Origin of the sequence: Peribacillus sp. Bi134 (genome assembly GCF_918698065.1) — a bacterium.
Taxonomy (GTDB): Bacteria; Bacillota; Bacilli; order Bacillales; family DSM-1321; genus Peribacillus.
The window spans coordinates 288,357-344,389 of sequence record NZ_CAKKLN010000006.1; the positions used below are offsets into that span (position 1 = coordinate 288,357).

A 56,033-nucleotide genomic window follows, 5' to 3' on the forward strand; every position below is an offset into this window, starting at 1 on the left:
TTTGACCATCAAGAAGTTGGCATGTGAAGGGTAGAATGTTAATCCCATCTTGCTTAGTTCGTTTTCTAAATATCTTCTTCCTTCCTCATTCTTACGAACACATTTCTCAACAAATGGATGGTCGTCGAGGGAAGCGAATGCTGCAGCCTGTGCTAAACGATTGGTATTGAAGGGCTCCTTCACTTTAACTAGCTCTTGTATGATGGAAGCATCCATTAAACCGTATCCAATCCTTAATGCAGCCAGGCCATAAATCTTCGAAAAAGTGCGTAAGATAACCAGGTTTGAATGCATATTGAGAAGTGGTAAGGTTTCTAAAAATTCTCCATCTTCGACATATTCATAGTATGCTTCATCAACGATCAGCAAAATATGTTTCGGCACCTTCTCGATAAAAGTGCGCAACTTTTCTTTTTGAACGATCGTTCCTGTTGGATTATTGGGATTACAGACAAATATCATTCTTGTTTTTTCTGTTATGGCCTCATACATACCCTGCAGGTCATGTACCCCATTAATAAGAGGTATCTTTACAGGTGTGCCGCCGTCAATCAATACATTCGTTTCATACCGTGGAAATGTCACATCAGCCATAATGACTTCATCATTTTGTTGGATATAGGTTCTTGTTAACAAACGAATCACTTCATCAGATCCATTTCCCAAAATGATATGATCTTTATTGATATTCAATTTCCTTGCCAGCTTTTCAGCTAATGCCGGTGCCATACCTTCAGGATAAAAGGAGGTTTGCTCCATTTCGGTAAGCATGGCTTCTTTTGCTAGAGGTGAGTAACCGAATGGGTTCTCATTGGATGCCAATTTAACGATAGTTTCAAGCCCAAGTTCGCGTTGCACTTCTTCAATTGGCTTGCCGGAAACATATGGGCTGATGCTTTCGATGTTTTGTCGAACCGGGATTTTCGTAAAGGTCAATGCAGGTTCCTCCCTTTGGTGAATTCTGAATTTTCTTTTTCTATTTGATTATTTTAATGATAGAATATTAACTGGTAAAATTACATACAAAAAAGAATGTATTTATTGCTATCCATACAACATTTTAAAGAAATATATGCTTATATTCCTTCATTATGAAAGGCGGTTGCTTCATGGATGAAATAGATGTCAGGTTACTGGAACTTTTACAAAGAGATGGACGCATTACGATTAGTGAACTATCGAAGAAATTGGCTCTCAGTCGACCTAGCATCTCTGAACGTATGTATCGCCTGCAAGAAAAGGGGATCATTGAGGGGTTCAGCGCAAGGGTTTCACCTCTGGCAATAGGAAGGGGTGTACTTGTGTTCATTCAGGTGAGTGAACTTAAGGTTCCTGTTTCCGATTTTGAGACATTGGTGAAAAATGATTTAGACATTATCGAGTGCCATCGTGTAACGGGAACAGTTGGATATTTTTTGAAAGCGGCTTTAGCTGATATGGACAGCATGAGATTACTGATAGATCGATTGATACCATATGGACATCTGAATACATCCGTGGTTTTGACATCCCCGGTACCTTCCCGCTCCATTCTTCCAAGGATCAATGAAATGGAGGATCATGGGGCGAAATCCTAGGTGGTAATTCAATTTATAAGGATTCGGTGACCGTTCAAACTAGAAAATAGGTTTATTACAAAAGGAACGAGGCAATGCGCCTGTTCCTTTTTGCCGTTACTTTAAATCCATCAAAGCCCCGAAATATTGCTGGGCGGTTGTAAAACAAATGAATGCTAATAGTTCAGAAATCTCTTCATCACTGAATGCCTCCTTCAACACCTGGAAAAACTTTTCCTCCGTTTTTTCACGCTGCAAGAGAAATACCTCCGCAAAGGCGATTGCATAGCTTTCTTTCATATCTTCCGGCTTTAGTGGAGTCCCTTTTGCCTGACAGTATGAGCAGCCATTACCGTATGCCAGCACCCTTCTGACGTTTTCCTTTAACTTCTCCGAAAGTTTCCCGTCTGCAGATATGCAATCTGAAAGCTCCGACCATTTATGCGAAATCTCTTCAGAATGAAATAATCTTTGAAATGGACTGGATCCCTGTGATGATTTTTTTATTCTTGTCATGAACATCTCTCCTTTGAGATAATCCTAATATAAAAAACCAAGAAATTTAATTCCGTTTGTAAAGAAATGTGGTTAAATAATGAAAGAATGTAAAGAGAAGAAGGGGGATAATTTAAAAATGAAAATAGATGAGAAAGACCAGAGCATCCTTGCCGAATTAACGTTGAATAGCCGCATCTCCATGAGGGAATTGGCAAAGAAAGTAAACCTCTCTGCCCCCACCGTTGCCGAACGGGTACGGCAAATGGAGTCGTTCGGGATCATTAAAGGGTATGTTGCCGAGATTGATCATAAAAAGATCGGTTTTCCAATTGAGTGTATCGTGGAAGCAACGGTAAAAAATGGGGAATATGAGAAATTCAAAAAGTATATCTCCGAGGTGCCGAATGTTGACTTTTGTTATCGAATTGCCGGGCAGGCTTGCTTTATGCTGAAAATCCACACTCAGAGTCTTGAAGAAGTGGAGGAATTCATCAATCGGACCATTCCTTTTGCGGCAACCGTTACCCATGTGATCCTTTCACAGGTGGAGCGGGAATAGGAATGAGTATTTTTCTAATGGAAGAAAAAGAGATCTGTAGGCCGATCATTTGAATTAATGGATAAAATCACGTGTCCATAAAGGTATACATAAGTTTGCAGTGCCTGGATATTTCCAGGTGTTTTTTTGCAATCAATGCTTTCGGTGATTCAAGAAAGAATAAGCTAATGGAATAAAGGGTACATGTAATAGTGGATTATAATCTGAAAAGGTGGGGTGAGGTATGTTGGAGGAAACTGACGACTTGAACCCTGAATTAGCCAGGGAAGCAGTTAATGTGATTGAAGATGTAGCTGGAAAATATCCTGGTTATCGGCGTGCACATGCAAGGGGATATGTTTATGAGGGGGTTTTTACCCCAAACGGAAAAGCGTCCCCATTAACGGTGGCTTCACATCTTCAGGATGAAGCCGTGCCGGCGATCATTCGGTTTTCAAATAGCTCGCCGATTCCAAGCCATCCTGATGCCATTTCCCCTGTAAAGGGCATGGCAGTCAAGTTTCAATTGCCGAATGGAGAGGTGTCAGATCTTATTACTGTGACCATTCCGTTATTCTTTGCTAAAACACCGGAAGCGTTTGTTGATATAGCTGGTTTTTTCAAATCTGCCAAAGAAGGTTTCCCAAATCTGAAAGAGCTTGCAAAAATCCTGTGGAAGTATCCAGAAAGCAAGGCAAGCCTGCAAATGCTTAAAGAAATGCGTTCTCCAGCCAGTTTCTCAACGTGTCAATATTATTCCATTCATGCATTCTATTTCATTAACGCGGAAGGAAGGAGGCAGGCCATCAAGTACGAGTGGGTACCGGATGCCGGCCTTAGTATGCTAGAAAGAAAGGATTTGGCCAAGCATTCGCCAGAGTATCTGAATGAAGAAATGGAAGAGAGGCTGAAAGAAGGTCCGGTGGGCTTTAAATTGAACATACAAATAGGAGGGGAAAATGACCCGACTGACGATCCAACCACAGCTTGGCCGGAAGATAAACAGGTAATCACGATTGGGCATTTAACGATCTCCAAAAAATCGGAAGTGTGTAAAGATTCTTTATTGTTTGATCCAACCAATATTTCTGAAGGAATCGAGTGCTCGGAAGACCGGATCTTGAATTTTCGCCATAGTGCGTATGCCGTTTCATATGAACGACGGATAAATAACCAATGAATGAAATCTCGAAAAGGGAACCCTGCATTAAAGGGGTTCCCTTCAGACTGCTGGAAAACCTGCTTTCGGAAATCCACTCCCTTTCCAACTGTAGACAAGCCTCATCAATGCAAGCGTATGTGGGTTTCGGCTAGCCCAGTTATTCGGCAGGAGTGTCGCAAATTTCTTCAATCCAGTGAGAATTGCAGTAAAAAACTTAAAGGATAATGATTTGTTTTAAATTCATGGTTCGGGATGAAACTAATCTGAACCCCTTTTATAGTAGGTTACATTTTTCCGGATCTGAATATGGTGTAGAGCATAAGTAAGAACATCAGGGTTGCAACGACAAATCCAATCTCGATAACCGGTATTTTCCATAGGATCAAGGTTTCCCCGCCTATTGCAGAGCCGATAATGAGACCGACCATGATTATGCTGAATGCAAGCAGGATAATACTGAACGACAGCCGGTTCGAGATTTGATCAAGCTTATGTAAAAATACTTGAAGTTCGGGAATGTTGATATCGAGCCGCAATTTCCCTTTTTTAATGATACTTGTCACTTCCTTGATATCCTTGGGCAGTTCGGCAATGGCTTCAGCAGACTCGATGAATTGATTCCAGGCGTTTTTCGCAATGTTTTTTGGATTGTAGCGTTCCTTAAAAAGCCTCTCCCCAAAAGGTTCAGCTGCCTTCATGATGCTGAAATTCGGATCTAACCCTTCGACAATGGCCTCCATGGTAAGCAGAGCCTTACCGAGCATCGTGAATTCGGGAGGGATTTGGACTTGATGCCGATTGGCAACAGTAAACAGGTCATTGACTGCTCCGCCTAAACTGATTTGGCTCAATGGGATATCATAATATTTATTTCGCAGCTCATCAATATCCCCCCTTAATGGGGCCATATCGATTTCGTCCGTCAGGAGGCCCATATCTGAAAGCGTCTTGATCAATCCATTGGTGCTTCCTCGTTTCAGGTTTATGACTAGCGAGGCGAACTGATACTTCGTTTCCTCCTCCAGACGTCCCACCATTCCGAAATCCATGTGTGCGACGACATTTCCCGGCAAAATGATGATATTGCCCGGATGGGGATCGCCGTGGTAAAAGCCATCAATCAATATTTGCTGAAGCATGGAGTTCGCTAATCTTTCTGCGATTTGCCGGCGATCATAACCTTCATCATCAAGCTGTTTATAATGGTTGATCTTAATGCCTTGAATGAAATCCATCGTCAGGACCCTTTTTGTGGAAAATTCCCAATGGATCCTTGGTACCTTAAACCCTTGATCATCGATGAACTGCTTGGCAATTCTTTCCCCGTTTCGACCCTCGGAGTTATAATCGAGTTCTGCGCGTAGTGATTTAGCGAATTCATCAATCATTTTTCTGATTTGGTAGCGTCTTGCCCATGATATGCGAGCTTCCATAAGTCTTGCCAAATCATCGAGGATTTCCAAATCCGTTTCCACTGTCGGCATAATATCGGGCCGCTGCACTTTGATTGCTACGACTTCCTGTGAAGGAAGGCGTGCTGTATGGACCTGTCCAATTGAAGCGGTTGCCAGAGGGTTTTCATTAAATTCAAGAAAAATGTTTTCCAAAGAATCACCCAATTCGGCTTCGACAATTTTGCGAACCTTATCAAATGGAAAAGGGGTCACCTGGTCCTGTAGCTTTTCAAGTTCGCGGACGATCTCATCGGGAACGAAATCACGCCTCGTGCTTGCAATCTGACCAAGTTTAATGAATGTTGGTCCCAAGCTTTGTAATATCTTATGCAGCCGCTCTCCGATTGAGCGGAGGTTCAGATTTTCATCGGGTTGGAGTTTCGAGCCCGCTTTGCTCTCGGATAATCCCAGGCGATAGATGAAGTAACCGAAACCATTTTTCAAGAAGGCATTAATGATTTCCTGGTAACGATGTGCGTGTTTCAGTCGCTTGCGAAACATTCAAGTACCTCCTGTCACGATTGTAAGTTTTGGTTCTGCTTCTCCAAAATTACGATACGGCGCTCCAATTCCTGAACTTCTTCTTTAGTTGCCAAGTTTAGGCCATTGAGCGCTTGGTTGACTTTGGCCTTGATGGAATCATCCAGCTGCTTTTGGGCTTGTTCCCCTTTTTCGACCCATTGCTTCAAAAGGACCTTGGAGTCTTCTTTGCTGATATCGCCCTTTTTGACAAGAGAGTCCACTGCTTTTTCAATTTGCTCTTTTGTAGCAGCGGCAGCACCTAATCCTAAAGAAAACACATTTTTTAATAAGTCCATTTTTACATTCCTCCAATATAAGTTTTTTACACCGTAAGAAAGATAATAGCGGATGCCGTTCAATCTGGTTCATTCTTGCTGTTATTATCTATCATACATCACTTTAGGGCAGCTAGAAAAATATAAGGGTCCTCCAGGTTATTGATGATAGGAAATTGTTTGAAGTGTAGCGAATTGGATATTATGATAGGGACAAATCTGTGAAAGTGAGGATGGAATAATGGGTTTCAAAAATAAAACGGTGATTGTAACAGGCGCTTCGAATGGGATAGGGAGAGGAGTGGCAAAGGGATATGCAGAAAGCGGCGCTTCAGTCGTTCTCGCAGATTTGGACGAGCGGGAAGGTCTTTCGTATGTGGAAGAGCTCAAAAGTAACGGTCATGAAGCCATGTTCGTCAAAACGGATGTACGCAGGGAAGCTGACATCCATCATTTGATGGATGTAACTCTAAAAACATATAAGACCATTGATATATTAATCAATAATGCAGGAAAGGCATTATTCAAATCGCTTTATGACCTGACGATTGAGGAATGGGACGATATGATGAATACGAATTTGCGCAGTGTTTTCCTTTGTTCCCGGGCTGCTGCAGAATCGATGCGGAAAAATGAAAAGGGAGGTGCAATCATCAATTTGGCATCAACCAGAGCGGTGATGTCTGAACCTGATTCGGAATCCTATGCAGCGACAAAAGGAGGGATCAAAGCACTGACACATGCACTTGCCGCTTCTTTAGGCAAAGAGAAAATTACGGTCAATTCGATTTCTCCGGGCTGGATTGAAACGCGAGATTATGAATCGCTGAGGGATAAAGATCACCAGCAGCATTTTTCCAATCGGGTTGGAAAGCCTGAGGATATTGCAAGGGCCTGTCTTTATTTGACGGCATCGGAAAATGATTTCGTTACGGGTGCGGACCTTATCGTCGATGGAGGCATGACAAGAAAAATGATGTACGAGGAGTAATCTCATTTTTTCCGATAAAGATATTGCAGTTCAGTCCCGAGTTCACGGTTGAGCAGCTGTTCCATTTCTTCAAGCTCCTTTATGCCGATAGGGCCATCGGCAGCTGTCCAGTGAATGGTATAAACAAAATAGTAATCTCTTATTTTTCGGAAAATAACAGGCGAATTCGGGAATTGATCAAAAATTGCCTTGATATTATAGCGTCTCATGTAGGACCACTTAACGAGCTGCATGTTGCTACCCATCCTTTTCAAAAGAGATCAATGACTGCCAGGATGGCAGCCATTGGTCCGGTTCTTATTTATCGTTGAATAAATTGAATAAGCCTCTAGCTACGCTGCCTTCTTCGGAGGATCCTCCATTTTGCGGAGCTGCAGCAAATACACGGCTTGCAAGCCGGCTGAATGGCAAAGATTGCACCCAGACGGTTCCTGGTCCTTTTAATGTTGCAAAGAATAAACCTTCGCCACCGAATAAAGCTGTTTTCACGCCTTTTACAGTTTCAATATTATAATCTACCCCGCTAGTCATCGCTACTAAACATCCTGTATCGACCCGTAAGATTTCTCCTGCAGCCAATTCTTTTTTATGGATTGTGCCGCCGGCATGAACGAAGGTCATTCCATCTCCTTCAAGTTTTTGCATGATGAAGCCTTCACCGCCAAAGAAGCCTGCCCCTATCTTTCTTTGAAACTCAATTCCGACTGAAACGCCTTTCGCTGCCGCCAGGAATGCGTCTTTTTGACAAATGATTTTCCCGCCGAGCTCGCTTAAATCCATCGGAATGATTTTACCTGGATAAGGCGAGGCGAATGAAACATGTTTTTTATCTCGTCCTTCATTCGTAAAAGCCGTCATGAAAAGACTCTCACCAGTAAGGAGCCGTTTCCCGGCACCGAATAGCTTACCCATCATTCCGCTGTCACCATTCGATGACCCATCGCCAAAGATGGTTTCCATCTTGATTTGATCTTCCATCATCATCAAACTTCCAGCTTCGGCAATCACCGTTTCCTGAGGATCCAATTCCACTTCAACAAACTGCATGTCATCTCCATATAATTTAAAATCTATTTCATGGTTATTCATATTCCATTCCTCCTATCAATCTTATTTTCATTGTAAAAGATAAACTCTTAACCTGCCAATATTTTTCAATTTTTCGCCGTAATTTATATATTTTTTGTTTTCACGGGTATATCTAGTAAAATGTAGGAAGAAAAACAGCATGACACTTAAGCGGGAATGAACTTTTTTCTTAAGTGCAGGAGGAGACAGCCATGGAGACTTACATACTATCATTGGACCAGGGAACGACAAGTTCCCGGGCCATTTTATTTAATAAAAGCGGGGAGGTTTTGCATATTGCCCAAAAGGAATTCACCCAATATTTCCCGAATCCTGGATGGGTGGAGCATAACGCCAATGAAATTTGGGGTTCCATCCTATCGGTAATCGCTTCCTGTCTATCGGAAATGAATGTAAAGCCTGAACAGATCGCTGGAATTGGCATAACGAATCAACGGGAGACGACCGTGGTATGGGATAAGGAAACAGGTCAGCCGATCCATCACGCCATCGTCTGGCAATCCCGGCAGACAAGCGAAATCTGCACGCAATTGAAGGATGGAGGTCTCGAAGACTTATTTTTGCAAAAAACCGGTTTGTTGATTGATGCTTATTTTTCCGGTACAAAGGTGAAATGGATTCTCGACCATGTAGATGGGGCACGGGAAAAGGCAGAAAACGGAGACTTATTGTTTGGTACGATCGATACGTGGCTGATATGGAAACTTTCGGGTGGTAAAGCACATGTAACCGATTATTCGAATGCTTCAAGGACGCTGATGTATAACATTCATGACCTGAAGTGGGACGAAGAGCTGCTGGAAATCCTGCAAGTGCCGCGATCGATGCTCCCGGATGTTCGCTCTTCATCGGAGATATACGGGAAAACAGCGCCGCACCATTTCTTTGGGCACGAAATCCCGATTGCCGGGGCAGCGGGAGATCAACAGGCCGCTTTGTTCGGACAAGAATGCTTTGAAAAAGGAATGGCTAAGAATACGTATGGCACCGGATGCTTCATGCTGATGAATACAGGAGAAAAGGCAGTGAAATCAGAGCATGGCCTGTTGACCACGATTGCATGGGGGCTGAATGGTAAAGTCCAATATGCCTTGGAAGGCAGTATTTTTGTCGCAGGTTCGGCCATACAATGGTTAAGGGATGGGCTGAAACTCTTGCATGATCCGAAAGACAGTGAAAAGTATGCTTTGCGGGTCACTTCAGCCGATGGTGTCTATGTAGTTCCCGCATTTGTTGGATTAGGTACCCCTTATTGGGATAGTGATGTCAGGGGAGCTGTATTCGGACTGACAAGGGGGACATCGAAGGAGCATTTCGTCCGGGCAACATTGGAAGCGCTGGCCTACCAGACAAAAGATGTACTTAAGGCCATGGAAGTCGATTCAGGGATTAACCTAAAGGCATTGAGGGTCGATGGCGGCGTTGTCAAAAACAATTTCTTGATGGAATTTCAAAGCGGCCTCCTGAATGTACGAGTCGAAAGACCGGTCATTAGTGAAACGACAGCTTTAGGGGCAGCGTATTTAGCTGGGCTTGCTGTCGGATATTGGAAAGATCAGGAAGAGGTTTCAAAGCTATGGGCAGTCGATAAGAAATTCGAACCCGAGATGGAAGAACAGGAACGGAAGGATTTATATGATGGCTGGAAAAAGGCAGTTCAGGCGGCAAGGGTTTTTAAATAGAGTAAGTAAGGGTATTAATAGAGAGAGATGAATACAGAACGTACAAACTTAAAAAAGGGGTGGTAATATGTTAGTTAAGGATTTCATGATAAGGGAAGTCTACGTAGCCCGTCCTGATTTTACATTAAAGGAAATTCTGCGGATCTTAATCGAAAATAAAGTGGGCGGGGTCCCCGTTGTGGATGAACATGATAAGCTATTGGGAATGGTGACGGACGGGGATATCCTCCGTTACTTGACACCTGCAGAGGAAGCCATCATGGGGTATTTCACCTATATTACGGTTCTTCCCGGTGAAGAGTTGGATGAAAAGGTTACATCCAAAATGAATGATAAAGTCTCACAAATCATTAAAAATAAAAGGATTACAAAGCTATCTCCCGAAGATCCGTTAGATGAATTGATAAAGGTCCTTTCCAAGCATCATTTCAAGAAAATCCCCGTCGTGGACAAAAATGATAAAGTCGTCGGCATCATCAGCAGGGGAGATGCACTTAGGGCCCTTTATAAGGAATTCGTTCAAAAGCTGGAATAAACGGGCATCATAAAAAGGCCTGCTCGATTACGAGCAGGCCTTTTTTGTAATCATCATTGAGTGCTTTCTACTGCTTTATCTGCATCAGATTCACCTTTTGCTCTTTTTTCCTTCAATTTAAAGTAGGCGTCCATTACGTCCCGCCCGATCCGTTTGTTAATATCATCAGAGGGCTTGCCTTGATACACCCATGGCACGACGACAGAGAATGCCACTTCCGGATTATTGTGAGGTGCATAACCTACAAGCGTCAAATTGATAGTCGGGACTGGCGCGCTATATTGATTTCTCCGCGGTCCGTCGTAAAAGGCCTCGGCAGTACCCGTTTTTGCTGCCGCACGGTAGGACTTCCCGCCGAAATATTTATATGCCGTCCCGCCTGGTTCCTGGGCAACCTGTCTGAATCCTTCCTGGACACGTTGCATCCAAACGTCTTTCCCGCCTAAATCGTTTAATACTTTAGGACTCATTGTTTTAAAAACGCTGCCCAATTCCTGGTGCTCATTGGAAGGATTCCTGATTTCCCTGACCATATGGGGCTCAAGCCTTTTTCCGCCATTTGCAATCGTCGAAACATACTGTGCCAATTGCATAGGAGTATATGTATCATACTGTCCAATCGATAAATCCAGCAGCAATCCGTCTGTTGACATATCGACTCCTTTAAACCCTACGGATTCATTTGGCAGGTCGATGCCTGTGCGGACACCCAATCCAAATTGGGCATAATGATTCCGCATGATTGAATAAGCTTCCCGGTTGATTCCTAACGGCCGGTTAGGGATATAATGACCGCCGGCAATTTTGATTGCCGTCATGAACATATAGACATTCGACGATTTCTTTAACGCAGAGACATCGGTAACATAACCCAAATCACTATAAGATCCTTTGGGCTTAGCCCCTGCTAAAAGGAGTTTTCTGTCAAAAAAAGCTGACCCTGGTGCGATGGCTCCTGTCTGAAAGCCCGTGTAGACAGTGGCTCCTTTAACAGATGACCCCATCGTATAGGATGTCGTAATGTTTCCAAGGGCGAAATCGTTCATTTCGGTCAAGCCGGTCTTACTGTTGCGGCCGTATTGCCTGCCGGCCATTGTAAGCACCTCGCCTGTATTCGGGTCCATTAAAACGACAAAGGCACGATCCAATAAGTAGGTATTTCCTTTAGCTTTCGATTTCGACAATTCTCTCTCGATGATTTTTTCAACCTGCTGCTGCAGCTCCATATCAATTGTAAGGACCAAGTCTTTTCCGCTTTGCCCTTCAGTGAGGGTATTCGTTTTGATGACTTCCCCTTTGCTCAGCACATTTTCAATCCGCGTCTTTTGACCGCGCAGGACATCTTCATATTGCTTTTCGATATAACTTTTTCCGACCCGGTCATTCCTGGTATAGTCGCGTGCCAGGTAATAGTCGATGTTTTCACTGGGAATGCCTTCTTCGGAAGAAGAGACATTGCCAAGAACCGAGCGGAGGGTCTTGTCATACTTATAGGTCCTTTCCCAATCCGTCGTTACATCCACGCCTGGCATTTCATCCAAATGTTCGCTGACCCTGGCGAATTCCTTAGTGGTGACATCTTTATTCTTCACGATCGACGGTGCGAGGGCATAGCCGCTATTGAATTCCCGGAAGATGGCGATGACTTCCAATTCATCTTTGGAGAATTCCTTGATATTCTCATCGGTTACCCGCTCCATTTGAAGTTTGTATAAATCTTTTTGCTCCAGTTTCTTTTCGACTACTTTCTTCCTCTCGGCCTTGGTAATCAAGGCTTCGGCCTCTTTTGGATGTTTTAAAATCCAAAAATCCTTTTTATCCGGCAGGGTTACCTTTTTGGTATCCTTTTCTATCAAGGTGGCAAGGATTTCCGCCGTCTTCACCATATCTGCCGTTTTCGTATTCGGGTATTTCGTATAGGTAATGGCATTACGTGGCTCATTATCAACGACCGGATTCAAGTTGCGGTCATACATCTTGCCACGGGGAACGGGGGTATTGGCCACATCGTTTTCCGTTCGGTCGACTTCGCGGAGGTAATCATCCCCATACACGATTTGGACGATGCCAAGCCGGATTATTAAGCTTGAAAATAAAATGAATATTAAAAAGAACATAAAGTTCAGTCGGAAAGGAATTGGGGTTTTTTTCTTTTTTTCTTTGGCCATCATTAACATTCCTTTCTAGTAAAAGTAAAAAATAAGAAAATTCCTATCTCCAATGATATATAAAATTAACTTATTTTTCTATGCTTTATCCGTAAATTTATCTATATTTCCAAAAGAATGTTCTGGAGTTATATAATCCCTAGTAATCTTATAATTGGGAAAATTGATATAAATATAAATGTCAATGGGGTTTTAATAGATAAAGAGAGGGAGAAGCGGCAAAGCGACAATCATGAGGAGAGATGCATATATGAGTCGCTCTTGTGGCAAAAGCGCTAGGAAGGACATTTTGTAAATGAATGAAAAAAAGGTCTTTAAACCTTAGAATCCATTCACAATGACTTAAGTACCATGATAAGCATTAATTTACTTCATATTTCCTAACGGGAGTTTGAGTCGTGACACTGATAACCTCTTTGAAATATCCGCATAGCTCAAGCCATTTTTCAGGGTAAATATAGTTGAAGCGTTCGATCGTTTCTAGGGAGTGAAGCACAAGGGAATCGATTTGACCCGCTTTTTTACTTTGTAAATTGAATAAAAGCTCATGCGGGATTGTGTAATAAGGGTGGATTTGATACGGATTGAGTATGACCGGGGAAATATTCTTCTCTTCCATATACTTGTCCGTCACGATCTTTTGGATTGCAAAGCTTTCATCAGTATGTAAATCCCCGATTTTGTAATTTGGATTCAATAGTACAATGCCTCTCATTTGCTTCACCCATTCTTTTTTGCTAACCATTCTTGCCAAATGGGGGAAGGGATATTCAAAGTAAGAGGCTTGATGCTAGAAAATGGCTTTCATTCCGTTAAGGGTTTTGAGATGCTTGACATTTTCGAGCACCTCGTTGGTCAGGTCCGACTTTTTAATGATCGGTAAGCTTTGTAAATCCTCTATGAAGCTTACATTCGTGAACCAATCAAAGGAATGGGTAGGAAAGAATAGTTGATCTTCCCATGCATCATGAAGAGTGGGGCTGTAGACTTTATCATCTTTTGAAGTGGATGCATCAGAGGTATATATGCTTGCCCAGTAATCCTCTCTGGAACCCGTGTGGGGAATCTCTTTAGTAAATTGGCCAACACCGCGAAAAACCACCGGATGCTGAAAAAGAAGCTCATATAATGATTTCCCCGTTTCAATACGCTGTTTTGGGTCGGCAAAGCGTTCAACGGTAAGGCCGGTCAAGGAATGAAGTCCTTTTTGCTTGTTTGCATAAGGAAAGATCACTTTCATGAAGCCTAAGTATTCCTGCAGCTGAAAATCAAGCCTGCGGAGGATTTCACCATGACGGGTGCGTTTTAATATCCTTTCCTGAAGCATTCTTTGCTCATTAATGATAAGGGCCGTTGTCAAAAGGGGTGAATGGGGCTCTTCAATGAAAGATTCCCAAATCGGGGCCATGAATCTTGAAATGCGGAATACCGGTAAATACCTTCTTAGCGGAAGTTCTTTTTGTTTAGAATGTTCATATAAAAGAAGCTGGGGGAAGGCATCATCAAATATGGCTGAATTGGCGCGCTCAAGGAACAGGAAGAATTTCTGCCGTTCCGCTTGGTCAAAGAGGTGGGTCATGGCTGAGCTTTTCAAGTCAGTCATATGGTATCCTCCATTCCTCGAAACCATATGTGCTAAAAAGGCCCAATGGACCTCTGGATTACGATTGTAAAAGGCAAGATATGCTTGTGTTCTTGTGATATTGTTCCGGTTCAAGGCAGCAGTCTCGGTTCGAATGCTTTTTATAAGAGCGGTTTCCTCAGGGAAAAAAGCTTTTGACTCATCAAAAGGCTGAAAGAGCTCTTTTTGTAAAAGGGATTTTAGCGTGCCATATCTTTCATCATCGATGATGGGTTTTGTTTTGGCAGGGTGTTTACCCAACAGCTTTTGCAAATATTGGGAGAGCATACAATCACCACGGTTGTTTTTCGATTATTATATGCAGAGCCGTCAAGAAAGGGGCGTTGCATTTGCAACGCCCCCAAGGTGATGTCATCTTTTCTTCTTCTTTTCCAGGTACAATAAAATATAATAGACTATCCAGAAAAGAAACACAGGAATGAAGGATAAAAATCTATATTGGACCGGTACAGCAAATAAGATGAAAATGGATGATAATAAAAAGGGAACCGCCAGGAGTATATATTTTCTCCATTGCATATGCTGAACCTCCTTAGGTTACGTCATTCTTATAAGAATAAAGGATTATCCATCAATAATCTAGAAAAGTCGCAATTGACAAAAATATGCAAACGTAGTAATCTTTAAATATAAGTTAAAAATTACCATTAATTAATGAAAAAGGAGGCGAACGTCATGACTAAATCAGTTAAGCACAGTGATGTCATAATCGAATATCATACGTCCGCCTGCCCTGTGACCTTGTCTTTCTAGACATAGGATCCGACGTGTTCATTGATCATTTTAAAGCGCAGGTTGTGGAATTTTCGCGGCCTGCGCTTTTTATATGTGTTATTACGCATTAAAAAAGCTTCCGCTAATTGGCGGGGGCTTTTTGGCATTTGGAATACAGGTGCATTAGCATCCTTTCCATATAAAAGATAGGAGGAATTTTAAAATGAGACAAAAGACACTGGAAATTTTATTGCAGCCGGGAGATCCAGAAAGCGGTTAGCGAGTGAAAGAGTTGATCAAAAGGGAGGGGAATTCATGTTTGCGATTTTTAAAAAGCTGTCCTGGTTCTTTAAAGAACAGTGGCAGCGTTACACCTTGGCGATTTTATTTCTATGTATAGTGAATATCTTGGAGGTTATCCCGCCAAAACTTGTCGGGAATGCCATCGATGATATGAACAATGGCAGCATGACGCAGGAAGGGGTCATGAAATACGTTATTTATTTGCTGATGGTACTGATTGGCAGTTATCTATTTGGTTACTTATGGAGTTATCTGTTATTCGGCGGTGGAAACTTGGTCGAACGAAAACTAAGATCCGGATTTATGGGCCATTTGCTGAAAATGACGCCGAGCTTTTATGAAAAAAACCGTACAGGGGATTTAATGGCAAGGGCAACCAATGATTTAAAGGCAATATCCCTCACAGCTGGTTTCGGGATATTGACCCTCGTTGACGCTGTGCTGTTCACCATTACGGTAGTGGTCATGATGGGGGCCACGATCAGCTGGCAGTTGACGATTGCGGCGGTTCTGCCGCTTCCGATCATGGCAGTGATGATGCAAATTTACGTGAAGAAAATTTACAAACGTTTTACGGATGCACAAGCAGCCTTTGGTACTTTAAATGACAAGGTCCTGGAATCCATTTCAGGTGTCCGTGTTATCCGGGCCTATGTCCAGGAACGGGAAGATGAAAAGCGGTTTGATGAAATGACCGAGGATGTATATCGCAAAAATTTAGCCGTGGCAAGAATCGATGCCCTCTTCGATCCGACGATCAGCATTATCATTGGCATCAGTTATTTAATCGGGTTGGGCTATGGGGCCTACCTTGTATTTCAACAGGCCATAACGCTTGGCGGACTTGTTTCGTTCAATGTGTACCTAGGCATGTTAATCTGGCCGATGATCGCGGTGGGTGAACTGATCAATGTCATGCAAAGGGGAAATGCTTCGCTAGATCGTGTTCAGGATACCCTTTCACATGAAGCGGATGTGAAGAATTCATTGGGGCTGGAGAGTATTGCGAATCCGGGAAATATCCAATTCAATTCAGTGTATTTTACATACCCTTCCTCAACGGTTGTGAATCTATCCAATATTTCCGTTCAGCTTGAGCGCGGTCAAACATTGGGGATAGTGGGGAAAACAGGTAGTGGAAAAACGACATTCGTGAAGCAATTGCTGCGGGAATACCCATTAGGAAAAGGTGAAATCGCTTTTGCAGGCATGCCGCTGGAGCAACTGACCCTTGAAGATATTCGTAAATGGATCGGCTACGTTCCACAGGACCATTTTTTATTCTCGAAGTCTGTTAGGGAAAATATCTTATTCGGTAAAATGGATGCAACCGAAGATGAACTGGCTGAAGCTATCCGGCTTGCGGATTTTGAGAAGGACTTAATGATGCTGCCAAACCGTCTTGAGACACTCGTCGGTGAGAAGGGTGTCGCACTATCCGGAGGGCAAAAGCAGAGGATCTCGATTGCCAGGGCACTGATCAAAAATCCGGAAATCCTTATATTGGATGATTCCTTATCCGCTGTAGATGCAAAAACGGAAACGACGATCATCGAAAATATCCAAAATGAACGAGCAGGGAAAACGACCATCATCACAACCCATCGCTTATCGGCCGTTCAGCACGCGGACAGGATAATCGTATTGGACAGCGGAGAGATCATCGAAGAGGGGACTCATGCGGATTTACTGCAGAATGATGGCTGGTATAAGGAGCAATATGAGCGACAGCAGGTTGACGAAGGGACGGAGGTGAAGGCATGAAGGTCGTAAAGAAACTTTTTAATTATGCTGCCCTTTATAAAAAATTGATCATTGGCGCCCTGATCATGCTGGCACTTTCGGTAGCCGCCGATTTAACGGGTCCTTTCGTTGCCAAGAAAATCATCGATTCACATATACTTGGCATTGAATCTTCCTGGTATGAAGCGGGTAAAGGAAAAGATGCTGTCAAGTATGATGGAAATTGGTATAAACGGGCTGATTACTTTGCAAAAGGTGAGAAGAAAGGCAGGGAAGTCCATGTTCTGCAGGTCGGCAATCAATTTGTCTTCGTAAATGAGGCTGTCCCTATCGATGGGCGCAGAACCTTGGAGGACCAATCATTGATCATCAGGAAAGACGGGAAAGAGCAGCGTACGCAAGCAGTGAAATTGACGAGTCAGGAAGTGATGGGATTTTACCAACCGGAAATACCTCGGATCATTAAGCTTGTGGCTTTTTATTTTAGCCTTGTCATCCTTTCCTCCATTTTTCAATATGGGCAGAGTTTTTATTTACAGAAAGCGGCGAACCGAATCATACAGAAGATGCGAAATGATATTTTTAAGCATATTTCCCGTCTGCCGATACGTTATTTCGATAATATGCCAGCAGGTAAAGTTGTAGCCAGGGTCACTAATGATACGGAAGCGATCCGGGAATTATATGTAACCGTGCTCGCCAACTTCTTCTCGAGTACAATTAATATTTTCGGCGTTCTAATTGCTTTGTATATTCTGGATCCACGAGTCGGTACCATCGGTACGTTACTTATTCCGATCATCGTTATCTGGACGATGGTATACCGTAAATTCGCCTCGAAATATAATCACATCATTCGGGAACGGGTAAGCGATATTAATGGGATGATCAATGAATCCATTTCTGGAATGAGCATCATTCAGGCATTTGGACGTGAAAAGGAGACAAAGCAATCTTTTGAAAATCTAAACAGGGAGCATTATTCCTATCAAAATAAAATGCTCCATTTGAATTCGTTGACGGGTGGAAACTTGATTGGCGTCATTAAGGTTTTGGCGCTTATGGCATTCGTCTGGTATTTCGGCGGGATTTCCCTTACTGCCAGTTCGGCCATTTCCTTAGGGATGATGTATGCAATTGTTGATTTGATCAGCCGCCTGCTTCATCCGCTTCACGGAATCGTCAATCAGTTCGCTAATCTTGAACAGGCGCTTGTTGCAGGGGCGCGGGCATTCAGTTTATTGGATGAGCAGGGATTGGCAGTCAGTGATGAAAACATATCCAGATACAAAGGAAACGTACAATTCGAAAATGTTTCTTTTGGTTATAAGGATAATGAATATGTGTTAAAGGACATTTCCTTCTCCGCTAAACAAGGGGAAACGGTCGCTTTAGTTGGCCATACTGGGTCAGGAAAAAGTTCCATAATGAATTTATTGTTCCGCTTTTATGACAGCAGTGAAGGCCAAATTAAAATCGATGGCACGAATATATTGGATATCCCTCATCAGACGCTTCGTGAGCATATGGGAATCGTCCTTCAGGATCCCTATTTATTTACAGGCACCATCGCCTCCAATATCAGTCTGAATCATAAAGACATTACAAGGGAAATGGTTGAAAAATCATTAAGAGATGTCGGGGGGGACAAAGTGCTGAAGCATCTTCCTTTAGGGCTGGACGAACCCGTGATCGAAAAAGGCGGAACGCTGTCTTCCGGGCAGCGGCAGCTAATCTCTTTTGCCCGTGCTCTTGCATTCAATCCGGCCATATTGATTTTGGATGAAGCGACAGCGAGCATCGATACCGAAACCGAGGCAATTATCCAGGAGGGGATGGAAGTGCTGAAAAAAGGAAGAACGACCTTCATCATTGCACATAGACTTTCCACGATAAAAAATGCCGACCAGATTCTTGTACTGGATAAAGGGCGGATTGCTGAGCAAGGTACACATGAGGAATTAATGGAACTAAAAGGGAAGTATTATCAAATGTATGAACTGCAGGCTGGTCCGCATAAAGGCATGGCTGGTTGAACACAATTGAATAAGGGTGGATCATCAAGTTTAAACTATAATGAGGGTACCGACTTTTGGTACCTTCAAGCATAATTATTGATAATAGTAATCATTACGTTTAATATATACCTATACTGACGATGAGGTGATAATAGTGAAACAAGAAATTCATCCCGATTATCAACAAGTGGTATTCATGGATACCAACAGTGGGTATAAATTTTTGACAGGCTCCACGAAGACGTCCAATGAAACGATCGTTTGGGAAGACGGACAAACATATCCATTATTAAAAGTGGAAATCAGCTCGGATACGCACCCTTATTATACAGGAAAGCAGAAGTTTGCTGAAAAAGGCGGACGGGTGGATCGCTTCCTGGATAAATATAATATGAAGAATTGAGAGTCAGGCCATCGGGAAATCGATGGCCTTTTTTTATGACTGGGAAGAAAAAGAGTTAATAATGATGCAAGGAAAAAGGGTGCCCATAATTTATGAGGCACCCATCCTTTATTCATTTTGCAGCAATTGCTTCCCCTTTAGCAATATTGACGAGGGCCGCATCGAAGTCCTTGATTATATCGTCCGGATTTTCAAGTCCGACAGAGAGGCGGAGCAAGCTGTTCGTGATGCCCCGCTTTTCCCTTTCATCATCAGGCATGGCAGCATGGGACATTTTGGCCGGGTAGGATAATATGGATTCGACCGCTCCCAGGCTTACGGCAAATACAGGGAGCTCGACAGTGTTCACGAAGGAACGGAAGATTTCCTCACTTTCCAATTCAAAAGATAGGACCGCCCCTGCTCCAAGTGACTGGCCTTTCTGGATGGCGTGCTGTGGATGATCGGCTAGGCCGGGATAATACACTTTTTTCACCAAGGGCTGATCTTTTAAGTAGGCTGCAATCTTTTCTGCCCCTTTTTGTGAATGTTCCATTCTAACTGACAAGGTTTTCAAGCCTCTCATTACGAGCCAGGCATCTTGGACACCAAGGACCGCTCCAAAGGAGTTTTGAAGGGAACCGAGTCTTGCCGCCAATTCCGGATCTTTCACGACCGCAAGCCCAGCTACCACATCACTATGTCCGGATAAAAACTTCGTCGCGCTATGAAGGACAACATCGGCGCCCAGATTCAGCGGTTTTTGCAATGCGGGCGTCAAGAATGTATTATCAACAAAACTTAAGGCACCGGCTTTTTTTGCAATATCACATACAGCTTGAATATCGGTCACTTTAAGTAACGGATTTGAAGGCGTTTCAATGTATATGGCCCTGGTATTTGGCTGAACGGCCGCTTTGACGCTTTCAAGGTCCGTCATGTCAACGAAGGTATGCTCAATATTGAAACGGGTCAATACGCTTGTGACCATCCTGAACGTTCCGCCATACACATCTTCGGAAATGACGATATGGTCTCCGGCAGACAATAGCAGGAAGGCTGTTGAAATGGCAGCCATACCTGATGAAAAGGCAAAGCCGTGAGTGCCTTCCTCTAAATCGGCAATGATATCTTCAAGTGCCTCGCGAGTTGGGTTCCCGCTTCTGCTGTAGTCATATTTGCCGAATTGATCGATATCCGATTGATGGAACGTCGATGCATGCTGAATGGGGACGCTCACACCGCCCGTTGCCGGATCGAATTTATGTTGATTATGAAGTAATTTCGTTTCAAAGCTAAAATCATGACCTGTCATCGTAGTGCCTCCCTTTTTACATGTGCGAATGCTTGCTGCAGGTCGCCAATCAAATCATCGCTATCCTCGATGCCAACGGAGAAGCGAAGCAGGCGATTACAAACCCCATTTGCCGTTCTGACTTCAAGCGGTATATCGGCATGTGTTTGTGTGGCAGGATAGGTGATGAAGCTTTCAACCCCTCCAAGGCTTTCTGCAAAGGAAATTAACGAGAGCGATTGTAAAAATGGGTTGACCGCCGCTTCATCAATGATGCGGAAAGAAATCATGCCGCCTCTGCCGGGATACAATACATCAGTGACACAATCATGCTCCGATAAGTAATCTACAAGTATCTTGGCATTCTTTTCATGACGCTCCATCCGCAATGCCAGGGTTTTCATTCCGCGCATCAACAGCCAAGAATCAAATGGGCTCAAGACAGCTCCAGTACCATTATGATGGAAGGCAAGTGCATCACATAATTCAGCGCCGCTAGCAACGATCAGTCCCGCGAGCACATCATTATGACCACCGAGATACTTGGTTGCACTATGAATCACAATATCCGCTCCAAGCACGATGGGTTGTTGAATAAGAGGCGTGTAAAAAGTGTTATCAACGATTAACAATAAATTATATCGTTTGGCCAATGCCGCAACGGCGCTAATGTCCGTTTGCTGCATAAGGGGGTTAGTGGGAGTTTCGATGAAGATGGCTTTCGTGTGAGGAGTGATGGCTTTTTCGATATCCTCCAAACAACAAGTGTTTACATAGTCACACTGCAATCCCCATTTTTTAAAACCTTGTTCTAACAGACGATATGTACCGCCATAAAGATCTTCGCTGACAATCCATGCATCCCCGGATTTAAAAAGGGCGAGAATAGTGGAGATGGCGGCCATTCCTGAACTGCAGGCATAACCTTGGTCTCCTTTTTCCAGATCGGCGATGGATCGCTCCAATAGCTGGCGTGTAGGGTTACCAGTCCTTGTGTAGTCGAATCCCGTCGATTGGCCAATTCCTTCGTGACGAAAAGCTGTTGAAAAGTATACCGGCGGATTGACTGTTCCTGTCGCCGTTTCGCTGCGATTTCCTAATTGAGCAAGATATGTTTCAGATTTGTACATGGTTTTCACTGCTCCTTTGAGTTATATAAAATAAAAAAAAGTCTTCTTTAAGAAGAAGACTTTGATTAAGTAGGGACGAGTCATTCTTCTTATCTTCCAAGTTCACAAACTTGTGGAATTAGCACCTTTTCATTGGTTTGAAACAAATGAAGGTTGCTGAGGTGTCATCGGGCCATTCCCTCTACCTCTCTCGATAAGAGTTTAGATTATTCAATTTCTTTTGAATTTACTATATATACAAAATACTGTCAAGGACATTTTGGGAGTGATAATGCTTTGATGTTCATGACCAGGTCAATTGGAGCCTAGCGGTGCCTACACTTTATGTGTCTAAAAAGAATAATTGAATTTTTATATAAACATGAAGGGAACTTGGATTTTTCAGAAAAAATGGAAAGGGTCAGCGGGATATTTTTGCTTTAAAATAATAAAGTTTGTACAATGTATGGAGAGAAAGAATAATCCGACATTATTCATTTCATATGCAAAAGGTCTACAGTGAATAGTGCAAACATAGGAGGAGAACACATGGAATACAGAATCGAACGAGATACGATGGGTGAAGTGAAAGTTCCTGCTGATAAATATTGGGGAGCACAAACTGAGAGAAGTCGTAACAATTTCAAAATAGGTAACGAAAAAATGCCGATTGAATTAGTTCGTGCATTTGCATACGTTAAACAAGCTGCGGCAAAGGTGAACTATGATCTTGGTGATCTTTCCGAAGTTAAAAAGAATGCCATCGTCAAGATTTGCGGGGAAATCCTTGAAGGTACGCTTGATGAACATTTCCCGCTTGTAGTTTGGCAAACGGGAAGCGGCACGCAAAGTAATATGAACGTGAACGAAGTGGTCGCTAACAAAGGGAATGAATGGTTAAAAGAAAATGGTGAATCTGAAACCCTTCACCCGAATGATGATGTTAACAAGGCGCAAAGCTCAAATGATACTTTCCCGACCGCCATGCATATTGCAGCCTTTATGGAAGTCGCTGAAAAATTGGTCCCTGCCATCAAAGCCCTTCGTGATACATTCGATACAAAAGAAAAAGAATTTTGGGATGTCGTGAAAATTGGCCGGACACATCTTCAAGATGCTACTCCATTAACATTAGGACAAGAAATTTCCGGTTGGAAAGCGATGCTCGATAAAGATCTAGCGATGATTGAAGAAAGCAGCCAAAAATTATTGAACCTTGCTCTAGGCGGAACGGCTGTAGGAACCGGAATCAATACAAAAAAAGAATTCCCGGGACTCTCTGCCAAACAAATTGCAGCAGATACAGGATACCCTTTTGTCACATCTGATAATAAGTTCCATGCATTGACTAGCCATAACGAAATCGTCTACGCACACGGTGCTTTGAAAGCATTGGCGGCGGATTTAATGAAAATTGCGAACGATGTCAGATGGCTTGCAAGTGGACCAAGAAGCGGAATCGGCGAAATAGCCATTCCGGAAAACGAACCGGGCAGCTCCATCATGCCAGGTAAAGTCAATCCAACACAAAGTGAAGCGCTTACCATGATTGCAACACAAATCGTTGGTAACGATGCTACAATTGGCTTTGCAGCAAGTCAAGGTAACTTTGAATTGAATGTATTCAAACCAGTCATCATCTATAACTTCCTGCAGACGGTCAAATTATTGACGGAAGGCATTCATTCATTCAACGACAATTGTGCGGTGGGCATCACTGCAAATGAAGATAAAATCAAAGAAAATGTAGAACGTTCCCTTATGTTGGTAACAGCATTGAACCCGCATATCGGTTATGAAAAAGCAGCCAAGATCGCCAAAACGGCATTCAAGGACAACTCTACGTTAAAAGAAGCGGCGTTGAAATTGGAGTTCCTGACGGAAGATGAATTCAAAGCATGGGTCGATCCTGCTAACATGGTTAATAAATAATTAGTAGTGCCCTCCCTCTGGTATTAGGGAGGGTGTTTCCATGTGTTAAAATAATGGAATCTACAAATACTGAAATCATAAGTATCGGGAACAGGAGGAAAAACAATGTCTATATGCCCGCTTTGCAACGGTCTGAGAAAAATTCATGTGAAATGCCCGGAATGCGGCAGTGATCTTGAGGATAAAGGGAAATTCATGGACTACGCGGATGATTACAGTGCTTATATGGATATCGACATACTTAAAGAAAACGACGGATACCCTCAATCCCTTCAAAAAGGCCAATGCCCGCATCTCATGAAATGCCCGGAATGCGGACATGATGAAGTGGTATTGGTCCAGGAATGAATTTGAATAAACGTAAAAAGACCCATTATGAATGGGTCTTTTTACGTTTAATTGGCAGATAACTTCATGCTTTCCTGCATCTGTTCATCTTCTTCAACTAAAATGCGATGTTCAGTCCCTTTATCAAAAAAGTGTGCTTTATTCATGTCGAGGGCAAGATCGATCTTTTCCCCTGCCTGAATAATATTCTTGGCATCGACCCGTGCAACGAAGTCCTGCCCCTCTAATGTGGAGTAGAGCATGATCTCCGCGCCCATGAGTTCGGCTACATCAATTTGGGTCGTGAATGTAGTGTTAGGGGACTTCGTGAAGTAAGCTCCTTCATTATGGAAATCCTCCGGACGGATTCCAAGGATAACATCTTTTCCGGCATATCCTTGATCACGCAGCATTTTCATTTTCAATTCAGGTATTTCAAGCGTTTGTTCGCCTATTTTAATTGTGCCTTCTTTTAATGTTCCGGTAAAGAAGTTCATGGCAGGCGATCCGATAAAGCCGCCGACGAAAACATTTATTGGTTTCTCATAAACGTCCTTTGGAGCACCAACCTGTTGGATGATACCATCTTTCATTACAACAAGGCGTGTCGCCATGGTCATTGCCTCTGTTTGGTCATGCGTGACATATATCGTTGTAGTGTCGAGCCGTTTATGCAATTTAGCGATTTCGGCACGCATTTGAACCCGCAGCTTTGCGTCGAGATTGGATAATGGCTCATCCATCAAGAAAACTTTTGCGTCCCTTACAATTGCACGGCCGAGAGCCACACGCTGGCGCTGACCACCTGAAAGCGCTTTAGGTTTCCTGTTTAGCAGCTCTTCAAGTCCGAGAATCCTTGCCGCTTCATTGACCCTTTGCTTGATTTCCGCTTTTGGCGTTTTCCTGAGCTTTAATCCGAATGCCATATTGTCAAATACGGTCATATGAGGATATAAGGCATAGTTCTGGAAAACCATCGCAATATCACGATCTTTAGGAGGGACATCATTGACTCGCTTGCCGTCTATGTATAAATCCCCTTGGGAAATGTCCTCCAGTCCGGCAATCATCCTTAATGTCGTTGATTTGCCGCAACCGGAAGGTCCCACAAAAACGATGAATTCCTTATCGGCAACACGAAGGTTGAAGTCTTTAACAGCCGTCACCTTTTTATCATAAATCTTGAATATATGATCTAACACTAACTCTGCCATGAAAAATCCCCCTTTTAAACTCCTGATTACTTGTACCAATTAGCTATAGTCTAAGCTATCGGTTTAGAAAAAAGTATGGGCACATTGCACAAAAAAGGATGATATTACCTCTTTGTAATGGAAATTAATCATTCAGAAGAAAAATCAAGTACGCAGTAAGGGCATGACGGAAGTTTCTAATATCGAGACCAGTTCTTTCAGAGAATTTATCGATTCGGTATTGTAAGCTGTTCCGATGTATATAAAGCTGTTTGGCGGCATAGGTGGCATTGGAATTACATTCAATATACGTTTTAACTGTTTTGATAAGCTCAGTATCCTGCTTGGTCTTGCCAAGAATTTGATTGATATACCACTTTGCATTCTTAAAGGATGGTTCATTTATTAATGAATGAGGGATGATATCTGCCAAATCAGTCACCTTTAGATCCGGCAGATGCACCTGTGCCAAATCAAAACACCTTTTCTCCTGGGCCCAGTGATGGTGAAGGTCTTGATTTACAGGATGAAATCGCCCCGTGAACATACGGGTCTTTACATAAAAATCACTCTCAAGCGTGGAAGAAATGGCGATTAGTTCTTTATTTGATAATGGTTCATCCTTGTCTGTTTCAATTAAGACTCCTGCCGTTTCATTTTCCCAGATAATAGCTGCGTCAGATGGAACGAAAGCGAGGAAGGCCTCTTCAAAATCGGGGTTGGAAAAATCAGCATGAGTCAGCTTGAAATGAAGGAATCGAACATTCTCCCAGCTCGTTAAAGGCAATGGTGCATTCGGTTCGGATAAAAAATTTTTCCATGATGAGTCTGGATGTGCATTGAGGTTCTTTGGGTTTATGGAAGGAGCAAAAAGCAGTTCCAATAAACGGATTTCCTCGGCTGTGATTTCTGAACGGGGAATGCCAAGTATACTTCTGGAATCTTCGAACCAAACATAATCAGAAATATCATCAGTATCCTTTTTATTGGTAAGAGCGTTCGGGAATTTTTGTTTAAGATTTTCAAGCATCGGTTCCACCTTCTTTCTCTCTTTCCATATCATTATAGCGAAAAAGAATAAAGTTCAAAAGATTAGGATATTGCCAGTTTTTCCGAAAGGGAAAATCAAAGAAAAGTTGCAAGTATTATTAATGTTAGGAAAGGGTATTGCGTATGCTTTATGGAATATCGTTAAAGAGGAGGAGATCTTATGAACATTTTACTATTGGGCGGTACACGGTTTTTAGGCCGGTATTTAGCAAAAGCTGCGATAGGGAAAGGGCATGATGTCACACTTTTTAATCGTGGAAGCGATCCTTATGTCTTTCCCGAAATAGAACAGTTAAAAGGGGACCGCGACGGGGACCTGGAAATGTTGAAAGGGAGACAGTGGGATGCAGTCATTGACACATCAGGATTTATCCCTCGAACTGTATCGAAATCCTGCAGATTGCTTAATCAAGTTAAACACTATACATATATTTCAAGCATCTCAGTTTACAGTGATCCGACCGAGCCAGGAATTGATGAAAATGGAGAAGTTCATACACTAAATGAAGATAAAGCAGAGGAGATCACCCACGGAACTGCTGGACCGATATACGGTGAATATTATGGACCGTTAAAATCATTAAGCGAAAAAGCAGCTGAAAAAGAACTGCCGGGGAAAGTCCTGTCAATTCGTGCCGGGCAAATAGTGGGTCCATATGATTACACTGACCGATTGCCGTACTGGCTTAAAAGGATAGCGGATGGGGGAGAAATTTTAGCTCCTGGACGCCCTGGACGTCCAATCCAAGTTATCGATGCAAGGGACTTGGCCCAATGGATCATACAAATGATAGAAAAAAGCATGACAGGTACGTATAATGCCGTTGGCCCAGATTACACACTGACTATGGAGCAATTACTTGAAGGCTGCAAAAAGGTAACAAGAAGTAATGCTGATTTTACATGGGTATCTGAAAAATTTTTAAAGGACAATAAAGTAGAACCGTGGGGAGAAATGCCTTTATGGATACCAGAAGAATTCCCTTTACCTGGAGGAAAGGAACCTTTGAATGGGTTTTTGGCTGTCGATAACGATAAAGCCATCAATAATGGACTAACATTCCGTCCCCTATCAGAAACTCTCGAAGATATATGGAATTGGGAAAAGAGCCGTCCGGAATCTGCCGATAGAAAAGCAGGCATTCACAGACAACATGAAAGTGATCTCCTTGGATTATGGAAACAGACAGTAGGTTGAAACATTCTTTTATTATTATTTTTAAATAAACAATGTGAAGGAAATTAAAAAAACGATGGGGTAAAAACCCCATCGTTTTTTAGTTCATGGAGCTGCTTGCATGGTTTGTGAGGATTTCAAGGTTTTCCATGGCGGCTGCCACTTTTTCCTTGTTGATATTAGGGAAAAGGAGATGGATGTCTTCACCTTCTTTTACAGAGTGGGCTGCAATCTGTTGAAGTTCGGCCTTATGTTCAATCGTCAGGCCAATATCAGGCAATGTCATCGGCAGTTTAAGCACCTGGTAGATTGGCAGCAATTGTTTGATTTCCGAGAATTTCCCTTCTAGCACAAGCTGGACTAAAATGCCATATGCCACTTTTTCCCCGTGAAGTAAATGATTCGCTTGCGTGATGGAAGTAATGCCATTATGAATGGAGTGGGCACCGGCAACGCGCAGGTACTGGTCGCCAAAGCCGCCAACTAGACCGCTGGTGATGATGTTCGTTTCAATGACACGCTGCAGCGCGTCTGACCATTTACCCTTTTCCAAATCAGCTAGGGCTTCCTCGCCATATGTCAATAAAACTTCCTGACATTGCCTTGCGGCTATATGGGCCAATTCAATACAAACGGACTTCGTGGCAAGCTTTTCGGCCAGTGCATTGCCCTCGTACCATTTCGCCAATGTATTGCCGATTCCGGCACGTAAATAGTTAATGGGTGAATTAAGAAGAATTCCTGGTTCAATAAATAACATCCAAGCGCTTTTTTCATGAATATCATAGCGGACATATGAACCATTATCATCATAAATGACACTCAACGGTGTCCAGGCAGCGCAGGTGGAAGCCAGGGTCGGAATGAGGATGATTTCCTTTTGAAGCAAGTTACCGGCCGATTTGGCGAGGTCGAGCAGCTTACCTCCGCCAATGCCGATCAATGCATCCGCACCGTGTTCATGAGCGGAGTTCTTGACGCGTTCAATTTCCGCATCACTGCATTCCCCGCTGTATGTGAAAAAGTTCGTCTCAATATTTTCTAAGGAAGGAAAAAAGGGTTCAGCAACTTCCCATGATTTTCTCCCATGAATAACGAGCACTTTACGAATGTTTCCTTTACTCAGTTTTGCTTCCAGTGTTTCAAGGACATTAGCTTTACAGGCATAATAAACGGGGCCGCTGCGGACCTCCAGTAAGGTATTCATATTCGTTCTCCTTAATGAAAGGCCTGTACCCGGTAAAGGGGAAGCAGGCCTCGATTATTTGATCAATTCATCCAGTTTGGATTTCCGAAATTTGTCATCGATCACTTTTTCAAACTGGTCGGATTCCACTACTGATATAATATCCTTGGGAATTTGAGCGTCTACATCTTTTGTATTCAATGCAACAACGTTTAGATACATATCCGATATTTTTTTCTGAAAGAAGGGCATCCCTGTGGTCCATTTTCGCTGCAAGAGCGAAGTTGCCAAGGAGCGCCGATAGGTCAACATCGCCTCGCAATTGAGCGTATTTCAATGGTTTGAGTTGGATGTAGGCCGGGATATTATACAATAATCCAGCATTTACATCCAGGTTAATTATACCAACATTTCCTTGTCAAAAAGGTAAAGTGGTACTACATTTATTATAGTAAAGTTAAAAAAAGGAAGATAAAACTATTTTTGTACAATGATGGGGAGGCGATTGAATGATAGAAATTAAAACGATAAATGATGTGGTTTGTGTGCATGGGACTCCTGGCGGGAACAAGTCGGGGATGAGTGTTAATGTTTTTTTAACGGATGGACTATTGATAGATACTGGCGCACAGATTTTACTGGAAGAGCTTATTCCGTTCTATGAGTCCGCAGACTTCGACTCAGTGGCCCTGACTCACTATCATGAAGACCATACGGGGGGCGCTGCATGGATACAGGAACATAAAAAGGTGCCGCTTTTCATTCACCCGATGTCGGTTGAGGTTTGTGCAAAGGATGCTGTATATCCTGAATATCGCAAAATTTTCTGGGGGAAGAGAGACGCCTTTAAAGCTGAGCCGCTAGGGGAGGTCATTCATTCACGCACCCAAGCGTGGGAGCCGATTTTTACCCCCGGCCATGCGAAGGACCATATGGTGTATTTGAATAACAGTAATGGAGTGCTCTTTTCAGGAGACCTTTTCGTAACACCAAAGACAAAGCTTGTCTTACGGGAAGAGTCTATCCCGGTCATCATTGATTCCATAAAAAGATTACTTCAATATGACTTCGGGGAAGTGTTTTGCTGCCATGCTGGGCATGTCCCTGATGGAAAGGAAATGTTCAGGAAAAAGTTGGATTATTTGGAAAACCTCCAAGGTGAAATTTTACGCCTGCATTCTCAAGGGCTGACCGTTCATGAAATCCAGCAGGTCGTTTTACCGAATCGCTATCCTCTTATCGAGATATCTGGGCATGAATGGGATTCAGAGCATATCATTACATCGATATTAAACGAAAATATTTTGAGTGCCAGGGAGAATCGAACAATTTGAATGTTAACGGTCTGACTGATATAAAGGAGAGCTCTCCATAAGAGAGCCCACATAATTCATTTATTGATATTGGGATCTGTTTCATCATAAAAATCATGTGCTTCTTCGATGTTCTGAAGGTTAGCGACTTCATACACATTTCCGCCCGCCATTCCTTCATTGATGATACGGTCGATATCAAGGTAAACGGAGTCCTTGCCATCATATTCGGTATCCTTCAAAAATGTCATTTTTTCTTTATCCAAAATAAATCCCTCCTAGCCTTTTCTTTAGTTTAGGCAAAGGAGTTTTTTTTATTCTGTTTAGGGATTTCATGAATGTAAAGGCGGTTCATTCATATACATGGAAGATCATTAAATCATGTATCATGCTATTAAGTTTGGCTTCATCTGTTTCGGAAGGCGGATTGGCTGTCCACTCGATGGATCCATCTTTATGATACAAGGCTTGGATTGCCTGCTTGTTGAAATAAAAGGAAATTTTCCATCCTGGCAGATTCTTATGCAGTGGTGTCCATTGAAAATGAGTAATCATATGTATTACCTCCATATATACAGTTTCTCATTTAATTATAATGGAAAACGGCAGCTGGAGGTGCTATTTAATTGTCAGGCTGGGAAAAGTTAATTCAATAAAAAGATTTTTTAAATGCAAAAGCCTGTTTGTTTCAATTTCCTCCTCATCGAATTGCATGGGCTTTGAGTTCACCTCGTATATGAAGAGCGATCCTGATTCGTCTTCCCCTATATCCATGGAAAACTCTCCGAGAAATCCGATTTTTTTTGAAAGTATCTCACCGCTTTTTTGGGCGATTTTCGCTAATTTTCGATTCAGGCTTCTTGATTGCAGGTCTTGATAAGGAAAGATCTTACCCCCTTGGGGAGTGTGGGTGGTGATTTCCTGAGTTTGTGACATCCTTACCGCTTTGCCGGTCACTTTATAAAAACCTTTTTCATAATGGACCAGAATCCGGTAATCATAACGGTGTCCAAAAAGTTTTTTTGGAATGATCGCCTGTTGAGCAAGGTAGCTCCTTTTTAATAAATCCCTTTTTTTTGTTTCCCAGAATGACGCGAAATCCGGGAAGGACTCACTATGCTTTAAGCTATTGAACAATAGTGTATCATCATCATTTCTGATAATGGTATAAATGCCTTTACCTTGGCTTCCTTTGCAAGGTTTAAGGTATATATGCCTGTAGGTCTCCAGGAAAGCATCAAGGCAGCCGCTGTTTCGCAAGACCATGGTGGGCGGAAGGTGATTGGTGAGGGATCCTTCTTCCATCAATGCTTCGAACATCACATATTTATCTATGAAACAGGGGTTGAAAAGATTCATTCGAGATTCTTTAAAATATCCGATGAGCTGTTGGAATTCTCCTGACGCCTCATAGCTCCTAGAGGGGATTCGGTTATAGACGATGTCAGGGAAGGGCACTTTACATTCGATCCACTTGTTTGAAATGGAGGAAAAAACATACCCTCTCATCGATTCGGAATGAAGGGCCTTTTCTGTGAATACATACGCCAATATTCCATGTTTCAATAAATATAGTGATAGGTCCCGAAAAAGGGTCAGGTTTCCACCCAAACCTGATTCCTTTTTGGGATTGGAAACAGTCAGTATGCCGACGGCAAGCATCCGGTTACCTGGAAATATGGTGATAGGAATTAGGGGTTGATTCGTATGATCCTTATTATAGCTGATTACCTCTTCGGCAGAGCCGGCGAAAAGTTCCGCATTTTCTTGATTGTGGTACCAATTTTCAGTGGGGATATCGTAAAAAATGTTCATCGCGGCACACTGATTGATTTCGTAATCGTCTGTTCCGTAAGATAAATGGCGTAATCAAGGCTAAGCTTTCTGGTCAGCAATTCGAAATCCTTGAGTTTTGGATGGGAGAAGATGGAACGTCCCGGTTTGGAATTGGCTTCAAACATCCAAACCTGCCCTTTTTTATCCAATCCAAAATCAAATCCTATTTCTGCAACGATGCCGTCCAAGTTCTTTTCTATACTGTCACTTAAAATCAGTGCGGCTTCCGATAGCTTTCGTTCGACTTCTTTGGCCTCACCGTCATCTCCAAACAGTTCGGCAACCGTTTTGATCACACCCCCGCTTTTAATATGGGTCGTGACGCTGCCGGCACCGGCGATTTTTGCGGCGATCGCGGTTACCTGCCATTTTCCATTACTGTCCTTGTTCGTATGGACCCGGAAATCCACTGGACGTTTTTCAGATCGAATTAATGGGATGCCCTGCTGCACGATAAGATTCTCAAGCGGCCGGTCGTGAAAAATATGTTTAACGATGGATTCCAGTGTGGAAAACTTTTGCAGTTTATTTTCTTTTGCTTCATTTGTATAGCGGCAATAGTAAACATTCTCATGCTTATCATAAAGAATTTGATGAATCCCTAGGCCGAGGCTGCCGTGAATGGGCTTTATATAAACTTGCCGGTAATGGGAAAGAAGGGTTTCCACCACGGACATGGATTGAAATGGATACGTTTCCGGCAAATATGGCAGTGCCCGCTCATCTGCGCATAACCTTTCATTTACCTCCCATTTATTGAAAAAACCAGGATTATACCATGGAATGGTATATTCTTTTTGAAATTTCTGCTTCACTTCTTTAGGTCCATCGCGGTTTTCCGTCAACCGATTTGGGAGCCGGTCATAGATGACATTAGGAAAAGGAAATTCATTAATGTGCCAGTCATCGTTATCAAACACATAACCTTTGATTGTCTCCTCATCCCAATTGATTACATTCTCCCCAAATACAAAGGGGATACAGCCTGTGGTCCTGCTAAGCGAAAGGAGCTTTGCGAAAAAATCCGATCTCTCGCCCAATGGTTTGTTTGAAATGCCGGTGAAGCCTGATGAAAAGATTCCGACCAGCGGTCCGATATGAATGCTCTTGCCGTAAATGAATAAATGAAGGGGAATATCGGTATGATCGAATATTAGAGATTCCGCAAGACTTTCCGAAAGGACGATTGATTGATTGACGGCCGGGTTTTGTTTGACGGTGGCAGGACATGAATGTCGTCCGAAATAAATTAATTCAATCTCTGCCAAATCTCCAAGCTCTGAAGGGTAGTAGAGAACATTGCCGGGGATAGCGGCAATTTCGGCAGGATAAGTCTTTCTCACTATCTATTCACCTGCTTTCTGAAGATGTTCGGCTAAATACTGGCTATATTGAAACGGTGCGCGATGAATATCTTTCATGGTCTCCGGCTGTAGTGCCTGAATGATTTTCCTTCCGGGCTTCGAGTTAATGTCCATTATCCATATTTGGCCTTTTTTATCGATGCCTATATCGATCCCCAACTCGAATAACCTTTCAAAGACAGCTTCGGCTTCAGCCGGCAGGGTGCGAAGGATATGCTGAATCTTTTGTTCGACGGCAATCGAAATCGTTTCCGGGTTTCTTTTGATGAAATTATCCAATGAAATGGCTTCCCCGCCTGTGGCAAGATTTGAGGTGATTCCGTCCTTTTGTCCCGTACGAATTCCGCGGCCACGTTCCATCCATTGATTCTTCTCGTTTTTTTGAAGTAAAATCCGTAAATCGAATGGCTCGTTATTTTGGTTGCAAAGCTCCAAATATGGCTGGCAGAGGTAACGGTATCGATTTAATAAATGCTGCAGCCATTTGTTAAGCTGAGATTTGGAGGGGAATTGTCGGTCATATTTGGTGCCCTTTTTCGTCATGGATACCAAGGTGCCGTCCTCGTTTTTTGAAAGCAGATAGATCCCTGTACCGCCTGCACCGAATTCAGGTTTGATGATGATTTTATCCAGGCGTTCCAAATGACCGGTAATATCTTCAGGTGTCGTCACTTGTACGGTCTCTGGAAAAAATGCCTGTAGGTGTGGATGGTTTTTTAGGATTTGATACACTTCCCACTTACCAGGAAGGCCAAGCCCCAAGAAATACGAGTTATCTTTTAACCAATCGATTTTGTGCCGCGTTTCCGTTGACTCCCGGACTAATCCGTGAAAACAGCGATCATAAACAAAATCAGGTATATCAAAAGATGCGGCGATCCAAGTTTCATTCTCGTCATCAAAACGCTCGCCGCGGACTTTTTTCAGATCCATATCAATATTTTCCGGTGAGAATTTACAAACTTTCATATTAAATGATTTTGCGGTTTTGGCTATTTCGGTGAAGTAGTTGTTTTCATGTGTATCCGACGCGGCCATTAATCCTATTAACACGTGCTAGCAACTCCTTTTATGGATGGTTTTCGCGGTTAAGGGCAAGCATGAAATCTATGATGGATTTTACTGATGGACGAAAGGTTTCATAGTTGCCTTGAAATTTTTTCGAAGGCTTTGAATTCACTTCGATGATCCATGGATGGGTATCGGTATCCAGTGCTAAATCGATCCCTAGCTCCCCGAATGAATCTTCATGGTTTTCGACCAAGGCCTGGGCAGTGTTTTTAGCCAGCCGAACGAGCTTTTGATATATGCGGCTGGCGTTCTGAAGGTCAAATGCTTCCTTTAGAAAATCCGGGCCATTTTTCATCAAGCCGCCTTGTGCAAGATTGGAAACGATAGTGCCAGGGTCCCCAATCCGGGCAACCATTGAAGAAACTTTCCATTCAAGCAGTTCGTTCCGGTGAAGAAGTATACGGAAATCAACTTTTCTCTGATCGGTTTCGAATAGGGAAATCCCTTTTTGAAGAATGAAGGATTGTTTTCTGGAAAACCTTTTTAAGGTTTCGTACAACTTTTCATCCGTATCAGCAAAATGCACATCCTGGAGATTTCCGGATTGCTCGATTTTCCATTTTCCAGCTACTTGCGTTAATCTGCATATATTCCTGCCTTGGCTGCCTGATGCGGGTTTAAAGTAGATTACCGAATGCTTTTCTATAAACCTCAAGAAAGATTCCATTTCGTTAAAAAGTATCGTCTCCGGCAAATTTGGCAACAGCTCATTTTCTAAGATTAGCAGTTCATGTACATCATGTTTGGAGAGGAACCTTCCATTGAACATCGGTATCGACCGTTCCTCCAGTTCAGTTTTAAACAGCTTGAAAGAATGCGATTCCTCAAGTTTGCGCGAATGTATCCGGTTATAAAACACATCAGGAATGGGGAGGTGCAAGGTTTGCCAGCCATCTTGCCCAGGCAGGTATCCTTCCACAACTCCTTCTTGAAGAGACTGCAATTTTACTAAATAGAAGGGGATTCCTTGCTGATTACAATATGATTTCATTTCCTGATAAAATTTTTCCATCTCACCGAATGTCCCGTCTTGCAAGGGAGTCTGGTTCATGAGTGAAGCGAAGAAAGGGCCTATTTTAATTGACCTTCCTTCCGCATTGTATGAGACGGAGATTGGATCGCAAAAACTGGGTAAGGATAAAGTTTGGTTCATATCATATGAAAGTTTCAATGTAGGCTGGGATGACGGGAATGGCTGGACAAGTACCGGGACCGAACGGCATCCAGCCATGATCGTTACGGGTTCTCCAAATTGAAGGCCCCATTCCTCAAATAGTTTTTCCTCGATAAACAGTAGCGCCTTCTTTCGCGTCTCTGCGGGATTTACCGTAATGAAAACTTTCTGATGGTTAAGGTTCATAATAATTCCCCGTTTGCACTAAGTTTAATATCCTTTAATAATTAAATGATGGGCAAATGTGGATAACACATTCTATGTTCTTTTAATTAGAAGGTGTCATCAAGCCTCTATTTAAAGCAATAAATGGAGAAATTTCATGGAGTTTTGGTTAAGGATACTGTATGGTCGTCTTAGGTGCTGTAATAGGTGGCTTCACTAAATTATTAGCTATCACAATGCTGTTCAGACTTTATAAACCAATCTATATTTTCGGGAAACAGCTGCCTATGACACAGTGTTGATTCCGAAGCGGCAGAATGTGTTAGGCAACAGTTAGGCAAATTGGTGTTGATCATTTAATCACGCCAGAGTGCATTCAAAGTAAAGTCATCAGATGCCTCTATACAGAATATGAAAATTTTCGTGAAGGCAGAAGTAAAGAAAGCATTGTCCTTGGAAAAAAGTACTGCTCAAATGCTTGATCAACTGGGAATGAAGAATTCTTCATTTACGTTAGAACAGAGATTACAAACATTCTTTCTTGGTAAAAATGAAACATGGGCGGAAGAGAAACGATATAACGAAAAAACGGCTGAAATGCTTCCTGTCGCTTCGATCATGAATAAGCCGGTTCCATTTCCCGACTTGAGGAAATGATCGTTTCCATCACTAAGAAGGAATTGTCGATAATCATCTACCTTGGGGCTTTGCTTGGTGGAATAATCGGTTTATTTCAAGGTTTCGTAACTGTTTTAATAGGATGACGTGTAATTCGCAATCGGATTTGTTATAGTGGAAAAGGTGTAGGAATACAATGATTACCGGGAGGGGAAATAAATGAGTAACGTATATGATGCAGCGTATGAAATGGAAAAGGCAATTAGGGCAAGTAATGAATATGCCGATTTGCAACGCTTATATGATCTTGTCAATTCTGATGAAGCAACAAAAGGAATGTTTGAAAACTTCCGTAATTTGCAGATGACATTGCAGCAAAAGCAAATGATGGGACAGGAGATTGCACCGGAAGAGGTTGAGCAAGCACAAAAGACGGTACAGCTTGTCCAACAAAACCCAACCATTTCACAATTGATGGAAGCTGAACAACGGATGAGCATGGTCATAGCAGACCTCAATAAAATTATCATGAAGCCGCTTGAAGATTTATATGGCTTACCTGAACAACAGCAATAAGAAGTTACAGACTCCCTTCCATAATGGTTGGGGGTTTTTTTGTTTCCTGTAAGCACCGTTGCAAGGGTCGTGAACCACTATTTGTTCTATTCCCGAAATTTTAGTCATAAATTTGGAAAGAGGATACTACAGATGGGGGAGATCAGCATGGTATATCGACTACTTGCGGTCAATATCGACGGGACATTGCTCCAGTCGAATGGCCGTTTAAATAAATCGACCAAAGAAGCAATAGATTATGTTCACCAAAAAGGTGTCCATGTTGCACTTGTGACGTCAAGAAACTATCACTCAGCAAAAAAAGTGGCCAAAGCCCTAAAAATAAATCCGATGATCGTTGCTCAGCAAGGAGCCTTTGTCGGAGCTTCCATAGAAAAGCCGATAATGGTAAAAAGAATATCAGAAGAACTGACTGCAGAGCTCGTGCAAATGCTTGAAAAGACAACGTGCCAAATATTGCTCATTCATGAGAAATACTCGCTGGGCAATCGGGTGAACCTCCCGGAGAATTTGCTTGGTAAATCGGTAATGTATTTGAATGATCAAAATATTTATGCTCAAAATTATGTGGATGATATCAGTGAAGAGCTTATTGACCAGCCGATGGCCCCGACGAAGATGGACATTATATTTCCAGAAAAAAGTGCTCGAAATGATATGTTGAAATTGATAAAGGAAATGTTCCCTGAGGTTGATGCAATCTTGCATCCAGGACATAAGCTGACAATCGTTCCGAAGGGTGTTTCTAAATGGAGCGGTGTATTGTATTTAGCTGACCATTTAGAGGTGAAAAGAACGGAAATCGTCTCGATTGGAGATGGATTGGATGATATCGAGATGATTGCCGGTTCCGGTCTGGGAGTTGCCATGGGCAATGCGGATGAGGAAGTAAGGAAAGTGGCTAAATGGGTGACGCGCTCCAATGACCAAGATGGTGTTGCCTATATGCTGAGGGAATTCTTCCGGAAACAGCATCCAATCGATTTTTTACAAAAGATGAATATGCTTAAGTGAATGGCGGGGCTCCTTCATATAGAAGGGGCCCCATTCAGATAATTCCGCTTTTTAGGCCTGTCATATTTCATAAATAATTATAAGCTTCTTTCCATAAGCTAAAGTAAACTCAGTAATGGAAAGGAAGAATTCAATGGGTGTAATCAATGCAAAAGAAGTGCAAGTCGGTGACGAGGTGTTTGTGATTTATAATAATCCCCACGTTCCTACCGTTTCGAATATAAGGGCGGCGGAAATCGTTCAGCATCCCAAAGATCCAAATGCAGTTGCCTTGTTCCTGAACGATACATTTCATACGATTGAGGACGATGATGCTTTGTTCACTTCGGAAGCCGCAGCGGAAAAAGCATACAGTGATTATATGGATAACCAAATGACTTAAAGAGACGTTCACTTCGCATGAACAGATGAAAGCCCTCGCTCATAGAGCGGGGGCTCTTTTTGATTATATTTACGAGTAAACGCTCGAAATTCACGAGTATTTGTTTCAAACTCACGAGTAAAACGCTCGGAATTCAAGAGTGGATGCTCGAACTCACGATAAAAGCTCGAACTCAGATAAAAGCACCCATACTCCCATGTCAGAGGCAATTAGTGATTGAAACAGCATATTTGACTGTGAAAAATAAAAAAATGCCACTCCTATTTCAAGAAATACAGAGTGACAGTTATGGTCTAATCTCAGTTATTGGATTGGATTAAGAGTTTCATTGCGTGAATTTGTCCAATATGATTGGCTTCATGGAGCACTACAAAATTAATGAATTCCCCCACTGTTTCCATTCCGTTGAAAGGCTGTGGTGTTTTTTCAGTCAATCGTTCCTCTGGAATTTCAAGAAGTCGATTGAGTTGTTCATGCAGTTGTTGCTTTAATACTTCAACGGTAGGTACGTCCCCAGTCCAGTCCGCTGGTTTTGAACCATATCCGAATAGTTGGCCGTAATTCGCTGGCAATTCACTATTGGAGTCCAATAAAAATTTTTCGGCTGCAGTAAGGACATGTCCAAGGTGCCAATGGATTGTATTATTAAAACCTTCAGGCTGTACATCCATAAACTCTGGTTTGATTCCATCGATTTCTTTTAAAAGATTGCCGCGCATGACTGTTAGCTGATTTTTTACATAATTCATTTTACATTCCCCTTTCAATCTTGTTTTTTTCTAAACGCTATCCCATGAAATTATAGCAAGGATATTTCAATATTATCAAATTTTAGCTAAGTCTTTTCAATAGGGGAAGGCTTATCAATTTAAAAGGGTTCTTTATTGTCGGCTAATAATGGAATTAAATGCAATATAAGCAAGTATGTGCTTTTGATGAAATGGAAGGAAGGCTGCATCAACTACTTTCTGAATGGTTGAATGCAGGTCCAAGGGATACAAGGGGTCAAGAACTCTTAAGCCAAAAGCTTAAGTTTTTTTGGTTAATAAATCGACAAACATACCTATTACTCTTTTGCGTGGAGAAGTATAATGAAATATATTGGATAATTAATCCATTGGGTATGAGGAGATGACATTAATGAAAAGGAAACAGCTGCTTGTTGCACTTAGCCTATTATCAATAACGTTAGCTTCGGGCTGTACAACAAAGCAAGAACATATTTCCGTTCAAAAGTATGAAGGTAAACACTACAAATTCGAAGCATATAAAGAAAAGATAGAAATGGGGAAAACAGAAAAAACAAAAGAAATAGTAAGAAATGCAGATTGGGAAGAATTCGCGTTGGCTGAAGATCATCCTGAGGCGGACTTCATCTTTTATTTTAATGATGAGAAAAACGAAGGTAGACTAACCGTATATTATGTTTGGGTCAATCCTGATGGAAAGATTGTAGAATTGACGAAGGATGAACACAGTAAGTATGTACAGTTAAATAGAAAGGATTCAAAAATCTTATTAAGTCTGCTGCATAAATGAAAAGGCCTCCAGACAAGCATTAACATTAGAACTCTCATGTGCCTCAATATCAACAGAGTTATTTGAAAAAGTGTAATGGATGGAATCGAGGCATTAAAAAAAGAACTAAACCCTTATTCCTTCCTGTTTTATGACACCTTTTTTGAAAAAAGGCGAAAGAACCCGGATTTCCATACAAGTCCGGGTTCTTTCATTTTGCTCAGGCTGAATCAGTCTTCTTATTCGTTGTCCTCAATAGTGGCATAGTGCAGCAACGGAAGGAGCCGCCGGACTTGATGATTTCGCTTATATCGACTTCGATGACTTCGTATCCGCGTTTACGAAGCTCACTATTTACCTGTTTATTACATGGAAGACTGAATAATTTTTTATTCCCAATCGAAAGCACATTGGTTCCTAATGTGAATTGTTCTTCTTTAGTCACTTCGATCATGTCATAACGTGAAGATAATAAATCCATTTCTTTTTTTGTAAAGGACTCTGGAAAAATAAGCGCTTCTGTCGGTGATATGATATTGAAAACACAATCTAAATGTAGGAATGTTTCAATGAAAGGAACCGCGATGACATCGTATTCCGGTAATAAGGTTTGAAGATGCTTGACGGAAGTTTCATCCGTTCTTTCACTGATTCCAATATAGATGGTCTTTCCGTCAATAAGGACGTCCCCGCCCTCAATATGATTTTTGAGTAGGTTGAAATATGAAATGCCATTCGTTTCGAGCCAGGATTTCAATATTTGTTCTTCACCCTGCCTGATACCTGTTGCCAACTCAGCCACATAAACGGTATTGCCAAGAGTGAAACCGATATCCCTAGTGAAAACTTGTTCTGGATATGTAAATTGAGGCGTAAGTTTTATGACTTCAATTCCTTCGTGTTCAAGTGCCTTTGTAAATTGGGTGTGCTGCTTCAAGGCTAGTGCTTGATCGATATTTTCCTCTTGAAACTCTTTTTGTGTTTCGTTAATGATCTCCCGGATTTCCATATAACGAGGTTCACAGACGATCACCCGTGATAGCTTTGAATATTCACTCGCGCAATAAGCTTCTAGTTCTTCGTTTATTTTGTTTACCATAAATGAGCTCCCTCTAAATATAATTGTATCTTTACTATTTCCTCTTTTTTCTAGAAAGAAACATAAAAATATATGTCAGGGAACTGCACCGATAAATTTGGAGGGTTTAAAAATAACTTTTCAGATTACGCTCCTAAGAAATGATTCCGTTATATACCGGTTTGATCCTTTCAAATCGAAGAAAGCGAGATTGCCTGCAGTTTTTTATTTATAAAACATTCCAGTCGTTTCAGAAATCCGTTCCCTTTCCGAAATCGTCAAACTGATTTAAAAATTTTATCTAGATAAACCCAAATTCAAAATAATCGTAAAAGGCACCTAGGGATAAAGGATTATATTTTTTCTGGTCGAATATATAATGAGGATGCTTTTAATATAAGGGGGAGATTGTAATGATGGATACTCCATTGATCATGACTCAAATCATTGAGAGAGCTGAAAAATATTTTCCGAAGAAAGAGGTAGTTTCGCGTACGGATGGTGGAATTCACACATTTACATATGCAGAGATTGCTGAGCGTACAAGAAGGCTGGCCAGTAATCTTGAAAAATTCGGCATTCAAACCGGTGACCGTATTGGAACGCTTGCCTGGAACCATCATCGGCATTTAGAAGCATATTTTGCGATTCCTTGTCATGGTGCTGTCCTTCATACAATCAATATGCGTCTGTCTCCTCAACATGTTTCTTATATCGTCAATAGTGCGGAGGATCGATTATTACTGATAGACCCAGATGTCATTCCCCTCTTGGAAGCAATTAAAGATGAGTTAACGACAGTGGAAGGGTACATCATTATGACGGATAAAGAGGAGCTGCCTGAAACGACCCTTTCACCCATTTATCATTATGAAAAATTATTAGCCGAGGGGAATCCGAAACAGCCATTCATTCAAACCTTGGATGAAAATGCGCCTGCCGGCATATGTTATACTTCCGCCACGACTGGAAATCCGAAAGGTGTGGTTTATTCACATCGCGGAATTTTGCTGCATGCGATTGCACTGGGGCTTGCCGATTCCACAGCATTAAGCGAACGTGATGTAGCCCTTCCTGTCGTGCCGATGTTTCATGTAAATGCTTGGGGCATGCCTTTTGCCAGTGTTTGGTTTGGAACGAAGATGGTTTTGCCGGGACCCTATTTCACCCCAAAGATTTTGGCTGAGCTTATAGAAAAGGAGAAGGTTACAATCGCAGCAGGGGTTCCGACGATATGGCTGGGCTTATTGAAGGAGCTGGAAGAAGGCACCCATGATACGAGCAGCATTCGCACTGTTCTATGCGGAGGGTCGGCTGCTCCAAAAAGCATGATTCAAACCTTTGAACAAAAGTATGGGATACCATTCCTGCATGCCTATGGAATGACTGAAACGAGCCCGCTTGTTTTTGTTTCGAAACCAAAAAGCTATCAGGAGGACCTCCCTGAAGAAGAACTTTATGAGTTGAAGGCCAAGCAGGGCCTTGTTTCGCCAATGATAGAAATTAAAGTGGTCGGTCAGGACGGCGAAGTGAAACCAGATGGAAAAGAAATGGGCGAATTGCTGATCAGGGGTCCTTGGATAGCGAATGAGTATTTTAAGGATGAACGGTCAGAGGATACGTTTAAAGATGGCTGGCTGTATACGGGGGATGTTGTCACGATTGATGAAGAAGGATTCGTCAAAATCGTTGACCGGACGAAAGATTTGATAAAAAGCGGCGGTGAGTGGATTTCTTCCGTAGATATAGAGAATGCATTAATGGCCCATGAAGGAATCTTTGAGGCGGCGGTAATTGCAGTGCCTCACGAAAAATGGCAGGAACGGCCGATCGCTTGTGTTGTCTTGAAGGGCGCATATAAGGGGCAAGTGTCCCAGGAAGACATCATCGAATTCTTAATGCCGCAGTTTGCAAAATGGTGGCTGCCGGATGAAGTGGTCTTTTTGGATGAAATTCCGAAAACGGGTGTTGGGAAGTTCTTGAAAAGGGCATTGCGTGATCAGCTTCAGGATAAATATATCAATAAATAATGCTGGATCTGTATAATTGTAACTTTTCCCCCTATTCTGATAATGGTGAGGAATATATAATAGAGTCATAGAACGAAAGAGGAGGAAATAAATTGAGTATTGAATCGACATCACCTGCAGGCACTGTTTTAGTCACATATTCGGACAGGACTGCCACTGTTGCAATGAACCGTCCAGAGGCCATGAATGCTTTAAATCCGAAAATGCTGCATGACTTTATTCATGCCCTGAAGGAAGTAAGTGAGAATGATGATGTGGATGTCGTCATTTTAAAAGGGAATGGGAAAGCATTTTCCGCAGGTGGTGACATTAAGATGATGCTCTCGCCTGGAAAAGAAAACGCTTTCGATGAACTGATGGATGGAATCAGTGAATTGGTGACCACTCTATACTTCATGCCTAAATTGACCATCAGTGCCATTCATGGCGCAGCTGCAGGGCTTGGGTTAAGTATAGCTCTTGCAACCGATCATCTTATTGCCGATTCGGAAAGTAAGGTTGCGATGAATTTTATCGGGATTGGATTAATCCCCGATGGCGGGGGACACTTCTTCCTTGAACGCCGTCTTGGAGAAGTGGGTGCAAAAGAACTAATCTGGGAAGGTAAAGTGCTTACTGCGCTTGAAGCAAAAGAAAAGGGCCTCATTCATGAAGTGGCTGACGGAACCTTGGAACATGCGGTAGAGAAGAAAGTGCAATCATGGCTGCAAAGCCCGGTTCAGGCCATGATTAAAACGAAAAAAATCCTTAGTGAAAAAAATCGCCCGCTATTGATTAAGATCCTTGAGATTGAAAAAGCTGCCCAGATGAAAATGCGCCAAACAGCGGACCATCAAGAGGGAATAAAAGCATTCGTGGAAAAAAGGAAACCGAACTTCATCGGAAAATGAATGAAAAAGGCCGTCACGTTATTGTGACGGCCTTTTTTATATAAGGAATGTGTCTGAAACTTGATCATGTTTTAGTGATTGCGCTTCCATTTTCGATCAGCGATGAAAAAGCAATAAAGCGCCTGACGGTGATGTACAGCGATGTGTTCGATCCTGATAGTTTTTTTCCTTCAACAGATCTTGTCCCAATTCTTTAGCTTGCTCATCATTCTCGGCTGTAAATGATTCATCCAATAGTTTTTCCCCTGACGGTTCAAAAACGGTTAATTTGTATATTCTGCTCATTTCAAAAACTCCCTTATCAAAAATGTTATTGTCTTAGTAACTGTTATCAAAATTTTATCATTATCTGTCAATTTTGACTATTGTTATGTGAGGGAAATGTATTAAGACAGGGAATATTGATATGTAGCTGAATATCTTGAAAAACGATGGAAAATAACTATACCGAACTAACTTCAAAACAAAACCTATTTATACTAGAGGAATTCTCTCTTTAAAATGAAAAATCATAAATGATATAATGAACCTGAGTAAAAGTGCATCTAGGAAGTGTATGGATCGAAGGGGGATTTTTTGAATGACGGTAAAAATCGTTAATAATATCACTGAATTGATAGGAGATACACCTGTTGTAAGGATTAATCATTTAACGGCGGAGGGTGATGCTGAAGTATTTGTGAAACTTGAATATTTCAATCCGAGCCGCAGTGTAAAGGATCGAGCTGCCTTCAACTTAATTAGGCAGGCTGAACTGGACGGCATCATTCAATCCGGGGCCACGATCATAGAACCAACATCAGGTAATACAGGTATTGGGCTTGCTATGAATGCCGCGGCAAAGGGGTATCGGGCGATTATGGTCATGCCGGATAATATGTCGAAAGAAAGAATCAATATCTTAAAGGCATACGGAGCGGAAGTTGTCCTAACCCCTGCATCAGAGCGGATGCCGGGAGCCATCCGTAAAGCTGAGGAACTAGCCGCAGAAATTCCTAATAGCTTTATTCCGCAGCAATTCGAAAACCAAGCCAATCCTGATATTCACAGAGTGACGACAGCAGTCGAGATTCTGGATCAGATGGATGGTAAACTGGATGTGTTTGTCGCTACTGCTGGAACGGGAGGAACGATAACCGGTACAGGTGAAGCCTTAAAAGAACATCTGCCGGATTTAAGGGTTGTAGTTGTCGAACCTAAGGGTTCCCCAGTTCTTTCGGGCGGAAAGCCTGGTCCTCATAAGTTAGTGGGTACGAGCCCTGGATTTATCCCCAGCATCTTAAATACAGAGGTATTTGATGAAATCGTTCAAGCGGCTGATGAAGATGCGATATCCACCATGAAGGATCTGGCTTCGAAGGAAGGTATATTGATTGGACCTTCAGGAGGTGCCTCTGTCTGGACTGCCCTGCAGGAAGCCCGTCGTCTTGGAAGTGGAAAACGAGTATTATGCATTGCACCGGATAATGGTGAACGCTATTTAAGTATGGATATTTTTGAATGATGAAAAAGACCGAATGCCGTGAATGAAACAATATTCACGCCATTCGGTCTTTTTCCTGTTGAATTTGCCCATACTGCATGATGACATATTAAAATAATAATGTATGGGAAAGTATGTTCTATTCATGTTAAAATTAAATGTGAAACGTTGATAGAAATCGAGGTGACACTATTGAGCGGTGTGAGGTTCATTCATGCGGCGGATCTCCATCTGGATAGTCCCTTTTCAGGGTTGAAGGATATGCCGTCATCTATATTAAAGGAATTAAGGGAAGCTCCTTTTAAAGCTTTTCAAACCATCATTAATGAAGCAATTTCCCTTCAGGTTGACTTTATCGTGTTATCGGGGGATTTATTTGATGGGGAGAATCGGAGTCTCCGGACACAGGTCCGCTTTCGGACTGAAATGGAAAAACTCCAGCAGCATCAGATCCCTGCCTATATCATTCATGGTAACCATGATCATCTCAGCGGCTCATGGATTACTGTGGAGCTGCCGGATAATGTCCACATATTTTCAGGGCAAACCGAAGTGAAACGGTTTGAAAAAATCGATGGGACGACTGTCCACCTTTATGGGTTCAGTTATCCGCGCCGTCACGTAAGGGAAAGAATGATCGAAACCTACATAAAAGCTGAAGGGGCCGATTATCATATAGGGCTGCTTCATGGGAATTTGGAAGGCAATTCCGAACATAGCCCATACGCCCCTTTTTCATTGAAGGAACTAGCTGCCAAAGATTTCGATTACTGGGCATTAGGCCATATTCATAAGCATCAGGTAGTTTCAGAAGATCCGCTAGTGATATACCCAGGAAATATTCAAGGCAGGAACAGAAAGGAGTCTGGCGTTAAAGGGTGCCTGCTCGTCGAATTCGACGGGGACATGAAGCGTCATTCCTTTATTGAAACTTCTGAAGTGATATGGGAAAGCGAAACAATTGAAATAACCGCGGATGGTGGATTTGATGCCCTGTTCAAGCAATGCAGGGAAGTAATTGAACGGAAGGGCTTCGATGGGAGAAGCTTTCTTTTGGAATTGAAGCTGGATGCAGGTGACGCAGCAGGGGCTTCCGGGGAATATCTTGAAGAATTGACCCGGATCTTGCAGGAAGAGGACCAGGGGGAATCGTTTGTCTGGGTGTATAAAATCAAAATCATCCAATCGATACCGATGATTAAGTCAAATGAAACATTATTGCCATTTATGGCTGAGGTATCAATGCTTGCATCTGAATTTGATGATACGGATGCTGCTCTGGCCCCGCTTTATATTCATCCGGGTGCAAGAAGGTTTCTTGATACAATAGAGCCAAAGGAGCAAAGGGAACTTGTGGATGAAGCGGAAAGATGGCTATTGCAAGTTTTTGATGCGAATAAATGAGTGTAGGGAGGAGGAACGGATTTGATTATTAAAGACCTCCATGTTTATGGTTACGGCAAACTGGAAAATCAGCGTTTTCCTGAATTGGGACAGCTGCAGATTTTCTTTGGGGAAAATGAATCGGGCAAGTCAACCATCATGTCCTTCATTCATAGTATGCTGTTTGGTTTTCCGACAAAGGTTCAAAACGAACCGCGTTACGAGCCCAAAATGCATGCCAAATATGGGGGAAGGCTCAGTCTCATAACAAAAAAAGATGGGGAAATCGTTATTGAACGTGTGAAGGGAAAAGCTACTGGCGATGTAAAATTGACCTTCGAGGATGGAAGGGTCGGCGGCGAGGAAGAATTGAATGAGATTCTCCATGGAGTTGATAAAAACTATTACCAAGCCATTTTTTCTTTCGACCTTCAAGGGCTGCAGGGATTACATACACTAAGTGAAGGGACCATGAGTAAATATCTGCTTTCAGCTGGGCTGATCGGGAATGATAAACTTCTTGAAGCCGAAACGAAATTGCAAAAAGAGCTCGATTCGAGGTTCAAGCCATCAGGCCAAAAACCTTTACTGAATGTGAGATTGAAAGAACTTAAGGAATTGCAGAAAAAGGTGAAAGCATCAGAAGAAGAACAGCAGTCGTATACGGCATTACTTCAGGAGGAAGCAAAACTTAAGGAGGAGCTCTACAAAGTCACGGAAGATATTCAAGAGATAGAAGAAAACCTTGTTAACGTGAGTACTTTTTTGCGAATTAAACCATTGGTTGAAGAACAGGGGGAACTTGAGGCCGAAATAAGTAAAATTCCGGATGTGAGTTTTCCTGTTGATGGCTTAAAAAGACTTGAACAGCTACAGGCAGTTGGAATGCCCATGAAAGCCCAACTTGCGGCATTGACTGAGAAAAAGGACAAACTTGAGGGGAAACTCACGGAAATCGAAATCAATCCGTTCATCAAGGAGCATAAAGAGCAAATTGAACATGCAATCGATCAAGGAACATTGCTGGAGAAGCTCGAGCTGGATATGAGAAAAGCGGAACACGAAAGGCTGTTGGAAGAAAAGAATATCGAAAAGGTGAAGCAGGAATTATTCTTGGATGTTTCTGATGATGAAATAAGAAAACTGGATATCAGTACATTCATGAAGGAAAAGGTGAAAAGGGCTGAGAGGGAAAAGCATCAACTCCAAAATGATCAAAAGCAGCTTGATGAGAAATATGAACTGCAAAAGGGAAGTTTGGAAACGACAGAAGCCCGCTTGAAGGAGATAAAGGCCCAGTTAATGCCAGATGAAAAAAGAATCGAGCTGGAGTCCATATACAACAAGCAGAATAACATCGAATTTGAAGCAGCACAATCGCTTATACTTGATGAACAAATACTTGAACTTGAAAAGCAATTGGCATTACAGAGGAAGAAGGAAGCGGATAATCGCAAACGTTCACATATCATGAATGGCAGTTTAATAGCACTTCTTTGTTTAGGTGCTATTGGAAGTTATTTCAGTGAACAGATTTTGTTGGGGATGATACTACTAGCCGTGGCTGTTCTGTTTGCGGTTTCCAGGTATCTTTTTAAAGGTGTTGATGTATTGTCCGGGTATATCAGGCAATTGGATGAGATGAAAAGGAAAAGGGCAGCAATTGGGAGTGAGACCAATAGGGGGAGTGAAGGAGAGTCGATGGGTCGGCTGCTTGAAATGGACCAACGTCTCCAAAGGCGTTTTGAAAGTGAAAGTTTCAAATATGAAGAAAGGGAGGAAGCGTTTGAATCGACCATTCAGGAGTATGCCGATTGGGAAGCTAGAAGGGACCAGTTGGATAAAGAATTGAGGAGCATCTTAAGCGGTTGGGGTCTGTCTTATTCCGGAATGGAAATCAATCTTGAATCTGTATTTGAACTTCTTGAGAAATGGAAGGAAGCCGTTGATAGGAAATATGAATCAATCAAGAGGCATAATTTTCTGCAGGCAGAATTTGAGGGTAAATCAAAGGCTTTATTTCATTTTGCACACAGCCTTGATTTTGAACCATCCACATGGCGGGAAGCGATTGGCCTATTGAAGCGGGAATTGTATAAAGCGGTTGAATTCTCGGTTCAACTAACGCAATGGATGCAGGAACGAAGTCGTTTGACGAACGAAATCGAGCAGCTGACGTTGGAAAATGGCTATCTTGATGCAGAAATGGAAATGCTTTTTAAGTTAGCGAAGGCCAATGACGAGGAAGAATTCAGGCATGACGCTGCATTGTCCGAAAAGAAAATCACTTTACAAAAACAGCTTGATTTGATTGCCATTCAAATTGGGCAATCCAGAATGCTGCCTGATCAAATCCGAACTTACTTAAAACAGGAGATCAATACTTATACATTTGAAAATTTGGAACGGAAGCGGAAGGATTCTGTAAAGGTGAAATCCCACTTATTAGAGAAGCAGGCGGATGCGAGGCATAAGATAAAACAGCTTGAAGTTTCAGGGATTTATGATGATTTACTTCATCGTTTTCATGAAGAAAAAGCTGCTTTTAACGAAGAGGCGAAGGAATGGGCGAAATTGGCAATAGCCAAAAGCTTATTGAATAAAACATTGGACCGATATAAAAGGGAACGCCTACCTAAGGTCATCGCTGATGCCGAGCGGCACTTTTCCTTTTTAACGAATGGGAGCTATCGTAAGATCATACTTGATCAGTCGGGTGAAGGAATTTGGGTACAGCGCAATGATGGTTTGAGTTTCAGGGTTGAAGAGGTCAGTCGCGGGACAGCAGAGCAAATTTATGTTTCCCTAAGGCTTGCACTTGCTGACCATACTTTTGAAAATGATTCATTCCCTCTCATCATTGATGATAGTTTCGTCAATTTTGATGCGGAAAGGACAAAACGGATGCTCGAGTTATTGAAAAAAATTTCGGAAAAGCGGCAAATTTTATTTTTTACTTGTCACCGATATATAATGGAGCACTTTAGCGAAAATCAAGTGATCCGTCTATCCAGCCCCGTATTGCGCCAGGATATGAATGATTTGATCATCCCTGAAATATAATGGGTTTTAAACTATAGATAAAGAGAGTGAAGTCATTGAATATGAATGAGTTTGTAAGCCACCATGATTCTTCTTTGAAGTTAATCATCGAAAAGGAGTTTCCTGGTAAACGGTGTGTTGGGGGAAAATATTCCGCCAAAGGACATAGCATCACTTTATATGAGAGAGATATCGAAATTCAGTGTGAGCGCTCCCTAGGCTCGCTTGCAAGGCTTGAGGAATATACATGGGTGATCCTTACACATGAGATGGGCCACGCATCAGACCCTGATCTCGCTGTGCTTAGTGAGGAGCTACACAGTACAGGAAAATCAGAAATCCTTTATCAAATAGAGGTCAATGCATGGAATATTGCAGAAGGATTAATTCCTTTTATCGATCAGGATTTATTTACCTTCATTAGGGATGAATCCTTGGCACATTGTACAAAACGCCTGCTGGTAGGTTAAAAAGCTCTCCATATGGAGGGCTTTTTTTTTCCCTAAATGGAGAAAAGGCTAGTCCAGCGGAGAAGCACGCACTGATGAATCGGGAAGCTGCATGCATGGTATGGGAAAATGGCATTAATGTTTCCAAAGGAAGCTTCATATCTTTAAAAGAGCATTCACTTTAATGAATCAAACAGGAATGGGACATGGAGTTTTTGGTTTATATTCTTTTTTAAGATTGACAGTGAGAATCATTTTCATTAAACTGGTATTATTAGACTAAAAGGGGAGTATTTTAATGCGACCAGCTATTAACACACAGTCTTTATCGCTCGGTTATGGTGATAAATTAATTATAAATGATATGAATATAGAAATACCCAAAGGGGAAATCACCGTATTCATCGGTGCTAATGGATGTGGAAAATCAACACTTCTAAGGTCTGTTGCCCGATTGTTAAAACCTCAATCCGGATCAGTTTTGCTCGAAGGCAAAGCGATTTCGACCATGTCATCGAAGGATGTAGCAAGAAAGATGGCGATTCTTCCACAATCCCCGGTTGCCCCTGAAGGGCTTACAGTATATCAGCTTGTTAAACAAGGAAGATATCCTTATCAAAGTTGGTTGAAACAGTGGAGTTCCGTGGATGAAGAAAAAGTTCAAAAGGCGATCGAAGCAACGAACCTGACCGATTTAAAGGATCAGGCAGTCGATGAATTATCGGGAGGCCAGAAGCAACGGGCATGGATAGCCATGACGCTGGCTCAGAATACGGACATCATATTATTGGATGAGCCGACTACATATCTTGATATGACCCATCAAATCGAGATTTTGGACTTATTGTTCGACTTGAATGAGTTTGAGAACAGAACGATCGTGATGGTGCTTCATGATTTGAATTTAGCTTGCCGTTATGCGGATAATCTGGTGGCACTTAAAGATGGGGCGATACACGCTCAAGGCCGGCCAGAGGATATCATCACCCCTGAATTGGTACAGCATGTATTCAGCATGGACTGCCAAATATCCTTTGATCCAATTTTCGGCAGTCCCATGTGCGTCCCGTTTGGTAAAGGCCGCTACGCCCAAAGTCAGATAAAAGCGCTGGCCAATGCATAAACTCACACCATCCATGGAAAAAGAGCTGCAAGGATATCGCATATCCTTCCGAGATGAGGCCAAAGTTTCCAAGACCTTCAATCATGCTGATGAACTTATTCAGTATGCACAAGCCCGGACTGGGGCGGAAACGTCAGGGGTAGCCATTTCAATGTGGTTCAGACGCTATGCTTTTTTTGTCACGGCACAATTTTACATGTTAAGCAAACATCGGCTTATCTGGGAAGGCAGACTTCTGGATATTGGTGTTTTGGATGATCAGGAAGATGAACATTGGCTCCCGAACTTTTTACTGAAAACTAACAGTTGGAGCAATGTCTCGGAAAAGGAAAGCCCTTCTGCCCTCCATTCCATATTGAGCAGCTTTGGTGCTGATGCCATTCGCTTCTTTTCCGGAACTGCTAAAATATCAAAACTAGTACTCTGGGAAAATATTTGGAGCTATACGGTATGGATGTATAGTGAGTTATTGAAGCAGACTGATATAAAGACGCGAGTTGAAAAGGACATTGAAAAACTGCTTGAAGATGAAGTATGGCTGAATATTGAACCGCGTTCCCCCTTTAAACGATTCATTGGGGAAAAAAGTGTTCCGGAGTCCATGAATCCTTATAAACGGGTGACATGTTGTTTATATTACCGAATTGACGGCCAGGACAAGTGCGCGTATTGTCCGAACAAAAACTGTTGAAATAGATTTGATTGGAGAGCCAGGCTTGGGGTCAAGCCTGGTTTTTTTGTGGAGTGATAAGAGAGAAGGTCAGCCTGTCCATTGTCCATCACTTATTATCGAAAACTAAACGCATTAACGAGATTGGTATGTTATAATGTTGATATTTAATTGAACGGAGGCAGTCGCATGGGAAATGGGATCATACACTACGGAATTGGTGAAGTAGTAGATATATATATGTACATTAAAACGAGCACAAAAGCGGTGGCAAGTAATGGAAAGCCGTTTTTAACATTGATTTTGTGCGATAAAACCGGGGAGATCGAGGCAAAGCTATGGGATGTTTCCGAGGTTGATGAGAAAACATACAGTGCGGAAGCTACGGTGAAAGTTCAAGGGGAAGTCCAGAATTATCGAGGACGCAGCCAATTGAAAATCCGTAACATTAGAATTACTTCAGATACTGATGGGGTCACGAAAGCCGATTTAATTCAAACGGCGCCTTTAAGTCAGGAAGAAATGATGGAAACCATCACTCAATTCATTTTTGAAATGAGGAATCCGAATATCCAAAGGGTGACTAGGCACCTCATTAAAAAATATCAGAATGAATTCCTGACGTTTCCTGCTGCTACCAAGAACCATCATGAGTATATGTCGGGACTGGCCTATCACGTTGTATCGATGCTAGGGCTGGCTAAGGCCATTTCAACCCTATATCCTTCGCTCAATAAGGATCTTTTGTATGCAGGAGTCATTCTGCATGACCTTGGAAAGGTACATGAGCTATCTGGACCTGTTTCGACTGTTTATACAGTGGAAGGGAACTTGTTGGGGCACATCACCATCATGGTGAATGAAGTCGGTAAAGCTGCAGAGGAATTGGGCATTGAAGCGGAAGAAATCATGATTCTTAAGCACCTGATACTAAGCCACCATGGTAAAGCTGAGTGGGGCAGTCCCAAGCCGCCAATGGTTAGGGAAGCGGAAGTGCTGCATTATATTGATAATATGGATGCCAAGATAAATATGATGGACCGGGCCTTGGAAAAAGTGAAACCGGGTGAATTTACTGAAAGAGTTTTCGCACTCGATAATCGTTCATTCTATAAACCAACATTTTAATGAAATATGCTTCTTTCTCGATGGAGAAAGAAGCATATTTTATTTGTTCGCGCATATTCTCTAGTAAATGAATAGTAGATTTTTTGGGAGGGAATGGACATGCCAATTTGGATCTGGTTCGTGTTTATTGGGATAATCGTCAGTGCAGTCATGTCAATTTGGACAGCTAGGCAGGAACGCCTCATAGATGATGCTTGGATTGAGAAGGAAGGTCAGAAGTACATTGAACGCATGGAAGAAGAGCGCGAGAGGCGTAAAAAGGATATAAATCAGGGAGCATAGCTCGAACCATGAAAAAAAAGCGACAGGCAAAGTCCTGTCGCTTTTTACTATTCAATTATTTTTCAGCATTGGCTGCGTCACCGGAAGTGATTGCATCTTTTAGATCTTCGTCTTTAATCTTCACGTCCGCTTTTTTGACTTCTGAATTCAAAATGTCCTGAACTTTAGTTTGGTCAATTTGAGCGACTTTCAAATCATATTCAAGATCTTTTTTCATATCTTCGTATGATTCTTTTTCTTTTGTATCAAGAAGTTGGATGATGTGGTAGCCATAATCGGATTTAATCGGCTTGCTGATTTCATCTTTCTTCATTTTGTAAGCTTGCTCTTCAAATGCAGGAACCATTTCACCTTGTCCGAACCAGCCTAGCTCTCCGCCTTTTTCAGCTGTGCCTGTGTCTGTTGAATATTCTTTTGCAAGTTTAGCGAAGTCTTCGCCTTTGTCCAATTTAGCTTTAACTTCGTTGGCTGTTTTTTGGTCTTCCACTAGAATATGTCTCGCTTTGATTTGTGGTTTATAGTCTTCATAAGCTTTTTTCACATCGGCTTCTTTAACTTTTATATCGGCAACGGCTGCTTTTTCTTGAAGCATGCCGATTTTAAGTGCACGTTTAAGATCATCTTCGCTCTTATATCCGGAAGAGGCAAGGGCCGTTTCGAAGTTTTCACCCATTTGCTCTTTAAGTTCGTCCGTTTTAGCTTTAACTTCTTTATCCGTTACTGTATATTTTTCAGAAAGAACTTTTTCATAAACAAGTTCTTGAAGAACGGTTTCACCATAACGGTCTTTCATTACATTGTAAAATTCTTCTTTAGTTATATCCCCCGCTTTAGTTTCAACGACTGCTTCCTTGTCGCTGTTGCATGCTGTAAGTCCGATCAGCCCTGCAGTAACAGCAATCGATAATGCCCACTTCTTCATAAAAACAACTCCTAGTTATAAGTTTCTTGTTTGCTATTTTTTCGTATTTCCACAAAATTAACTATAACATATTCTGGTTACTTTACAAAAAATAATATATTGGTGCATGAATAAGAATTTTTTGAAAAATGGGTGTTCGCCTACCCAGATATTAATCCATTACATATGATAAATCGAGGACAACAAAAGGGGGTAGCATAATGGGTAATGGATTTAACGGGGGCTTCGCTTTGTTAGTGGTGTTATTCATTTTATTAATAATTGTAGGAGCAGCCTTTTGCTAATCGGCTGCAAAATTAATAATGGAAAGAGCCCACTCCTTTTGCCATGGAGTTGAATAGGATAGGGTAGCCGCTCAACAAAAAAGATTGAAGTGATTCTCAAGCTAGGAAAGGAATGGATTCCTTTTGGCGGATATAAGAGTGTGCATGAAGATACTATTACTTAAGAATGGAAAGGAGGAAGATCAATGTCTGGAGGAATAGGTGGAGGCTTTGCTCTAATTGTCGTTCTTTTCATCCTGTTAATCATCATTGGAGCTTCTTGGTTATAAGCCCATAAACAAAAGGCGAAGCTGTTGCTTCGCCCTTTTTCTTTATGTGGATAATGCTCCGGGTATCACCAATGTATGTAACAAATGATGGTCATCATTTGTTGCTCATCTCTACGTATACAAAATTTCAATATAGGAGGATAATAACATAATAGTAATTAATACATTAATGGTCCTGAATACTTTAGGCTGCCGGTCTTCAGCAATTTCCTTTTGAATGCATAAAGAGTTTGTCATTCTATTAATATTATAAAGGATCAAAATAGCAAAAATAATAAACCAGAACGAGATCAAAACCTAAAATCCCTCCTTGCAAAACATCATGTATAAATACGATACCAAATTATAATGAAAAAAGATACCTAAAAATCTTATCAGGTATCTTTATGGATAAATAAGAAATCACTTTTGAATAAGTATATCGTATCCTTCGAGATGTTCCTCGATAAAAGAATGCCTTGGGGAACCAACCAGATTTTTTATATAAATAAAATCCGATACGCATAATCCGGTGTGCAGAGATAATAAAATAGTGAAATAATGGATGTAATGCGGAAAGCTAAGGGCACAACCAATCAATATGGCCGACATAATGAAGAAAGGCAACACAAGGGTCAAGAGATAAAGATGCTTTCGAATCGGATCATGCACATTGACTCTGCATGTAAGCACAACGTTCCACTTCAAGGACCAAGAAGTTTTTACTTTTTTACATAATAATCGTAACGGTAAATAGTGTAATAGTTTGTGAACAGGATATAATAAGAGCAATAGGCTAAAAAATACCATTGTTTGATCGCCATACAAAATAACATGGGTTGAAAAGACACTAAATAATGTATAGATCAGAACAAAAGACATCAATATAGTAAAAACTGAAAAAAAGAGCAGACGGCAATTCCCATATTGTTTTGCCACGTCAATTGTTTTCCACGAATTCATTTCGAAATCAGCCCTCCAAAGCTGTTGAATTTACTTACATACATTACGATGAATGGGTGGAAAAAGCAATGAAATTCTTGGATTAAATTTAAGATAAAATCACTTTAGTGTGTAAGCATGGCTAAGGGCAATTCATGCCAGGTTCTGAACCAGGGATAAGAAGGATTACTGAGTGTGAAAAATCAAAAATTGGTTATAAGCTTTTATGTTAAATTGAATGATCGATTGGGGATTAGTGATGTATGAAAAATATAAATGAAGAAATAGAAATACTCCGTTTTCATCAACGGCTTTTGTTGAACCTTATACGCAATCCGGAGGCCAAGTTGGACTATCTATTTGTGGAAAAAAATTTCACGAAGAAGGAAGCGGAAGAATTATTGGAAACATGTGATATCTTGAGCAAACGCTATGAAATAGAAAAAGCGGAAGGGTATATGAACTTTCGACCGCTTTTTAATCAATTTGAAAGAAAGGTTAATCCAAA

General features: G+C 41.9%; 61 protein-coding genes and 1 riboswitch (2 of these 62 cut by a window edge). Of the genes, 33 read left to right on the top strand and 28 right to left on the bottom strand.

Annotated elements, in window-relative coordinates; translation table 11 throughout:
- Positions 1–936 carry the 5' portion of a histidinol-phosphate transaminase gene (gene hisC / locus LQ188_RS15205; RefSeq protein WP_101224230.1) on the bottom strand. The gene continues 177 nt to the left of window position 1, outside the view, so the window shows 936 of its 1,113 coding nt (coding positions 1–936); it begins with the start codon at positions 934–936; its stop codon lies beyond the left edge, outside the window.
- Positions 937–1,109: 173 nt separating this feature from the next.
- On the opposite strand from hisC, the gene LQ188_RS15210 reads away from it, so the two are divergent.
- On the top strand, positions 1,110–1,577 hold the full coding sequence (locus tag LQ188_RS15210; RefSeq protein WP_101224229.1) for an Lrp/AsnC family transcriptional regulator: 468 nt from the start codon (positions 1,110–1,112) through the stop codon (positions 1,575–1,577).
- A 96-nt stretch (positions 1,578–1,673) separates the two neighbouring features.
- Here the strand turns inward: LQ188_RS15210 and LQ188_RS15215 are convergent, their stop codons facing one another.
- Positions 1,674–2,072: an alkylhydroperoxidase gene (locus tag LQ188_RS15215; RefSeq protein WP_101224228.1), complete on the bottom strand. Its 399-nt coding sequence runs from the start codon at positions 2,070–2,072 to the stop codon at positions 1,674–1,676.
- Positions 2,073–2,190: 118 nt separating this feature from the next.
- Here LQ188_RS15215 and LQ188_RS15220 point away from each other — a divergent pair, with 118 nt between their 5' ends.
- Together LQ188_RS15220 and LQ188_RS15225 are read left to right on the top strand one after the other, a co-directional pair.
- Positions 2,191–2,613, top strand: coding sequence for an Lrp/AsnC family transcriptional regulator (locus tag LQ188_RS15220; protein WP_101224441.1), 423 nt, complete (start codon positions 2,191–2,193; stop codon positions 2,611–2,613).
- A 223-nt stretch (positions 2,614–2,836) separates the two neighbouring features.
- Positions 2,837–3,772 carry a catalase family peroxidase gene (locus LQ188_RS15225; RefSeq protein WP_101224227.1) on the top strand — a complete coding sequence of 312 codons (936 nt, stop codon included), beginning with the start codon at positions 2,837–2,839 and terminating at the stop codon, positions 3,770–3,772.
- Between the two features lie 266 nt (positions 3,773–4,038).
- Here LQ188_RS15225 and LQ188_RS15230 read toward each other — a convergent pair whose 3' ends face one another.
- Both LQ188_RS15230 and LQ188_RS15235 read right to left on the bottom strand, forming a co-directional pair.
- Positions 4,039–5,709, bottom strand: a complete 1,671-nt coding sequence (locus tag LQ188_RS15230; RefSeq protein ID WP_230177309.1) for an AarF/ABC1/UbiB kinase family protein — start codon at positions 5,707–5,709, stop codon at positions 4,039–4,041.
- Positions 5,710–5,723: 14 nt separating this feature from the next.
- Positions 5,724–6,026, bottom strand: coding sequence for a hypothetical protein (locus LQ188_RS15235; RefSeq protein ID WP_230177310.1), 303 nt, complete (start codon positions 6,024–6,026; stop codon positions 5,724–5,726).
- Between the two features lie 220 nt (positions 6,027–6,246).
- On the opposite strand from LQ188_RS15235, the gene LQ188_RS15240 reads away from it, so the two are divergent.
- The gene (locus LQ188_RS15240; RefSeq protein ID WP_230177311.1) at positions 6,247–6,996 is read left to right on the top strand and encodes a glucose 1-dehydrogenase; all 750 of its coding nucleotides are present in this window, start codon (positions 6,247–6,249) and stop codon (positions 6,994–6,996) included.
- A 2-nt stretch (positions 6,997–6,998) separates the two neighbouring features.
- On the opposite strand, the gene LQ188_RS15245 is transcribed toward LQ188_RS15240, so the two are convergent.
- Both LQ188_RS15245 and LQ188_RS15250 read right to left on the bottom strand, forming a co-directional pair.
- On the bottom strand, positions 6,999–7,229 hold the full coding sequence (locus LQ188_RS15245) for a hypothetical protein (RefSeq protein WP_101224224.1): 231 nt from the start codon (positions 7,227–7,229) through the stop codon (positions 6,999–7,001).
- A gap of 64 nt (positions 7,230–7,293) precedes the next feature.
- Positions 7,294–8,085: a TIGR00266 family protein gene (locus LQ188_RS15250; RefSeq protein ID WP_048687434.1), complete on the bottom strand. Its 792-nt coding sequence runs from the start codon at positions 8,083–8,085 to the stop codon at positions 7,294–7,296.
- Between the two features lie 191 nt (positions 8,086–8,276).
- Here LQ188_RS15250 and glpK point away from each other — a divergent pair, with 191 nt between their 5' ends.
- Positions 8,277–9,767 carry a glycerol kinase GlpK gene (gene glpK / locus LQ188_RS15255; protein WP_101224223.1) on the top strand — a complete coding sequence of 497 codons (1,491 nt, stop codon included), beginning with the start codon at positions 8,277–8,279 and terminating at the stop codon, positions 9,765–9,767.
- A 67-nt stretch (positions 9,768–9,834) separates the two neighbouring features.
- Positions 9,835–10,302: a CBS domain-containing protein gene (locus tag LQ188_RS15260; protein ID WP_101224222.1), complete on the top strand. Its 468-nt coding sequence runs from the start codon at positions 9,835–9,837 to the stop codon at positions 10,300–10,302.
- A 53-nt stretch (positions 10,303–10,355) separates the two neighbouring features.
- Here LQ188_RS15260 and LQ188_RS15265 read toward each other — a convergent pair whose 3' ends face one another.
- The 4 genes from LQ188_RS15265 to LQ188_RS15280 all read right to left on the bottom strand — a co-directional run bounded on the left by LQ188_RS15265 (position 10,356) and on the right by LQ188_RS15280 (position 14,631).
- The gene (locus tag LQ188_RS15265) at positions 10,356–12,470 is read right to left on the bottom strand and encodes a penicillin-binding protein 2 (protein WP_230177439.1); all 2,115 of its coding nucleotides are present in this window, start codon (positions 12,468–12,470) and stop codon (positions 10,356–10,358) included.
- Between the two features lie 361 nt (positions 12,471–12,831).
- Positions 12,832–13,185, bottom strand: coding sequence for a hypothetical protein (locus LQ188_RS15270; protein ID WP_101224220.1), 354 nt, complete (start codon positions 13,183–13,185; stop codon positions 12,832–12,834).
- Positions 13,186–13,260: 75 nt separating this feature from the next.
- Positions 13,261–14,379, bottom strand: a complete 1,119-nt coding sequence (locus tag LQ188_RS15275; RefSeq protein WP_230177312.1) for a DUF2515 family protein — start codon at positions 14,377–14,379, stop codon at positions 13,261–13,263.
- An 84-nt stretch (positions 14,380–14,463) separates the two neighbouring features.
- Positions 14,464–14,631 carry a hypothetical protein gene (locus LQ188_RS15280; protein WP_157831094.1) on the bottom strand — a complete coding sequence of 56 codons (168 nt, stop codon included), beginning with the start codon at positions 14,629–14,631 and terminating at the stop codon, positions 14,464–14,466.
- Between the two features lie 510 nt (positions 14,632–15,141).
- On the opposite strand from LQ188_RS15280, the gene LQ188_RS15285 reads away from it, so the two are divergent.
- The 3 genes from LQ188_RS15285 to LQ188_RS15295 all read left to right on the top strand — a co-directional run bounded on the left by LQ188_RS15285 (position 15,142) and on the right by LQ188_RS15295 (position 19,293).
- Positions 15,142–16,893, top strand: a complete 1,752-nt coding sequence (locus LQ188_RS15285) for an ABC transporter transmembrane domain-containing protein (protein ID WP_230177313.1) — start codon at positions 15,142–15,144, stop codon at positions 16,891–16,893.
- Complete coding sequence (locus LQ188_RS15290) at positions 16,890–18,908, top strand: ABC transporter ATP-binding protein (protein WP_230177315.1); 2,019 nt, start codon at positions 16,890–16,892, stop codon at positions 18,906–18,908. The genes LQ188_RS15285 and LQ188_RS15290 overlap by 4 nt, the downstream gene beginning before the upstream one ends.
- A 136-nt stretch (positions 18,909–19,044) precedes the next feature.
- Positions 19,045–19,293 carry a type B 50S ribosomal protein L31 gene (locus LQ188_RS15295; RefSeq protein ID WP_101224216.1) on the top strand — a complete coding sequence of 83 codons (249 nt, stop codon included), beginning with the start codon at positions 19,045–19,047 and terminating at the stop codon, positions 19,291–19,293.
- A gap of 112 nt (positions 19,294–19,405) precedes the next feature.
- On the opposite strand, the gene metC is transcribed toward LQ188_RS15295, so the two are convergent.
- Both metC and LQ188_RS15305 read right to left on the bottom strand, forming a co-directional pair.
- The gene (gene metC, locus LQ188_RS15300; protein ID WP_101224215.1) at positions 19,406–20,587 is read right to left on the bottom strand and encodes a cystathionine beta-lyase; all 1,182 of its coding nucleotides are present in this window, start codon (positions 20,585–20,587) and stop codon (positions 19,406–19,408) included.
- Entirely contained in the window at positions 20,584–21,696 is a 1,113-nt protein-coding gene (locus tag LQ188_RS15305) for a methionine biosynthesis PLP-dependent protein (protein WP_230177317.1), read from the bottom strand. Before LQ188_RS15305 ends, metC begins: the two co-directional genes overlap by 4 nt.
- Before the next feature lie 86 nt (positions 21,697–21,782).
- A riboswitch (SAM riboswitch) is annotated at positions 21,783–21,896 on the bottom strand.
- A 328-nt stretch (positions 21,897–22,224) separates the two neighbouring features.
- On the opposite strand from LQ188_RS15305, the gene fumC reads away from it, so the two are divergent.
- Complete coding sequence (gene fumC, locus LQ188_RS15310; protein WP_101224213.1) at positions 22,225–23,607, top strand: class II fumarate hydratase; 1,383 nt, start codon at positions 22,225–22,227, stop codon at positions 23,605–23,607.
- A gap of 105 nt (positions 23,608–23,712) precedes the next feature.
- On the top strand, positions 23,713–23,955 hold the full coding sequence (locus LQ188_RS15315) for a hypothetical protein (RefSeq protein WP_076367341.1): 243 nt from the start codon (positions 23,713–23,715) through the stop codon (positions 23,953–23,955).
- Positions 23,956–24,002: 47 nt separating this feature from the next.
- Here LQ188_RS15315 and ugpC read toward each other — a convergent pair whose 3' ends face one another.
- Entirely contained in the window at positions 24,003–25,148 is a 1,146-nt protein-coding gene (gene ugpC / locus LQ188_RS15320) for a sn-glycerol-3-phosphate ABC transporter ATP-binding protein UgpC (RefSeq protein ID WP_101224212.1), read from the bottom strand.
- Between the two features lie 124 nt (positions 25,149–25,272).
- Entirely contained in the window at positions 25,273–26,157 is an 885-nt protein-coding gene (locus LQ188_RS15325; RefSeq protein ID WP_230177318.1) for a helix-turn-helix domain-containing protein, read from the bottom strand.
- 180 nt (positions 26,158–26,337) lie between these two features.
- On the opposite strand from LQ188_RS15325, the gene LQ188_RS15330 reads away from it, so the two are divergent.
- The gene (locus LQ188_RS15330; protein WP_230177319.1) at positions 26,338–27,375 is read left to right on the top strand and encodes an NAD-dependent epimerase/dehydratase family protein; all 1,038 of its coding nucleotides are present in this window, start codon (positions 26,338–26,340) and stop codon (positions 27,373–27,375) included.
- 79 nt (positions 27,376–27,454) lie between these two features.
- Here the strand turns inward: LQ188_RS15330 and LQ188_RS15335 are convergent, their stop codons facing one another.
- Positions 27,455–28,561, bottom strand: a complete 1,107-nt coding sequence (locus LQ188_RS15335) for an iron-containing alcohol dehydrogenase family protein (RefSeq protein ID WP_230177320.1) — start codon at positions 28,559–28,561, stop codon at positions 27,455–27,457.
- Between the two features lie 54 nt (positions 28,562–28,615).
- The gene (locus LQ188_RS15340) at positions 28,616–28,852 is read right to left on the bottom strand and encodes a MetQ/NlpA family ABC transporter substrate-binding protein (RefSeq protein WP_230177321.1); all 237 of its coding nucleotides are present in this window, start codon (positions 28,850–28,852) and stop codon (positions 28,616–28,618) included.
- A 197-nt stretch (positions 28,853–29,049) separates the two neighbouring features.
- On the opposite strand from LQ188_RS15340, the gene LQ188_RS15345 reads away from it, so the two are divergent.
- The gene (locus tag LQ188_RS15345; RefSeq protein ID WP_230177322.1) at positions 29,050–29,874 is read left to right on the top strand and encodes an MBL fold metallo-hydrolase; all 825 of its coding nucleotides are present in this window, start codon (positions 29,050–29,052) and stop codon (positions 29,872–29,874) included.
- Between the two features lie 56 nt (positions 29,875–29,930).
- On the opposite strand, the gene LQ188_RS15350 is transcribed toward LQ188_RS15345, so the two are convergent.
- From LQ188_RS15350 to LQ188_RS15375, 6 genes are all read right to left on the bottom strand, one after another.
- A complete protein-coding gene (locus tag LQ188_RS15350; RefSeq protein WP_053534060.1) occupies positions 29,931–30,119 on the bottom strand; it encodes a hypothetical protein in 189 nt (62 codons plus the stop codon).
- Between the two features lie 85 nt (positions 30,120–30,204).
- Positions 30,205–30,408, bottom strand: a complete 204-nt coding sequence (locus LQ188_RS15355) for a YheE family protein (protein ID WP_230177323.1) — start codon at positions 30,406–30,408, stop codon at positions 30,205–30,207.
- Positions 30,409–30,471: 63 nt separating this feature from the next.
- Positions 30,472–31,668, bottom strand: a complete 1,197-nt coding sequence (locus tag LQ188_RS15360; protein ID WP_230177325.1) for a YheC/YheD family protein — start codon at positions 31,666–31,668, stop codon at positions 30,472–30,474.
- The gene (locus LQ188_RS15365) at positions 31,665–33,032 is read right to left on the bottom strand and encodes a YheC/YheD family protein (RefSeq protein ID WP_101224205.1); all 1,368 of its coding nucleotides are present in this window, start codon (positions 33,030–33,032) and stop codon (positions 31,665–31,667) included. Before LQ188_RS15365 ends, LQ188_RS15360 begins: the two co-directional genes overlap by 4 nt.
- Before the next feature lie 3 nt (positions 33,033–33,035).
- Complete coding sequence (locus LQ188_RS15370; RefSeq protein ID WP_101224204.1) at positions 33,036–34,106, bottom strand: YheC/YheD family protein; 1,071 nt, start codon at positions 34,104–34,106, stop codon at positions 33,036–33,038.
- A gap of 16 nt (positions 34,107–34,122) precedes the next feature.
- Positions 34,123–35,136, bottom strand: a complete 1,014-nt coding sequence (locus LQ188_RS15375; protein WP_230177327.1) for a YheC/YheD family protein — start codon at positions 35,134–35,136, stop codon at positions 34,123–34,125.
- Positions 35,137–35,173: 37 nt separating this feature from the next.
- Between LQ188_RS15375 and LQ188_RS15380 the strand changes: the two genes are divergently transcribed.
- The 6 genes from LQ188_RS15380 to LQ188_RS15405 all read left to right on the top strand — a co-directional run bounded on the left by LQ188_RS15380 (position 35,174) and on the right by LQ188_RS15405 (position 38,053).
- On the top strand, positions 35,174–35,380 hold the full coding sequence (locus LQ188_RS15380) for a hypothetical protein (protein ID WP_230177329.1): 207 nt from the start codon (positions 35,174–35,176) through the stop codon (positions 35,378–35,380).
- 536 nt (positions 35,381–35,916) lie between these two features.
- Positions 35,917–36,120, top strand: a complete 204-nt coding sequence (locus LQ188_RS15385; RefSeq protein ID WP_230177331.1) for a hypothetical protein — start codon at positions 35,917–35,919, stop codon at positions 36,118–36,120.
- Positions 36,117–36,227, top strand: a complete 111-nt coding sequence (locus LQ188_RS15390) for a hypothetical protein (RefSeq protein WP_101224201.1) — start codon at positions 36,117–36,119, stop codon at positions 36,225–36,227. Before LQ188_RS15385 ends, LQ188_RS15390 begins: the two co-directional genes overlap by 4 nt.
- A gap of 73 nt (positions 36,228–36,300) precedes the next feature.
- Complete coding sequence (locus tag LQ188_RS15395; RefSeq protein ID WP_101224200.1) at positions 36,301–36,657, top strand: YlbF family regulator; 357 nt, start codon at positions 36,301–36,303, stop codon at positions 36,655–36,657.
- Positions 36,658–36,804: 147 nt separating this feature from the next.
- Entirely contained in the window at positions 36,805–37,671 is an 867-nt protein-coding gene (locus LQ188_RS15400) for a Cof-type HAD-IIB family hydrolase (protein ID WP_101224440.1), read from the top strand.
- A 133-nt stretch (positions 37,672–37,804) separates the two neighbouring features.
- Positions 37,805–38,053 carry a transcriptional regulator SplA domain-containing protein gene (locus LQ188_RS15405; RefSeq protein WP_101224199.1) on the top strand — a complete coding sequence of 83 codons (249 nt, stop codon included), beginning with the start codon at positions 37,805–37,807 and terminating at the stop codon, positions 38,051–38,053.
- Between the two features lie 299 nt (positions 38,054–38,352).
- Here the strand turns inward: LQ188_RS15405 and LQ188_RS15410 are convergent, their stop codons facing one another.
- Positions 38,353–38,802, bottom strand: a complete 450-nt coding sequence (locus LQ188_RS15410; protein WP_230177333.1) for a DinB family protein — start codon at positions 38,800–38,802, stop codon at positions 38,353–38,355.
- A gap of 391 nt (positions 38,803–39,193) precedes the next feature.
- On the opposite strand from LQ188_RS15410, the gene LQ188_RS15415 reads away from it, so the two are divergent.
- On the top strand, positions 39,194–39,592 hold the full coding sequence (locus LQ188_RS15415) for a hypothetical protein (protein WP_230177335.1): 399 nt from the start codon (positions 39,194–39,196) through the stop codon (positions 39,590–39,592).
- A gap of 199 nt (positions 39,593–39,791) precedes the next feature.
- Here the strand turns inward: LQ188_RS15415 and LQ188_RS15420 are convergent, their stop codons facing one another.
- Complete coding sequence (locus LQ188_RS15420) at positions 39,792–40,670, bottom strand: dimethylarginine dimethylaminohydrolase family protein (RefSeq protein ID WP_202190619.1); 879 nt, start codon at positions 40,668–40,670, stop codon at positions 39,792–39,794.
- Between the two features lie 392 nt (positions 40,671–41,062).
- Here LQ188_RS15420 and LQ188_RS15425 point away from each other — a divergent pair, with 392 nt between their 5' ends.
- Together LQ188_RS15425 and LQ188_RS15430 are read left to right on the top strand one after the other, a co-directional pair.
- A complete protein-coding gene (locus LQ188_RS15425) occupies positions 41,063–42,679 on the top strand; it encodes a long-chain fatty acid--CoA ligase (protein WP_101224195.1) in 1,617 nt (538 codons plus the stop codon).
- A gap of 92 nt (positions 42,680–42,771) precedes the next feature.
- Positions 42,772–43,569 carry an enoyl-CoA hydratase gene (locus LQ188_RS15430; protein WP_101224194.1) on the top strand — a complete coding sequence of 266 codons (798 nt, stop codon included), beginning with the start codon at positions 42,772–42,774 and terminating at the stop codon, positions 43,567–43,569.
- 96 nt (positions 43,570–43,665) lie between these two features.
- On the opposite strand, the gene LQ188_RS15435 is transcribed toward LQ188_RS15430, so the two are convergent.
- Positions 43,666–43,854 carry a YhzD family protein gene (locus tag LQ188_RS15435; RefSeq protein WP_101224193.1) on the bottom strand — a complete coding sequence of 63 codons (189 nt, stop codon included), beginning with the start codon at positions 43,852–43,854 and terminating at the stop codon, positions 43,666–43,668.
- A 295-nt stretch (positions 43,855–44,149) separates the two neighbouring features.
- Between LQ188_RS15435 and cysK the strand changes: the two genes are divergently transcribed.
- The 8 genes from cysK to LQ188_RS15475 all read left to right on the top strand — a co-directional run bounded on the left by cysK (position 44,150) and on the right by LQ188_RS15475 (position 53,129).
- Entirely contained in the window at positions 44,150–45,073 is a 924-nt protein-coding gene (gene cysK / locus LQ188_RS15440) for a cysteine synthase A (RefSeq protein ID WP_101224192.1), read from the top strand.
- A 180-nt stretch (positions 45,074–45,253) separates the two neighbouring features.
- Complete coding sequence (locus LQ188_RS15445) at positions 45,254–46,456, top strand: DNA repair exonuclease (protein ID WP_230177442.1); 1,203 nt, start codon at positions 45,254–45,256, stop codon at positions 46,454–46,456.
- Between the two features lie 21 nt (positions 46,457–46,477).
- Positions 46,478–49,498 (top strand): AAA family ATPase, encoded by a 3,021-nt coding sequence (locus LQ188_RS15450; RefSeq protein WP_230177337.1) that lies wholly within the window; start codon positions 46,478–46,480, stop codon positions 49,496–49,498.
- A gap of 41 nt (positions 49,499–49,539) precedes the next feature.
- Positions 49,540–49,947, top strand: coding sequence for a hypothetical protein (locus LQ188_RS15455; RefSeq protein WP_230177338.1), 408 nt, complete (start codon positions 49,540–49,542; stop codon positions 49,945–49,947).
- A gap of 277 nt (positions 49,948–50,224) precedes the next feature.
- Positions 50,225–51,049, top strand: a complete 825-nt coding sequence (locus LQ188_RS15460) for an ABC transporter ATP-binding protein (RefSeq protein ID WP_230177339.1) — start codon at positions 50,225–50,227, stop codon at positions 51,047–51,049.
- A complete protein-coding gene (locus LQ188_RS15465) occupies positions 51,042–51,740 on the top strand; it encodes a (2Fe-2S)-binding protein (protein ID WP_230177340.1) in 699 nt (232 codons plus the stop codon). Before LQ188_RS15460 ends, LQ188_RS15465 begins: the two co-directional genes overlap by 8 nt.
- Positions 51,741–51,908: 168 nt before the next feature.
- Positions 51,909–52,847: a 3'-5' exoribonuclease YhaM gene (gene yhaM, locus LQ188_RS15470; protein ID WP_101224185.1), complete on the top strand. Its 939-nt coding sequence runs from the start codon at positions 51,909–51,911 to the stop codon at positions 52,845–52,847.
- A gap of 93 nt (positions 52,848–52,940) precedes the next feature.
- Positions 52,941–53,129 carry a sporulation YhaL family protein gene (locus tag LQ188_RS15475; RefSeq protein ID WP_048677962.1) on the top strand — a complete coding sequence of 63 codons (189 nt, stop codon included), beginning with the start codon at positions 52,941–52,943 and terminating at the stop codon, positions 53,127–53,129.
- 55 nt (positions 53,130–53,184) lie between these two features.
- On the opposite strand, the gene LQ188_RS15480 is transcribed toward LQ188_RS15475, so the two are convergent.
- Complete coding sequence (locus LQ188_RS15480; protein ID WP_101224184.1) at positions 53,185–54,051, bottom strand: peptidylprolyl isomerase; 867 nt, start codon at positions 54,049–54,051, stop codon at positions 53,185–53,187.
- Positions 54,052–54,251: 200 nt separating this feature from the next.
- Here LQ188_RS15480 and LQ188_RS15485 point away from each other — a divergent pair, with 200 nt between their 5' ends.
- Positions 54,252–54,335 (top strand): YjcZ family sporulation protein, encoded by an 84-nt coding sequence (locus LQ188_RS15485; RefSeq protein ID WP_083450669.1) that lies wholly within the window; start codon positions 54,252–54,254, stop codon positions 54,333–54,335.
- A gap of 185 nt (positions 54,336–54,520) precedes the next feature.
- Positions 54,521–54,604 (top strand): YjcZ family sporulation protein, encoded by an 84-nt coding sequence (locus LQ188_RS15490; RefSeq protein WP_061462016.1) that lies wholly within the window; start codon positions 54,521–54,523, stop codon positions 54,602–54,604.
- A 111-nt stretch (positions 54,605–54,715) separates the two neighbouring features.
- Here the strand turns inward: LQ188_RS15490 and LQ188_RS15495 are convergent, their stop codons facing one another.
- On the bottom strand, positions 54,716–54,898 hold the full coding sequence (locus LQ188_RS15495; RefSeq protein ID WP_034314696.1) for a hypothetical protein: 183 nt from the start codon (positions 54,896–54,898) through the stop codon (positions 54,716–54,718).
- Between the two features lie 108 nt (positions 54,899–55,006).
- A complete protein-coding gene (locus tag LQ188_RS27010) occupies positions 55,007–55,546 on the bottom strand; it encodes a DUF3267 domain-containing protein (protein ID WP_363320594.1) in 540 nt (179 codons plus the stop codon).
- Between the two features lie 242 nt (positions 55,547–55,788).
- On the opposite strand from LQ188_RS27010, the gene LQ188_RS15500 reads away from it, so the two are divergent.
- Positions 55,789–56,033 carry the 5' portion of a DUF1878 family protein gene (locus tag LQ188_RS15500; RefSeq protein WP_101224182.1) on the top strand. It continues 82 nt past the right edge of the window, so the window shows 245 of its 327 coding nt (coding positions 1–245); the start codon lies at positions 55,789–55,791; its stop codon lies off the right edge, out of view.

Excerpts from the sequence above, each read along its gene's own strand:
- LQ188_RS15210 (WP_101224229.1), top strand. The coding sequence starts at position 1,110 with ATGGATGAAATAGATGTCAGGTTACTGGAACTTTTACAAAGAGATGGA.
- LQ188_RS15215 (WP_101224228.1), bottom strand. The coding sequence starts at position 2,072 with ATGACAAGAATAAAAAAATCATCACAGGGATCCAGTCCATTTCAAAGA.
- LQ188_RS15220 (WP_101224441.1), top strand. The coding sequence starts at position 2,191 with ATGAAAATAGATGAGAAAGACCAGAGCATCCTTGCCGAATTAACGTTG.
- LQ188_RS15225 (WP_101224227.1), top strand. The coding sequence starts at position 2,837 with ATGTTGGAGGAAACTGACGACTTGAACCCTGAATTAGCCAGGGAAGCA.
- LQ188_RS15230 (WP_230177309.1), bottom strand. The coding sequence starts at position 5,709 with ATGTTTCGCAAGCGACTGAAACACGCACATCGTTACCAGGAAATCATT.
- LQ188_RS15235 (WP_230177310.1), bottom strand. The coding sequence starts at position 6,026 with ATGGACTTATTAAAAAATGTGTTTTCTTTAGGATTAGGTGCTGCCGCT.
- LQ188_RS15240 (WP_230177311.1), top strand. The coding sequence starts at position 6,247 with ATGGGTTTCAAAAATAAAACGGTGATTGTAACAGGCGCTTCGAATGGG.
- LQ188_RS15245 (WP_101224224.1), bottom strand. The coding sequence starts at position 7,229 with ATGCAGCTCGTTAAGTGGTCCTACATGAGACGCTATAATATCAAGGCA.
- LQ188_RS15250 (WP_048687434.1), bottom strand. The coding sequence starts at position 8,085 with ATGAATAACCATGAAATAGATTTTAAATTATATGGAGATGACATGCAG.
- glpK (WP_101224223.1), top strand. The coding sequence starts at position 8,277 with ATGGAGACTTACATACTATCATTGGACCAGGGAACGACAAGTTCCCGG.
- LQ188_RS15260 (WP_101224222.1), top strand. The coding sequence starts at position 9,835 with ATGTTAGTTAAGGATTTCATGATAAGGGAAGTCTACGTAGCCCGTCCT.
- LQ188_RS15265 (WP_230177439.1), bottom strand. The coding sequence starts at position 12,470 with ATGGCCAAAGAAAAAAAGAAAAAAACCCCAATTCCTTTCCGACTGAAC.
- LQ188_RS15270 (WP_101224220.1), bottom strand. The coding sequence starts at position 13,185 with ATGAGAGGCATTGTACTATTGAATCCAAATTACAAAATCGGGGATTTA.
- LQ188_RS15275 (WP_230177312.1), bottom strand. The coding sequence starts at position 14,379 with ATGCTCTCCCAATATTTGCAAAAGCTGTTGGGTAAACACCCTGCCAAA.
- LQ188_RS15280 (WP_157831094.1), bottom strand. The coding sequence starts at position 14,631 with ATGCAATGGAGAAAATATATACTCCTGGCGGTTCCCTTTTTATTATCA.
- LQ188_RS15285 (WP_230177313.1), top strand. The coding sequence starts at position 15,142 with ATGTTTGCGATTTTTAAAAAGCTGTCCTGGTTCTTTAAAGAACAGTGG.
- LQ188_RS15290 (WP_230177315.1), top strand. The coding sequence starts at position 16,890 with ATGAAGGTCGTAAAGAAACTTTTTAATTATGCTGCCCTTTATAAAAAA.
- metC (WP_101224215.1), bottom strand. The coding sequence starts at position 20,587 with ATGACAGGTCATGATTTTAGCTTTGAAACGAAATTACTTCATAATCAA.
- LQ188_RS15305 (WP_230177317.1), bottom strand. The coding sequence starts at position 21,696 with ATGTACAAATCTGAAACATATCTTGCTCAATTAGGAAATCGCAGCGAA.
- fumC (WP_101224213.1), top strand. The coding sequence starts at position 22,225 with ATGGAATACAGAATCGAACGAGATACGATGGGTGAAGTGAAAGTTCCT.
- LQ188_RS15315 (WP_076367341.1), top strand. The coding sequence starts at position 23,713 with ATGTCTATATGCCCGCTTTGCAACGGTCTGAGAAAAATTCATGTGAAA.
- ugpC (WP_101224212.1), bottom strand. The coding sequence starts at position 25,148 with ATGGCAGAGTTAGTGTTAGATCATATATTCAAGATTTATGATAAAAAG.
- LQ188_RS15325 (WP_230177318.1), bottom strand. The coding sequence starts at position 26,157 with ATGCTTGAAAATCTTAAACAAAAATTCCCGAACGCTCTTACCAATAAA.
- LQ188_RS15330 (WP_230177319.1), top strand. The coding sequence starts at position 26,338 with ATGAACATTTTACTATTGGGCGGTACACGGTTTTTAGGCCGGTATTTA.
- LQ188_RS15335 (WP_230177320.1), bottom strand. The coding sequence starts at position 28,561 with ATGAATACCTTACTGGAGGTCCGCAGCGGCCCCGTTTATTATGCCTGT.
- LQ188_RS15340 (WP_230177321.1), bottom strand. The coding sequence starts at position 28,852 with ATGTTGACCTATCGGCGCTCCTTGGCAACTTCGCTCTTGCAGCGAAAA.
- LQ188_RS15345 (WP_230177322.1), top strand. The coding sequence starts at position 29,050 with ATGATAGAAATTAAAACGATAAATGATGTGGTTTGTGTGCATGGGACT.
- LQ188_RS15355 (WP_230177323.1), bottom strand. The coding sequence starts at position 30,408 with ATGATTACTCATTTTCAATGGACACCACTGCATAAGAATCTGCCAGGA.
- LQ188_RS15360 (WP_230177325.1), bottom strand. The coding sequence starts at position 31,668 with ATGAACATTTTTTACGATATCCCCACTGAAAATTGGTACCACAATCAA.
- LQ188_RS15375 (WP_230177327.1), bottom strand. The coding sequence starts at position 35,136 with ATGGAAAAATTTTATCAGGAAATGAAATCATATTGTAATCAGCAAGGA.
- LQ188_RS15380 (WP_230177329.1), top strand. The coding sequence starts at position 35,174 with ATGAGTGAAGCGAAGAAAGGGCCTATTTTAATTGACCTTCCTTCCGCA.
- LQ188_RS15390 (WP_101224201.1), top strand. The coding sequence starts at position 36,117 with ATGATCGTTTCCATCACTAAGAAGGAATTGTCGATAATCATCTACCTT.
- LQ188_RS15395 (WP_101224200.1), top strand. The coding sequence starts at position 36,301 with ATGAGTAACGTATATGATGCAGCGTATGAAATGGAAAAGGCAATTAGG.
- LQ188_RS15400 (WP_101224440.1), top strand. The coding sequence starts at position 36,805 with ATGGTATATCGACTACTTGCGGTCAATATCGACGGGACATTGCTCCAG.
- LQ188_RS15405 (WP_101224199.1), top strand. The coding sequence starts at position 37,805 with ATGGGTGTAATCAATGCAAAAGAAGTGCAAGTCGGTGACGAGGTGTTT.
- LQ188_RS15410 (WP_230177333.1), bottom strand. The coding sequence starts at position 38,802 with ATGAATTATGTAAAAAATCAGCTAACAGTCATGCGCGGCAATCTTTTA.
- LQ188_RS15415 (WP_230177335.1), top strand. The coding sequence starts at position 39,194 with ATGAAAAGGAAACAGCTGCTTGTTGCACTTAGCCTATTATCAATAACG.
- LQ188_RS15420 (WP_202190619.1), bottom strand. The coding sequence starts at position 40,670 with ATGGTAAACAAAATAAACGAAGAACTAGAAGCTTATTGCGCGAGTGAA.
- LQ188_RS15425 (WP_101224195.1), top strand. The coding sequence starts at position 41,063 with ATGATGGATACTCCATTGATCATGACTCAAATCATTGAGAGAGCTGAA.
- LQ188_RS15435 (WP_101224193.1), bottom strand. The coding sequence starts at position 43,854 with ATGAGCAGAATATACAAATTAACCGTTTTTGAACCGTCAGGGGAAAAA.
- cysK (WP_101224192.1), top strand. The coding sequence starts at position 44,150 with ATGACGGTAAAAATCGTTAATAATATCACTGAATTGATAGGAGATACA.
- LQ188_RS15455 (WP_230177338.1), top strand. The coding sequence starts at position 49,540 with ATGAATGAGTTTGTAAGCCACCATGATTCTTCTTTGAAGTTAATCATC.
- LQ188_RS15460 (WP_230177339.1), top strand. The coding sequence starts at position 50,225 with ATGCGACCAGCTATTAACACACAGTCTTTATCGCTCGGTTATGGTGAT.
- LQ188_RS15465 (WP_230177340.1), top strand. The coding sequence starts at position 51,042 with ATGCATAAACTCACACCATCCATGGAAAAAGAGCTGCAAGGATATCGC.
- yhaM (WP_101224185.1), top strand. The coding sequence starts at position 51,909 with ATGGGAAATGGGATCATACACTACGGAATTGGTGAAGTAGTAGATATA.
- LQ188_RS15475 (WP_048677962.1), top strand. The coding sequence starts at position 52,941 with ATGGACATGCCAATTTGGATCTGGTTCGTGTTTATTGGGATAATCGTC.
- LQ188_RS15480 (WP_101224184.1), bottom strand. The coding sequence starts at position 54,051 with ATGAAGAAGTGGGCATTATCGATTGCTGTTACTGCAGGGCTGATCGGA.
- LQ188_RS15485 (WP_083450669.1), top strand. The coding sequence starts at position 54,252 with ATGGGTAATGGATTTAACGGGGGCTTCGCTTTGTTAGTGGTGTTATTC.
- LQ188_RS15490 (WP_061462016.1), top strand. The coding sequence starts at position 54,521 with ATGTCTGGAGGAATAGGTGGAGGCTTTGCTCTAATTGTCGTTCTTTTC.
- LQ188_RS27010 (WP_363320594.1), bottom strand. The coding sequence starts at position 55,546 with ATGAATTCGTGGAAAACAATTGACGTGGCAAAACAATATGGGAATTGC.